Source organism: Mycobacterium sp. NGS49 (assembly GCF_059812565.1).
Genome location: NZ_JCALCX010000006.1, coordinates 1 through 56,149, shown reverse-complemented (window position 1 = coordinate 56,149; position 56,149 = coordinate 1). Strand labels below are relative to the sequence as shown.

Here is a 56,149-nt window from a genome sequence, read left to right as displayed (position 1 = left end):
CAAGCGCTGGCGAGCAGTCGAGAGCCGTTGGCGGCCATGATGTTCAGCCGGGCCAATGGGTCGGCGGCGCCGACCTCGACGATGGTGTCACCCAATGCGTCCAGCCCGCGCGCGAAGATGGCGGCCGCGAGAACCGCGCTGTCACAGACTGATTCGGCGTCCGCGTGCCGGGGCAACACGGCGCGATCGACGACGCCGTTGTGTGACAACAACCACTGCCCATCGGTGAAGGGCGCGGTGGCACTGGCTTCGATCGGCATGCCGATTGTCGCCGAACGCACCGCCGCCACCACGCAGTGGCTCCGCAACGCCGGCGCCACCGATTCGAACGAGCCGTCTCCCCACAACGGTGCCGGGCTGCGCCAGCGCCGCGGCGTGGCGCCTTCGGATAACGGATCGAAGAAACCCACACCCCACCCGTCGGCGTTCATCAGCCCGTGCTTTTGGCGTCGCGGCGCATAGGACTGCACCCGCAGACCCTGCGGCGGGTCGAGCACCAGCGACGCCACACTGACCGGAGCACCGAGCCATCCCAGGTGACGACACATCAGGCGTCCCAGGCCAGCCGGACACCCGAGAAGATCTGACGGCGGTAGGGGTGGTCCCAGTTGCGGAAGCTGGGTCGCAGGATGGACTGCTCGACCGCCCACGATCCGCCGCGCAGCACCCGATAGTCCCCGTCGAAAAAGGGCTGCGAGTAGCGCTCGTAGATCATCGGCACGAATCCGGGCCAGGGCCGCAGTGGCGAACTGGTCCACTCCCAGACGTCACCCAGCATCTGCTCGGCCCCATACGCCGAGGCGCCCGCCGGGTACGCACCCACCGGCGCGGGACGCAGCGCGGTGCCGCCCAGGTTGGACAGATCAGCCGACGGCTGCTCATCGCCCCATGGGTAGCGCCGGCGGGACGCCGTCACCGGATCCCAGGCGCAGGCCTTCTCCCACTCGATCTCGGTGGGCAGTCGGGCCCCTGCCCACGCCGCATACGCCTCGGCCTCGAAGTAGGAAACATGCTGCACCGGCTCATCGGCGGGAATGTTCTCGACATACCCGAATCGGGTGCGGGTGCCGGCACTCCAGAACTGAGGCGCGGTCAGGCCCGCCTGCTGCCGGTGCTGCCATCCGCGTTCGGACCACCACCGAGGTTGCGCATATCCGCCGTCGTCGATGAACTCGCGCCACTCCGCGTTGGTGACCGGTACCCGCCCGATCCGAAAGCCCGGTACCTCCACGACGTGGGCGGGGCGTTCGTTGTCCAGCGAATAGGGCTCGCTCGCGGCATCCACGCCGAGCACAAACGGGCCGCCGGGCACCGGCACCGACGTCCCGGCCACTCCCGCCCGGCCGGCCGGGACCCGGCACACCTCGCGAAGCAGCGGTGCACCGCTGCGCAGATTCAACGCCTGCAGCATGGTTTCGCCGTGCTGATTTTCGTGGCTGATCACCAGGCCGAACTGGAAGTCCGCCGCGTCGTCGGGGAGCGCATCCAGCGCGTCCAGCGCGGCGTCGCGCACCGTACGGCAGAACGAACGCGCCTGCGCCGGGGACAGCAGCGGCAGGTCCACCCGGCTGGCGCGGGAATGCACGAACGCGTCGTAAAGCCCCTCGATCTCGGTCGGCAGCATGCCCGGGCGATCCGGGTTGCCGTCACGCAGCAACCAGAGCTCTTCCTGCTGACCGATGTGGGCCAGGTCCCACACCAGGGGGCTCATCAGCGGGTCGTGCTGCCGGCGTAGTTCGTCGTCGTCGAAATCGACCAGCCGCAGCGTCCGCGCCCGTGCCCGCTCCAGATCGGCGGCCAGCTGTTCCCGTGCGGTCACTGCTCCCCTTGTGCCGCACGCACCGCCTGGGCGACCGTCGCGGCGATCCCATGCTCGACGACGCGGTCGGAGAAGTCGTCGGCCGGACATCGCCCCGTTTCGACGCTGAGCCTCAACTGCTGCATCGCACCGGCCAGTTCGGGCGTGAGTTCGGCAGGCGCCCGCTCGGCGGCGATGGACAGGCAGCGGTTGGCCGCTGCGTAGAGCCGCCGATCCCGCAGGCCGACCCGGGCGGCGACGTCCCACGCGGTCGCCACCGGCTCGACGGCGGCCGCGGCGAGGTCGGCCGCGGCCGGATCGTCGAGCAGGGTCGTCAGCGTGAGAACCAGCGCCGGCCAGATGGCGTCGGGGACGCTGTCGAGATAGCGGATCTCCAGCCACTGCCGGGGGCGCACCGGGGGGAACAACGTGGTCAGGTGGTAATCCAGGTCGGCGATGGTGGGCCGGCGATCGCCCAGCAGCACCCGGCCTTCCACCCAGTCGGTGAACGGCACGTGGTGCGTGACGGCGCAAGCGCCGTCGGTGTCCGGACTGCGCACCATCATGACCGGCGCCTTCAGCGCATACCGTGCCCAGTCAGTTCCCGGATCGTCACCGCTGACCCCCAATATCGGGCCGCACCGCGCGGAATCCATCTGACCCCACACCCGCTGCCGGGTGGACTGCCAGCCGGTGAACTCGCCGGCCAGCATCGGGGAGTTGGCGGCGATGGCGATCATCGTGGGCCCCAGTGCGTGGGCCAGGCGGACCCGTGCCGCCCACCCTGCCTGCGGACCGGCGTCCAGGTTCAGCTGGATCGACGCCGTCGAGGTCATCATCGCCGCGCCCGCTGCTCCGCTGTCACTGGCGGCGAAGAACTCTTCCATGGCGCGGTAGCGAGCGCCGGGGTTGATCCGATGCGGCGACCGCAGCGGGTCCGCCCCCAGGAACACCAATCCCAGCCCGGCCTGGGCCAGGGCGGCTCGCAACACCGCCTGATCACGGGCCATGGCATCGATCGCGGACAGCACGCCCTCGGCAGGCGGACCGGAAAGTTCGACGGCGCCCCCGGGTTCCACCGTGACGGCGCTGCCGCCCGGGAGCGGGGCCAGCCACTCGAGCACCGCGCTGATCTCGTCCCAGGTCGGCCGGCGCACGGGATCGGCCGGATCGAAGCAATGCGCCTCGATTTCCAGACCGACGCGTCCCACCGGTCCGTCGACCAGGCAGCCATCGGCAACGTACTGGGCGACGGCGGCCGAACTGGTCAGCTCGGCGTCGGCCAGGTTCACCTGGCGGCCCGCGGTGGCGGTGATGCGCGTCATATCACGATCCCTCCGGGGCAGCTGGGTGGGCAGCTATCGAAACGATAACCACCCTCACTTCATCTTCCAGAGAGCACCGACAAATTCCCGACCATGTTCAGTTGCACGAGGCCACCGAGTACCCATTTTTACCTTGGCTGCCGGCCCGGTGCGTCCGGTGGTGCCGCGAACCGGCGCGGCACCGTGGCCCGCTACGCCAGCCTGGCAGGCCCCGGTCACCGGCAACACGTTTTCGCGCAGCCGGGTTTGAAACCCCGCGGCCGCGACATCCTCAGCCGAGGTTCGCCCGGACCCCCTCTTCGACCTTCTTGCCGAGGTCGGGGTCGACATTGCGCCAGTACTCGAACACCCGGGACAGCACCGGCTCCTTGACGCCCTTGGAAACGTGCCCAATAATGTTGCCGGCCAAGCGCTCTCGCGCGTCGTCGTCGAGCACCTCGCGCACCAGCGTGCCGGCCTGACCCCAGTCGTCATCCTCGGGACGCAGCGTGTAGGCGGCGCGGATCATCTCGCCGTCGGCCTGCCAGCGCACTTCGGCGGCGCGTGCCGGGTCGGCGTGCGGGCCACCGAAGGAGTTGGGCGCGTAAACGGGATCGGAGACGTTCTTGACCCGCATGGCGCCGTCTTTGGAGTAGCTGTTGACCTCGACCTTCGGGGTGTTGACCGGAATCTGTCGGTAATTCGTCCCCAGCCGGGCGCGGTGCGCATCCGAGTAGGAGAAGCCACGGGCGAGCAGCATCTTGTCCGGGCTCAGACCGGTCCCCGGCACGATGTTGTTCGGCTCGAAGGCCGCCTGCTCGATCTCGGTGTGATAGTCGGTGACGTTGCGCGTCAGGGTCAGCTTGCCGACATCGATCAGCGGGTAGTCGCCGTGCGGCCAGACCTTGGTCAGGTCGAACGGGTTGTACCGGTAGGTCTTCGCCTCCTCGAACGGCATGATCTGCATCTTGAGCGTCCAGCTCGGGAAGTCGCCGCTCTCGATGGTTTCGTACAGATCGCGCTGGTGGTAGTCGCCGTCCTCGCCGGCCAGCCGATCTGCGTCCTCCTGGGTGAGGTAGTCGACGCCCTGGTCGCTCTTGAAGTGGTACTTGACCCAGAAGATCTCGCCGTCGGCGTTGATCCAGCTGTAGGTGTGGCTGCTGTACCCGTTCATGTGGCGCCACGTCTTGGGGATGCCGCGGTCACCCATCAACCAGGTCACCTGGTGTGCCGACTCCGGCACCAGGGTCCAGAAGTCCCATTGCATGGTGTGATCGCGCAGATTGGTCGCCTGCATGCGCTTCTGGGAGCGGATGAAGTGCTGGAACTTCATCGGGTCGCGGATGAAGAAGACCGGGGTGTTGTTGCCGACCATGTCGAAGTTGCCCTCCGACGTGTAGAACTTCAGCGCGAAACCACGCGGGTCGCGCCAGGTGTCTGGGCTGCCGCGCTCGCCGGCGACGGTGGAGAACCTGATCAGGGTGTCGGTCTTGGTCCCGGGCTGGAACACCGCCGCCCTCGTGTACCGGCTGACGTCGTGCGTCACCTCGAAGTGGCCGAAGGCACCCCCGCCCTTGGCATGCGGTTGGCGCTCCGGGATGCGTTCCCGGTTGAACTGCGCCATCTGCTCGATCAGGTAATGGTCTTGCAGCAGGATCGGACCGTCGGGACCGAGGGTCAACGACTGCTCGTCACTGGGTGCCGGGCTGCCGCCGTCCGTGGTGGTGTACCGTTCCGTCATTTCGCAATCTCCTCTACCTGAACTATCGAGAAATCAAGGGCAGCAAGCACTCTGTGATCTGGCCCCGAATCCGGGGCATGCACTTCGGTGTACCCGGGGTGTCCCTGTACCGAAACCGAACAGACCGCCGTGGTCCGAAGCCCCGGCATCGGACTACGGGCGAGTGGGCGCGGTGCTGGGTGCGGTGGGGCCCGAGGCCGGCGCCTGGCCGGGGCCGGCACCGGGCGGAGCGGCGGCCGGCCCGCCGGGACCACCAGGGCCACCGGGGAATCCGGGACCCATGCCCGGAGGCGGCGGACCGCCGGGGAAACGGAACTGCCAGCCGGGCCCGCCCGGACCACCGGGACCATCGGGCCGGAACATGCCGTGGTGGTGGTGGCGGTGGTGATGGCAGGGTCCGCCGCCGAAGATCATGGCACCGGTGAACAACAACGTGGAAGCGATGAACACGATGCCGGCGACGATCACCACCCACGCCGCAACCCGGTACAGCCGGGGCGGCTTCTCCCGGTAATCCGTCCTGGTCGGCGGCGCGGTGGCAACTGCAGCCGGTGGGGTCGTTGATTCCGGTGTCTCACTCATACCTTCGAATATGGTCCAGCCCCGCAGCAGCGTAAAGGGGCGCGCTCACAAAGTTGCCGTGAATTGATGAAGCCCGGCGCTGTGCAGCGCCGGGCTGGACGGAGGAGGGTGTTCAGCGGCCGGGTGTGGCCGAGGGAGTGACGGAGGGTGCGACCGAGGTCGGCAGCTGGCTGGGCCCGGCGGGACCGGTGCCGGGATTCACCGCCGGCGCGCCCCCGTTGGGGAAGCCCGAGCGGTGCATCATCGCCGGGTGGTGCTTGTGGTGCCGGTGGTGCCCGCCGCCGTGCCCGGCGGCCAAACCCAGCCTGAAGCCGGTGAAGAAGATGACCGCGACGATGAATACGATGCCGGCGACGATGGCAACCCATGCCGCCGCCTTGAACACCTTCGGCGTCCGGTCGACCACCGGCGCCGGCGGTACCACGGCCGTAGAAGTCCCTGAAGTGTCGGTAATTTCGCTCATGCCACGAATGATGCAGGGGCAAACAGTAGTGGCCGCTATGCGCTGGTTAGGTGCCAGCTGTGAGACGAGCCGAGTGGCGCGTGGGTCTGGTAGGCAGTGTTAGGAGTCACTCACCTGCCGGTGACGTTGTTTCTAAAACCTGTACCTGATCCCTGGCTCTACCCTCCACCCCGGTTGCGAGGGCGCCGTAGGAACATCAAACGGCCGGGGGGTCGGTCTGGGGTTCGGGGTTGGTCTGGGTGTGGGAGTCGGGTTAGGGGTCGGTCTCGGATTAGGGGTCGGTCTGGGTGTGGGAGTCGGGGTCGGTCGGGGGGTGGGTGTGGGAGTCGGCGTTGGTCTGGGTGTGGGGGTGGGGTTGGGCGATGGCGGCGGCGTCGTCGTTGGCGGTGTCGTAACGGGTGGCGGCGTTGCCGGTGGCGCAGTAGGCAATCTCGGCAAACCGCGTAGCAGTTCCGTGATGGGACACAGCCGCGACCAGGCCTGCGAAACGCCGACGTGGTACGCGAACATCGCGGCCACATCCTGAGCCCACATCTCTTCATAGGCGGCCTCCATGGCCGCGATTGCCGGAATATTGAAACCGAATAAGTTCAATCTGGCCAATGCAGCGGTGACAGCGCGGTTGATCGCGACCAGAGCTGGTTGCACCGTCGCGGCTTGAGCGGCCTCGAACGCCGCTGCGACTGCAACAGCTCCACTGGCCGCCCCCTCGGACTGAGTAGCCGCCGCAGTGAGGAAAGCCGCGTACGGCGCGGCCGCCTCGGTCATCTTGGACGCGGCAGCGCCCTGCCATGGCCCACTGGCCAGATCGGACGTAATCGAGGCGAATGAGGTTGCTGCCGAGCGCAACTCGTCGGCCAGTCCGCTCCATGCCGTCGCGGCTGCGAGCATTGGCGCGGATCCGGCGCCGTTGTGCAACAGCGCCGAGTTGATCTCCGGAGGCAACATGGGATACGTCATCGGCCATCCTTTCGCTGTGGCTCAACCCGACTACGTGGCTACCATCACCCGGTAGTTGCAGCCTTCGCGTCGACGCGTAAACGGACCGCGAACCATAGGGCGGGTTTCGACCTGACCATGTCGTTCATCCCTCCAAAAACGAAGAGGCTCGCCGATCATGCAGCGCATCAATGGCTGAGAGCCTATCTCTAACACGGCGCCACGTATACACGTGTTCAATAAGCAATCGCGATGGGCAAACAGACCCCACGATAGGGTCCCGATCACGCGGACGGGCGTACAGCAACGTGAACCCGCCCGGAATATGGCGCGGGCTCGGTCCTGTTCGGCGAGCGACGACCGTTACGCCCGTGCGATCCGCTTCGTCAGCAGTTCATCGAGCGTGGAACCTGGCGAGCCGGCTGGGGAATTCGACGAAGTCACACAGGTCGGTGGCGCCGATGCCGTGATCCGCGGTCGGCGTCCCGGTACCGGCTGCCGGCGCGGGCACCGGAGGCTCGCGCCGTCGAAATGCCTTGCAAAACAAGACAACACAAGACAGCTGAGCGCCGCGCGACCGGAGTGAAAATCAACTCGCTTCGACTACAGTTCGGCGGCCAGCAGCTCGGCGATCTGGATCGTGTTCAACGCCGCCCCCTTGCGCAGGTTGTCCCCGGACACGAACAGCGCCAGTCCGCGCCCGCCCGGCACCCCCGGGTCCTGCCGAATACGACCGACCAGGGACTCGTCGACTCCCGCAGCGGCCAGCGGCGTGGGCACGTCGACCAGTTTCACCCCCGGCGCGTCCGCCAACAGCTCGCGGGCCCGCTCCGGCGAGAGCGGACGGGCGAATTCGGCGTTTATGGACAGGGAGTGGCCGGTGAAAACCGGGACCCGCACACAGGTCCCGCTGACCAGCAGGTCGGGAATGCCGAGGATTTTGCGGCTCTCCGATCGCAGCTTCTGGTCCTCATCGGTCTCACCCGAACCGTCGTCGACCAGCGAACCCGCCAACGGCACCACGTTGAACGCGATCGGAGCGACGTACTTGTTCGGCGGCGGGAAGTCGATGGCGCCGCCGTCATGCACCAACTGCTCGACGTCGTCGATCACCGCCCGCGCCTGGGTCGCCAACTCCTCGACACCGGCCAGACCACTGCCGGACACGGCCTGGTAGGAGGACGCGATGAAGCGGACCAGCTGCGCCTCGTCGTGCAGCGCCTTGAGCACCGGCATCGCGGCCATGGTGGTGCAGTTCGGATTGGCGATGATGCCCTTCCTGAGAGGCCCAGCCCTGCGGACGTCCCGCTCGAAGTTCACTTCGGAGACCACCAGGGGCACATCCGGGTCCTTGCGCCACGCCGACGAGTTGTCGATCACCGTCACCCCGGCGGCCGCGAACCGCGGCGCCTGCACCCTGGACATGGCCCCACCGGCGGAGAACAACGCGATGTCCAGCCCGGTGGGATCGGCCGTCGCGGCGTCCTCGACCTCGATCTCCTGACCGCGGAACGGCAGCTTGCGGCCCTGCGAGCGGGCCGAGGCGAAGAACCGCACTGACGTGGCCGGGAAGTCGCGCTCGTCGAGCAGCGTGCGCATCACCTGGCCCACCTGACCGGTGGCACCTACAACTCCGACGGCAACCATCTATCTGCCCGTCCCCGCATACACCGTGGCCTCTTCCTCGCCGCCGAGGCCGAATGCCTCGTGCAACGCAACAACGGCCTTGTCTAGTTCGGTGTCGCGGCAGAGCACCGAGATGCGGATCTCGGAGGTGGAGATCAGCTCGATGTTGACCCCGACCGCCGCCAGCGCCTCACAGAACGTGGCGGTGACGCCGGGGTGGCTGCGCATGCCGGCGCCGATCAGCGACACCTTGCCGATGTGGTCGTCGTAAAGCAGTTGAGTAAATCCGATCTCGTCCTGCAACGAGTCGAGTTTGGCGACCGCCGTCGGTCCGCTGTCTCGCGAACAGGTGAAGGTGATGTCGGTCTTGCCGTCCTCGACCTTGCTGACATTCTGCAACACCATGTCGATGTTCACGTCGGCGTCGGCAACTGCCCGGAAGACCTTGGCCGCGTAGCCCGGGATGTCCGGGATCCCGACAATGGTCACCTTGGCTTCGCTCCGGTCGTGAGCGACTCCGGTGAGCAGAGGGCTTTCCATAGGTACGTCCTTGATCGATCCGACAACGACAGTGCCCAACTTGTCCGAATACGACGACCGGACGTGCACCGGAAGGTCGTAACGCCGTGCGTACTCCACGCAGCGCAGCATCAACACCTTGGCGCCGCAGGCCGCCAGCTCGAGCATCTCCTCGAAGGTGACCGTCTCGAGCTTGCGGGCCTTGGGCACGATCCGCGGGTCGGCGCTGAAGATGCCGTCCACGTCGGTGTAGATCTCGCAGACGTCGGCGCCCAGCGCGGCGGCCAGCGCGACCGCCGTGGTGTCCGAGCCACCGCGGCCCAGCGTCGTGACGTCCCGGGTGTCTTGGCTGACGCCCTGGAACCCGGCAACAAGCACGATCCGCCCCTCGTCCAGCGCTGCCTGCAGCCGTCCCGGCGTGACCTCGATGATCTTGGCGTTCCCGTGCGTCCCAGTGGTGATCACGCCGGCTTGCGATCCGGTGAACGAGCGGGCGTGGGCGCCCAGAGACTCGATCGCCATGGCCACCAGTGCGTTGGAGATCCGCTCCCCGGCCGTCAGCAGCATGTCAAGCTCGCGGGGCGGCGGAACCGGGCAGACCTGCTGAGCCAGATCCAACAGGTCGTCGGTGGTGTCGCCCATTGCGGAGACGACCACAACGACGTCATTGCCCTGCTTCTTGGTCTCGACGATGCGCTCGGCGACTCGGCGAATCCGGTCGGCGTCGGACACCGAGGATCCGCCGTACTTCTGCACGACGAGCGCCACTGTTTCCCTTCCCATACCGAAGCTGCTTAGCCACCACTGGTGGTATAAGTCCACAACAGGATACGGGTCGGCGCATCTCGATTAATTTCGATGCCGCGGGGCCACGGTTCGGCCGTCGAGGGCGGCGCGCGCTGGACATCACCCGAAGACGCAGGTACGCCGCCCGCTGGTGACCAGCAACCGGCGGGGCTCATAACGAGGCGAGGGCCGGGTGGCGCGCGCCCGGACGAGTTTTCAGATGTGCAGGTGATCCGGGCAGCGTGGGAGAATGCCTGCGGCGGCCACCAGCGCATTTGGGCTGGTGGTCGTCCGGGTTCGCCGGAAAGGGCTGTGGCGGGATGCGGACAAACTGGTGGGGACGGTTGTCGCGATACGTTCTCCGGTACCGGCGTGACCTGCTGCTGGGATTGTTCGCGTCGGTGGTCGGCACCGCGATCACGGTCATGGTTCCGCTGGTCACCAAACGCGTCATAGACAATGCGATCGCGCCGGATCACAGACCTCTGGCGCCGTGGGCTCTGGTGCTGGTTGCCGCTGCCGGTGCGATCTACCTCATGACCTTCGTGCGCCGGCATTACGGCGGTCGAATCGCCCATTTGGTGCAGCATGACCTCCGCGTGGACGCGTTTGCGACGCTGATGCGCTGGGACGGCCGGCAGCAGGACCGCTGGAGCAGCGGCCAGCTCATCGTCCGGACCACCAATGACCTGGAACTGGTGCAGACGCTGCTGTTCGACCTGCCCAATGTGATCCGGCATCTGCTTACGCTGCTGCTCTGCCTCGCGGTCATGGCCTGGCTATCTCTACCGCTGGCTTTGCTCGTGGTGCTAGTTGTACCGCTGATCGGCCTGGTCGCCCACCGCAGCCGCCGCCTGCTGGCGGTAGCCACCGAGGCTGCGCAAGAACGCAATGCCGCGGTCACCGGTGTGGTCGACGCCGCGGTCAGCGGGATTCATGTCGTCAAGGCCTTCGGGCAGCAGTCCCAGGAGACGGTGAAACTCACGACTGCCGGCCGCGCGCTCTATGCAGCACGCGTGCGGGTAGCCCGGCTCAACGCATACTTCGGCCCGCTGCTATTGGGCCTGCCCGCGTTCGGGCAGATGGCGGTCCTCGCGCTCGGCGGATGGATGGCGGCACAGGGCACGATCACGGTGGGCACCTTCGTTGCCTTCTGGTCTTGCCAGACCCTGGTGTCGCGGCCGGCGTGCGATCTGGCGGGGATGCTCACCATCGCGCAGCAGGCGCGGACAGGCGCCATGCGAGTGTTCGAACTCATCGACAGCCGGCCGACTCTGGTCGATGGAACCAAGCAGCTGCCCTCGTCGACTCCGGTATCCCTCACCTTCGAGCAGGCATCGTTCGGCTATACGGCCGAGCACCCCGTCCTGCGCGGCATAGACCTCTCAGTTCGGCCCGGGGAAACCCTTGCCGTGGTCGGCCCGCCGGGCGGCGGCAAATCCACCTTGGCGGTGCTGGCGATGCGCTGCTACGACGTCACCGCGGGAGCGGTCCGCGTCGGCGGCCATGATGTCCGCGACCTGACTCTCGATTCGTTGCGCTCGGCTATCGGCCTGGTACCCGAACAGGCCATCCTGTTTTCCGGAACTATCGGTGAGAACATCTCCTACGGCCGGTCGAACGTGACACTGGAGCAGATCACCGCCGCGGCCCGGGCGGCGCATATCGACGAGTTCGTGAACACTTTGCCGGACGGCTACGCGACGCCGGTCGGAGCGCAGGGATTGACGCTGTCCGGCGGGCAGCGGCAACGGATCGCGCTGGCCCGGGCGCTGGTTGGCAACCCCCGATTGTTGATCATGGACGAGCCGACCTCGGCCGTGGACGCGGTCATCGAAGCTTCGATCCAGGACGTGTTGCGGGAGGTCCTCGCAGACCGGACCGCGGTCATCTTCACCCGCCGCCGCTCCATGCTGTCCTTGGCCGACCGCGTCGCGGTGCTCGATTCCGGGCAACTGCTCGATATCGGCACCCCGGAGCAACTATGGGGACGCTGTTCGCGTTATCGCGAACTACTCTCGCCCGCAACAGATCCCCTGCGTAATCTCGCGTTCGAAGACGGTGCGCCCGGGCCAGAATCGGAACCGGAGGCCATCGACGTCGCCGCTGACGCGACCGACCCAAGCGACCACTCACCCAAGCCCGACCTGTTGCGCCGCCTGCTGCACGACTTCCGCGGGCCACTCGTCGTGAGCCTGCTGCTGGTCGCCCTCGAGACCGGTGCGGGATTGTTGCCGCCCCTGCTCATCAGGCACGGTATCGATGTCGGCATCCGTCAGCACGTGCTGACGGCGCTCTGGTGGGCGGCACTGGCCGGCACTGCCATCGTGGCCATCCGGCTGGTCGCACAGTGGGGCAGCGCCGTGGTCGCCGGAACCGCCGGGGAGAAGGCGCTGTTGCGATTGCGCTCTCTGGTATTCGCCCATGCGCAGCGCCTCGACCTGGACGCCTTCGAAGACGACGGTGATTCCCAGATCATCACCGCGGTCACCGCCGACGTAGACGCCATCGTGGCGTTCCTGCGCACGGGTCTGGTCATCGCCATCGTCAGCCTGGTGACGGCGGTGGGCATTCTGGCGGCACTGCTGACCATCAACGCCAAGTTGGCGTTGCTCATCTTCGCCACCTTGCCGATGCTGGGCCTGGCGACGTGGCAATTCCGCCGGGCGTCGAGCTGGACCTACCGGCAGGCGCGGCAGCGGCTTGGGACCGTGACCGCCACCCTGCGGGAGTACTCCGCAGGGCTGCGAATCGCACAGGCCTACCGTGCCGAAGACGTAGGATTTCAAACATATTTCGCGCACAGCGACGACTACCGACGCCTTCGCGTCCGTGGTCAACGGCTGCTGGCGCTGTATTTCCCGCTCGTACCGTTAACCTGCAGCCTGGCAACGACACTGGCGCTGTTCGTAGGGGGACGCGACGTACAGGCGGGCGTGCTCTCGGTCGGCGCGCTGGTGACCTACCTGCTCTATGTCGAAATGTTGTTCGCGCCGGTCGACAAGCTGTCCCAAATGTTTGACGAGTATCAGCGCGCGGCGGTTGCCGTCGGGCGGATCCGGTCGCTGCTGAACACACCGACGGCATTTTCGCCGTCGGCGGCACCGGTGGGAACGCTGCGCGGTGAGATCGAGTTCGACGCCGTTCACTTCCGGTACCCGACCCGGGATGCGCCCGCACTGGCCGGGATCAATCTGCGGATTCCGGCCGGTCAAACGGTGGTGTTCGTCGGCTCCACCGGGTCAGGGAAATCAACCCTGATGAAGTTGGTGTCCAGGTTCTACGACCCGACCGACGGGATCATCCGGGTCGATGGTTGCGACTTGCGGGAACTCGATATCGACGGCTACCGCAGCCGGCTGAGCATTGTGGCGCAGGAACCCTACCTATTCGCTGGGACGGTCCGTGATGCCATCGCATACGGGCGTCCCGATGCGACCGACGCGCAGGTCGAACGGGCCGCTCGCGAGGTGGGTGCGCACCCCGTGATCGCCGCGCTCGATGGCGGGTACCAGCATGGGGTGGCCGCAGGTGGCCGGAATCTGTCCGCCGGCCAGCTGCAGTTGTTGGCGTTGGCTCGGGCGCGGCTGGTCGATTCCGACATCTTGCTGCTCGACGAGGCCACCGGCGCCCTGGACCCCGCTACCGAGGCCTTGGTGCACTGGGCGACCCTTGGCCTGGCGGCCGACCGGACCACGTTGATCATTGCCCACGAGTTGGCAATTGCCGAATTCGTAGATCGGATCGTGGTTCTCGAGCAGGGAACCATTGTCGAGGACGGCACCCACGTCGAGCTACTGGCTGCCGGCGGACGCTATGCCGCGCTGTGGGCGGCCCACAGCCGGGTGGGCCGGCCGTCTAGCGGGGATCAGGCAACCGGAGCATCGGGCATCGCGGTCAGCGCCAGCATGACGTAGTGCCGCAGCAGCCGACGGGTGCAGTCCTGGACCGCCAGGTTGCGCCGACCGTCCAAACTGTAGGCGGAGTCCACGATCCAGAACGCGAACAGGCTGGTCGAGAGGTAGGCCGGCATGTCCTCGCACCGCAGCACGGCCTCGGCAATGTCCTCGAGGAGCTGTCGCACCGAGCGCGCGGCGGCGGCCGGGCTCATGCCCAGCATGTCGTTGTCCCAGTCGGCCGGAGGCGTCTGATTTCCTTCCAGCGGTAGCGTCTGCAGCACCTCGGAGACCAAGGCGTGCACCTGGAGCGGGCGCAGGCAGTCGGCCGGACGGTGGTGTCCCAGATCGGCACCCCAGCCTGACAACCGGTCGCGCAACCGGTCCGCCGACATCTCACGAATCAGGTTTCGCGCCCATTTGCGCGGTTCCTCGCGGTTGTCGTGGTACAGAATCAGATCCAGCGGACCATGCTTGTCAAAGCGCATCAGTCGCCACACCAGATCGAAGAATTCCTCCGATGACAACGCCTCACCATAGGGGATGGGCTGTTCGCGGTTGCGGATCTCTTGGACAGGCGGAGCCTCGGTGGATGCGGAAATCCACTCCTCGAACCGCCGGCCATCGATCTGCCTTTCCTGCAGCGGCAGCGGCACCGGACGGTCTGGAGTGCTCTTCCACTTGGCGAGCAATTCGGCGATTTGGCCGGCGGCATCGCACAGGGTGGCAATGAAGCGCTGCTGGTAGGACTCATCGGGTACACCGCTGGTCAACAGTTCGCTCAGCGAGGCACTTGGCGTGTCCTCGACATCGCTGACCAGACGGCCGGGGTTGTCGGCCACGCGGTGGAAGGCCATGATGATGCAGCTGCGCGCATTTCCGGAGGCGGTGCGGAAGCGGTGGTGCACCAGGGAACCGGCGGCGAACACGGTGCTCAGCGGCCGTTCGGAATCACTGACCTCGATGACGACCGGGCTGTCTTGATCCCGCAACTGCATCTGCGCGTCGAATACCCGCCTGATCCTCTCGGTGGTGGTGAAGATCGACGCATTTTCGCTGGACCACGGCTCCCCGGCCTCGTTGACAAAGCAGGTGCGAGCGAGTTGATGGGTGCCAGGCAGGAAGGTGAAATTCTGCCCGGCCGGCCCCTTGGCAGTTCCGCGGCGCCAGGTGACGATGATCTTGTATTCGTCATTGAAAGGCGTGTTGTCGATGTGCAGCATGTTGTCCTGCGCCAGGACGGACAACGGCTCCGCGTCCTTGGCACGTGCATCAACCATCCGGATCGGACCGCCGACCGCATAGGAGATGAGCGTGATCATCAACGGGTGCACCATCGGGCTGTTGACCTCAGGATCGGTCAGAAGTCCTACGGTTCGGCGCAAGTCCACGAAGCGGTGTATGAAGCTACCGCTGCCCTCCTGCGCCATGATTTCGTCGTAGCGCGCAACCAATTCCAGGAAAGCGTCCGACTCGACTATGTCGGCGAGGACTACCGCGCCCTGCTCTGCCAGTTGACCCAAGAGGTCCTGCAGCCCGGCGGTTGCGGTGGCGGCGTCCTGCGGGCTCAGGACCTCGAAGGCTTTGGTGAGCTCCGCCAAGAGCGTGCTGCGGTAGGACTCTTTCTCCTCCAGATCGCGGAAACGCTTGTACGCCCAGGCGGCGGGAAGCTCTTCAGGCGCTACCAGTTCCGGACCGATCGGAGCCGCGAAATTCATTGGCAGCACATCATCAGAGTTGAATTTGACTAACTGAATTCCATTGGCATTATCGGTCGAAGATAATGTCGCGCCAAGCTGCATGAGCGATACCCCTAGCCGAGAAGTGAACGTGTTGCGATAGCCGATGATCAAGTCCGAGAAGCCCAGTCCGCTCCGCTGGCGGCTGATCGCGCTAAGCGTACGTCAAATAACCCACCTAACCTGGTGTGATTCCACTCTCAAGCAGGGCATTGATGTGCGGCAACGCACTTTACTCTCGAATGCTTGAAGGTTGCTGAGTATCAATGCCAGGGAATTGACAGAAAAGCCTTTCTCATTTATACCGGCACGACCGCCGCGGAGCCTGTGTTTTCCCCCAGAGACCTCAGGCACCATTAGCATTCGGAATTCTCAGCGCGGAAACGCATTCAGTCGCCGGCCGGAGCCAAGGTCTGCGATCGACAGCGACGACATTGCCGTCCGGTTTGCCGTTCGGGCTGCCAAGAGCATGGGTAGCGGGAGAACCCCGACCAAGCTGGCCGACGAGACGCCGACCCAGGTGCACCAGCACATCGCCGCCGAGCACCGGACGCGGGCGGCCAAACGGTGGTTTGCCCTGAGCCTTTTTGCTCGGGGCACCGATCGCTGTAGAGTTCTTTGCGTGCAGCGGGTGCTCCTCCTCGGACGCCGCGACGGGGCCTGATCCAGACCGGCTTCCCGTCGCGGGGTGTTCGCGATGCGCCGGTCTGAAGTTCCTTCTCGCCACCCCGGAGCAACTACCGTGACAAATTCTTCGCAAGCCCCTGACCCCGACGCTTACGTCTCAGCGCGCATCATCAACAAACCCGCCGGGCCGCCGCGGCCCGGCCAGCCCGCATGGAATCCCCAACGCGGCACATCGATGCCGGTGAAGCGGTACCGCCCGTTCGCCGACGAGGTGGAGCCGATCAGAGTGGCCGACCGCACCTGGCCAGACCGCGTCATCGAGAACGCCCCGCTATGGTGCGCCGTCGACCTGCGCGACGGCAACCAGGCACTGATCGACCCGATGAGCCCGGCCCGCAAGCGCCGCATGTTCGATCTGCTGGTCCGGATGGGATACAAGGAGATCGAGGTCGGATTCCCCTCGGCCAGCCAGACCGACTTCGACTTCGTCCGCGACATCATCAACGACGGCGCCATCCCCGACGACGTCACCATCCAGGTGCTGACCCAGTGCCGGCCGGAGCTGATCGAGCGCACGTTCGTGGCGTGCGAAGGCGCCGCGAACGTCATCGTGCACTTCTACAACTCCACGTCGATCCTGCAACGCCGCGTTGTCTTTCGCGCCGACCGGGCCGCTGTGCAGGCCATCGCCACCGATGGCGCCCGCAAATGCATCGAAGAAGCGGCGAAATACCCCGGGACCCGCTGGCGGTTCGAATACTCCCCCGAGTCCTACACCGGAACCGAGCTCGAATACGCCAAGCAGGTGTGCGACGCCGTCGGCGAGATCATCGCGCCGACGCCGGAGAATCCGATCATCTTCAACCTGCCGGCGACCGTGGAGATGGCGACGCCCAACGTCTACGCCGACTCGATCGAGTGGATGAGCCGCAACCTGGCGCGCCGCGACTCCGTCATCCTCAGCCTGCACCCGCACAACGACCGCGGAACCGCCGTCGCCGCAGCCGAATTGGGCTATCAGGCCGGCGCCGACCGGATCGAGGGCTGCCTGTTCGGCAATGGCGAACGCACCGGCAACGTCTGTCTGGTCACGCTGGGGCTCAACCTGTTCTCGCGCGGCGTCGACCCGCAGATCGACTTCTCCAACATCGACGAGATCCGCCGCACGGTCGAGTACTGCAACCAATTGCCGGTACACGAGCGGCACCCCTACGGCGGGGACCTGGTCTACACCGCGTTCTCCGGCAGCCACCAGGACGCCATCAACAAGGGCCTGGATCAGATGAAGTTCGATGCGGACGCCGCCGACAGCGATGTCGAAGACATGCTGTGGCAGGTCCCGTATCTGCCGATCGACCCCAAGGACGTCGGGCGCACCTACGAGGCCGTGATCCGGGTCAACTCGCAGTCCGGCAAGGGCGGGGTGGCATACATCATGAAGGCCGACCACGGCCTGGCCCTGCCGCGGCGGTTGCAGATCGAGTTCTCGCAGGTGATTCAGAAGATGGCCGACGGCGAGGGCGGCGAGGTCTCACCCAAGGAGATGTGGGAGGCGTTCTCTCAGGAGTACCTGGCGCCGATCCTGCCGCTGGAACGCATCAAGCAGCGGGTCGACGCGTCCGAGGAAGACACCGGCATCACCAGCATCGCCGCCACCGTCAAGATCGACGGCGTGGAGACCGAGATCAAGGGGGCCGGGAACGGTCCCCTGGCCGCGTTCGTCCACGCGCTCGGCACGGTCGGCTTCGACGTCGCGGTGCTCGACTACTCCGAGCACGCGATGAGCGCCGGCGACGACGCGCAGGCCGCGGCGTATGTGGAGGCTTCGGTGTCCGGGCGCACGGTGTGGGGCGTGGGCATTGCCCCCTCGATCACCACCGCGTCGCTGCGGGCGGTGGTGTCGGCGGTCAACCGGGCTTCTCGCTAGATCGCGACAGGGGCGGACCCGGCCTCGCCGGGGTAAGGGAAGGCCGGGTCCGTGCTTATTCAGACGGCGAGCAGCCGCTCGAAGAACTCGCGATAGTGCATCAGCGCCAGGCGCAGATCTTCGGTGGACGCCTCCTCGCCGCGTGACCACTGTTCTTCCAGACGCGAACGTGCATGGGCGAACCCGCTGGTGAGCTGGTCGACCAAGTCGGAGACCAACACGTCGGCCTTCTGGACGCAGTCCCTGGGGTCATCGACGAAGGCCGCTTGCACGCCGGCCCACCGGGCCCGCAGATCTGCGAGGTCCGCGTCGCCGAAAAGCGTTTCCTCCGCTGATGACCGGCTAGCCTGGTGGCCTGTGTCGTGGCCCGCTTCGTGCGAATGTTGCACCGGGGCCGCAACCTCACCGCGGGGCTCCAGTCCGCCGTCCGCGGGCTCGGCCTCGGAGAAGGCGCGGTGCTGTTGCTGCGCCCCCATGTGCACCTCGGCCGGCCGCGTCGGCTGTACTGCCCGCTGGGATTCGTCGTAAGAGGTCCGCTGGGATTCGTCGTATGAACCGGTCACGTCGGTTCGTTGATCGTGCGTCGTCATTTCTTCGCCTCCTGTGATGTTGTCTCCAAAAGCTTTTCGAACAAAGCCCGGTAGTGGACGAACGCTTCTCGCTGCTGTTCGGTACTGACTTCCCCGCGCTGCTGCGACAGATGGATCGCGTGTGCGGCACGGTAGTTCTCGACGATCTGCGGATGATCGACAGAGATGTCGGCGGCTCGCTGTTCGAAGTCGTCGACGGGATAGCCCCGCTCGCGCATCACGTCGGTCACCAGCCGATCCGCGACGCCGACCGCGGCCGACGGGTTGTCGACGAACGCGGTCTGCACCTGATTCCAGCGGCTACTCAAGTCATTTCGTGCCGACTGCGACAACGGCGCGACGTGGAGTTTGTCTCGCTTGCGCTCCCGCGCGAGCAGCTCCCTCTCCGCCGTCTTCTGATCGCCGGTCTCGGAGACCAGACGTTCGTACTCCGGGCCGTAGTGATGCTTCAAACGATCGGTTTTGCGGCGACCGGTCACGTAACTCGCCGCGATGATCCCCACGGCGACCATGATGACGACGGAGGCCGCGATCAAAACCATTTGCCAAACGGGCATTTCGTGCTCCTCTCGTACACATGTCGAATAACCCGGTAGATGTCGAAGCAAACGTCGACGGCGGCCTAGAAGTAATGCCGGCGACCGCCGACGGCGCGTCCGGTGTTACCGAGGACCGCCAGAATGGCGCCGACGACGACCAGTACGAGGCCGATGGTCCACAAGATGGACATCTTCAGCAGGAGGCCTGCGATCAGCAGGATGATGCCGAGAACGATCATGATTTGCGCCTTCCCTCAGGAGTTTTGGTGATTCCAGTCGACCACCCCAAAGGGGGGTATCAATACACCCCTAGGGGGGTAATCTCCCAGCCATGGCAAGCACGCCGATCACGATTGCGCTTGTCGATGACTACGACGTTGTGGTCAAGGGTGTCGCCAACATGCTCGATCCGTACCGCGACCGGGTCGTGATCGCCGAACTCGACTCGACGATGCCCGTTGCCGACGACGTCGACATCGTTCTGTACGACTCGTTCGCCCAACCCGAATCCGATCACGAAGAGATCAGCTACCTCGTCGCCAACCCGCGGGCACGCCGAGTTGTTGTGTACACGTGGAACTTTCATCCCGCTCTGATCGAAAGTGCGCGTCAGCACGGAGCCCACGGCTATCTGTCGAAGACGCTGCCTGCACGTGAACTCGTCGCCGCTCTGGAGGCCGTGCACTCCGGCGACGAGGTCATCAGCGAGGTGGCCATGCGGGCCCGCAGTGCACCCGGGCTGGACTGGCCCGGACGCGGGGAAGGACTCAGCGACCGGGAGGCGGAGATCCTGGCGCTGATCACCCAGGGCAAGAGCAACGCCGACGTCGCACGGCTGACCTACCTGAGTCCCAACACCGTGAAGTCCTACATCCGCACGATCTACCGGAAAATCCGGGTCGACAGCCGCACCCAGGCCGTCTTGTGGGGTGTCGAGCACGGGTTCACCCCGGACCATAACCGCATCGAACACTGGCGCGGCGGGCCCTAGCGGTTGCGGTTCAGAACAGAGCGAACTGCTCGTCGACCATCGCGGTGTCGGTGAATTCCTCCATGCTGCGGCCACCCACCACCGCGGCTACGCCGTCCATGAACTGCGCGTCAGAAACCACCGGTACCCCCAGCTGCAGGGCATGAAAGCCCTTTCCCTGCTCGGGAGCGGCTTCGTTGCACACCACCAGCGAGGTTTCCCGGTCGACGTCGTCGGTGTAGGCGAGCCCGGCGTAGAGCATGCGCTCGACGAGTTCCTCGTGCGTGCGGCGCACCTCGGCCGCCAGTGCCACCCGCATGCCCTGGACCAGGGGCCTGCCCCGGACGTAACGCCCTGGATTGAGGTACGGGCACGGCATCCGGGCGGCCAGCGCCTTCAGCGGGCGCAGCTCGTCGTGCGTGACCCGCCCGTTGGGCCAGCGGCGCCGGGTCACCGGACGCACCGGCAGCCAGATGTCGCGGTCACGCGCCCTTTCCAGTGCGGGGCCCAGGATGCCGGTCAGCACCATCGCGTCATCGAACGCGTCGTGCGGACGTTCCTGGGGGATGCCCCAGTGCGCGGCGAGCGTTTCCAGCCGCAAGTTGTCGACGCCCAGTTCCAGCCTTCGGGCCAGCTCGACGGTGCACATGACGGAGTCGACGGGCAACTCGGCTTCCGCCATCTCGGCCTCGGCGGCCAGAAACGCGTAATCGAAGGCGACGTTGTGCGCCACCAGCGTGCGGCCACGTAACACCTCGACCACGTCACCGACGATGTCGGCGAACTGCGGCTGATCTTCCAGCATCGCGGCCGTGAGCCCGTGCACGTGGGTGGGACCGGGATCCACTCCCGGATTGAGCAGGCTGACCACTGACTGTTCGACCCGGCCTTCGGCGTCGAGGCCCAGCGCCGCGACGCTGATGATCCGGGCCTGCCCCGGGCGAAAGCCCGAGGTCTCGACGTCGATGACGGCCCATCCCGCGTCCGGCTCCCGCGCCGGCCGACCCCAGGACATGCGGTTCATGGCTTGAGAATGGCACGTCCGACCGACATCACTGAGTCGCTGACGCGTCGTGTCGGCAGATAACCTGCACGGGTGATCACCACACGCGCACGTCTGGCTCTGGCCGCCGGGGCAGGCGCGCGCTGGGCGTCACGCGTCACCGGCCGCGGCGCCGGCGCCATGATCGGCGGACTGGTGGCGATGACGCTGGACCGTTCGATATTGCGGCAGCTCGGGGTGGGCCGACGGACGGTCATCGTCACCGGCACCAACGGCAAATCGACCACCACCCGGATGACCGCGGCGGCGCTGGGCACTCTTGGAGCAGTGGCCACCAACGCCGAAGGTGCCAACATGGACGCCGGCCTGGTGGCCGCGCTGGCCGCGGACCGGCGGGCCGGGCTGGCGGCCCTCGAGGTCGACGAGATGCATGTTCCGCACGTGTCCGACGCCGTGGCACCGACCGCCGTCGTCCTGCTCAACCTGTCGCGCGACCAGTTGGACCGGGTCGGCGAGATCAACGTCATCGAACGCACTTTGCGGGCCGGCCTGGCCCGGCATCCGAGCGCGGTCGTGGTGGCCAATTGCGACGACGTGCTGATGACCTCGGCCGCCTACGACAGCCCCAATGTGGTGTGGGTGGCTGCGGGCGGCTCCTGGTCGAACGACTCGGTCAGCTGCCCGCGCAGCGGCGAGGTGATCGTCCGCGAGCGGGGCCACTGGTATTCCACCGGCGTCGATTTCAAGCGGCCCAGCCCGCAGTGGTGGTTCGACGACGAAGCCCTCTACGGACCCGAAGGCCTCGTGCTGCCCATGCGACTTGCCCTTCCCGGGGCGGTGAACCGCGGCAACGCCGCTCAGGCGGTGGCGGCCGCCGTCGCGCTGGGCGCCGACCCGGGCAAGGCGGTGGCGGCGGTGTGCATGGTCGACGAAGTGGCCGGGCGCTATCGGACGGTCCGGATCGGAACGCACGAAGCAAGAATCCTGCTGGCCAAGAATCCCGCCGGCTGGCAGGAGGCGCTGTCGATGGTGGACAAGCACGCCGACGGCGTGGTGATCGCGGTCAACGGGCAGGTTCCCGACGGCGAGGACCTGTCCTGGCTGTGGGATGTGCGCTTCGAACATTTCGAACAGACCCGCGTGGTGGCCGCGGGTGAACGCGGCACCGACCTTGCGGTGCGACTGGGCTACGCCGGCGTCGACCACACTTTGGTGCACGACACGGTGGCGGCTATCGAGTCCTGCCCACCCGGGCGGGTCGAGGTCGTCGCGAACTACACCGCTTTCCTGCAGTTGAACAGGAGGTTGTCCCGTCATGCCTGAGCCGGTGCGCATCGGCCTGGTGCTCCCGGACGTGATGGGCACCTACGGCGACGGCGGCAACGCGGTGGTGCTGCGGCAGCGGTTGCTGTTGCGGGGCATCCCGGCCGAGATCGTCGAGATAACCCTGGCCGATCCGGTGCCCGACTCGCTGGACCTTTACACCCTCGGCGGCGCCGAAGACTACGCGCAGCGATTGGCCACCAGGCATCTGCTGCGGTACCCGGGCCTGCAGCGGGCGGCAGACCGGGGCGCCCCGGTGTTGGCCATCTGTGCGGCGGTGCAGGTGCTCGGGCATTGGTATGAGACGTCCTCGGGAGAACGGGTGGACGGCGTCGGCATGCTGGACGCGACGACCTCACCGCAGGAAAAGCGGACCATCGGCGAGCTGGTGTCCGAGCCGCTGCCGGCCGGGCTGACGCAACGGCTGACCGGATTCGAGAACCACCGCGGCGGCACCGTGCTGGGAACGGCCGCGTCACCCTTGGCCGCGGTCACCAAGGGCGCGGGCAACCGGGCCGGTGACGGCTTCGACGGCGTGGTGCAGGGCAGTGTGGTGGCGACGTACATGCACGGGCCGTGTCTGGCGCGTAACCCCGAACTCGCCGACCATCTGCTGCGCCAGGTGGTGGGCGAGTTGGCGCCGCTGGAGCTGCCCGAGGTGGACCTGTTGCGCCGCGAGCGGCTCGGCGCGCGTTAGTGGCGATCGCAAGCGCGGCGAAGCCGGGCGCAACGGGTCGCCACCATCAGGCTTAGTGGCGATCGCAAGCGCGGCGAAGCCGGGCGGGACGGGTCGCCACCATCAGGCTTAGTGGCGATCGCAAGCGCGGCGAAGCCGGGCGCAACGGGTCGCCACCATCAGGCTTAGTGGCGATCGCAAGCGCGGCGAAGCCGGGCGCAACGGGTCGCCACCATCAGGCTTAGTGGCGATCGCAAGCGCGGCGAAGCCGGGCGGGACGGGTCGCCACCATCAAATTAGAGCCAGTCGCCCAAACCCTCGAACGCCGGGCTGTTGGCCAGCGCCGCATACAGCGGCGTGTCGGCTGCCAGGGAATGGCTGACGGCCGGCGTGATCTGAGTGTCCAGCCCCAGTGCGGAGCCAGCCGCGGGACCCACGCTCGCACCGCCGGTGCTGACGGCGGTCTCGGCCTGCAACGCCGCCTGGTTGGCGGCGTCCACCGTCGAATAGGACTGCGCGCCTGCCCGAAGGAGCTGCACGAACTGGTCATGGAAAGCACCGGCCTGGGCGCTCAGCTGTTGGTAAGCCCGGCCGTGCCAGCCGAGAATCGTCGATATCGCCGTCGAGACGCCGTCGGCACCCGGGGCCGGCACGGTCATCGTCGGCGCCGCCACGAAGGCGTTGGTCGCCGACAGGGTGGACCCGATTTCCGCCAGGTCCGCCGATGCCGCCTCGAGCAACTCCGGTCTTGCGCTGACAAACGACATCGCTATCCCTTCTCCAAGAGCCTTGGCCGGTCAATCAATCAATCGTTCGCCGGACGCGAAGCGTTATCAGAAGGGGTGAACAGTTTCAGGCCATGGCCCGGCGGCCGGTGAGCGCGCGACCGAGTGTCAGCTCGTCGGCGAACTCCAGGTCCCCACCCATCGGCAACCCGGAGGCGATGCGCGTCACGGTCAAACCGGGGATGTCGCGCAGCATCCGGACCAGATACGTCGCGGTCGCCTCACCCTCGGTGTTCGGGTCGGTCGCGATGATCACCTCGGTGATGTCGACGTCGTCGACGCGCGCGCCGATCCGGGTCAGCAGCTCGCGGATGCGCAGTTGCTCGGGACCGATGCCTGACAACGGGTCAAGCGCACCGCCGAGCACGTGATACCGGCCGCGAAATTCCCGGGTGCGCTCCACGGCCTGGATGTCCTTGGGCTCCTCGACGACACACACCAGCGAACCGTCGCGGCGTGGATCGGCACAGATCCGGCACCGCTCGTTATCGGACACGTTGCCGCAGACCGCACAGAACCGTACGCCGTCGCGGACTTTGCCGAGCACCGCCGTCAGCCGATCGATCTCCGGCGGTTCCACCGACAACAGGTGGAACGCAATGCGCTGCGCGCTCTTGGGCCCGATGCCCGGCAGCTTGCCGAGCTCGTCGATCAGATCCTGAACCGGTCCTTCGAACATTCCGCCGTTCAGACCCCCGGCACACCGGGCGGCGGTCCAGGCGGCGCGGGCGGGCGCATGCCACCGGCCAGCGCCCCGAGTCGCTCCTGAGCCATCCGCGTCACCTGCTTGGACGCGTCACCCATCGCGCCGACGATCAGGTCCTGCAAGGTCTCGATGTCGTCGGGATTGACCACCTTGGGGTCGATCGTCACACCGACGACCTCGCCGCTGCCTTTGACCACGACCTTGACCAGCCCGCCACCGGCTTGACCGTGTACCTCGGAGTTCGCCAACTGCTGCTGGGCTTCCAATAGTTTCTGCTGCATCTGCTGCGCCTGGGCCAGCAGCTGCGACATATCGCCTCCGGGTTGCATGACAGTCCCCTCGCATCTTGGTCTCGAGTTGGTTTCGCCTGCGTTTGTCGGGCGATTCGAAATATTCAGCGTAGTCCGCGCCGCGTTACCTTGGCGCAGTGGACGTACCTGTAAGCCCGCGTGTCGGGATCTCCCTGGTGATCGCGGTGCTGATCGCCGCGGCGACGCCGTTTGCGAAGCCGCTCCTGCCGACCGCGGCCGCGGCCCCGGGCAGCGTGGCCGGCATGGTCGTGTTCATCGATCCCGGCCACAACGGCGCCAATGACGGCTCCATCGGACGTCAGGTACCCACCGGTCGGGGCGGCACCAAGGACTGCCAAGCCAGTGGCACGTCCACCAACAGCGGGTACCCGGAGCACACCTTCACCTGGGACACCGCGTTGCGACTGCGCGCCGCGCTCAACGCACTGGGCGTGCGGACCGCCTTGTCACGCGGCAACGACAATGCGCTGGGCCCGTGCGTCGACGAGCGCGCCAACATGGCCAACGCACTGCACCCCAACGCCGTCGTCAGCCTGCACGCCGACGGCGGCCCGGCGTCCGGCCGCGGATTTCACGTCAACTACTCCGCCCCGCCGCTCAACGCGGCACAGGCCGGACCGTCGGTGCAGTTCGCCCGCGTCATGCGCGACCAGCTACAGGCTTCGGGGATCCCGCCGGCCAACTACATCGGCCAGGGCGGCCTTTACGGGCGTGCGGACCTCGCCGGCCTCAACCTGGCCCAGTATCCGTCCATCCTGGTAGAACTGGGCAACATGAAGAACCCGGCGGACTCGGCGCTGATGGAGTCCGCGGAGGGGAGGCAGAAGTACGCCGACGCGCTGGTGCGCGGTGTCGCCGGCTTCCTGGCCACGCAGGGCCAGGCGCGCTAGCTCTCGAGCTCCTTTTTCAGGTTGTCGAGCACCTCGCCCTGGATTTTCTTCAGACCCAGCGGTGCGAACGTCTTCTCGAAGAATCCCTTGACACCGCCGGCACCCGTCCAGGTGGTCGTTACGGTGACGCTGGATCCAGGTCCGGCGGGGGCCACCGTCCAGTTGATCACCATCGACGAATTCGCGTCCTTCTCGATGACGGTGTGACCGGCGACGTCGACGTCGACCTGCACATTGCGCACGCGCGACTCGGTGGCCTGCAGCCGCCACTTGGCGACGGTGCCTTTCCCCTGGCCTCCTTCGAGCACCTCGTACTCGCTGTACTGCGGGGAGAGGATCTTCGGGCGGACGGTCCGGTAATCGGCAACCGCGTCGAGCACCTTCGCGGGCTCAGCCTGGATCAAGACGGTGCTGCTTGCTTTCACCTGTCCCATCAGGTGCAACTCCTCTGCTGTGATGGCCGTGGTCGAGGACCACGATATAGGTGGGGCGGACGCCCGATTCACCCTCAGCCGTCGATACGGCGCGCGCCCAACTCGTTCTGTAACAGCTCGAGGGCGACCTCCTCGGGGTCGCGGCGGGGTTCCGACGGGTCGCTGCGGCCGGCCTCGGCCAGCATGCTTTCTTCGTCGTCCCGCTGAGTCGAATCCGGCTCGGGAGCAGGCTCTTCCGGCTTGACCGGTGCCGCGCTCAGCTCAGCCGCCCCGGGCGGGCCGGTGTCGCACCGCACGCGCCAGTTCACCCCCAGGGCGTCCTTGAGTGCCTCGACGATGACGTCGGCGTTGCGCTGCTCGGACAGCCGCTTGGCCAGCGGCGCCGCTTCGTGCGTCAACACCAGCGTGTTGTCCTCCACCGCCAGAACGGTGGCCCCCGACAACATCACCGCGGTGGTGCGGCTGCGCTCGCGGACCTTTTCCCGAACCGTCGGCCACATGCTGCGTACCGCCGCCGCATCGAGTTCGCCCGGGTCGGCCGGCGTCGGAACCGGAGCCTGGGCTTGCTGAGGGCTGTGCTCGGGCACCGGTGCGGGTTCGGGCGCAGGCTCAGGCTCCGGTACCCGAGCGGCCGGCCGCTGTACCGAACGGCGCACGGGTGCCGCGCGCGCGGGAGCCGCGGGCGCGCGGGATTCAGCGGCTTCGGCGGCGGGAATCGACATGGCCAGCCGGGTCTCGATGCGTTCCACGCGTTGGAGCAGCGCCGACTCGGCGTCGGAGGCCGAGGGCAACAGCAGGCGCGCGCACACCACTTCCAGCAGCAGACGCGGGGCCGTCGCACCGCGCATCTCCCCCAGACCGGCCTGAACCACCTCGGCGTACCGGGTCAAGGTGGCCGGGCCGATACGAGCCGCCTGCTCGCGCATCCGGTCCAGGATGTCCTCCGGTGCATCGACCACGCCGCGGGATACCGCGTCGGGAACCGCCTGCAGCACGATGAGGTCGCGGAAGCGCTCGAGCAGGTCGGTGGCGAAGCGTCGCGGGTCGTGGCCCGCATCGATCACCGACTCGACGGCTCCGAACAATGCCGCGGCGTCGCCGGCACCCAGGGCGTCGACGGCGTCGTCGATGAGTGCGACGTCGGTGGCGCCGAGCAGACCCAGCGCCCGCTGATAGTGCACCCGGCCGCCGTCGGACCCGGCCACGAGCTGATCCAGCACCGACAGCGTGTCCCGTGGGGAACCTCCACCGGCGCGGATGACCAGCGGATACACCGCCTCGTCGACAACCACGCCTTCCTGCTCGCAGATCCGGCCGATCAGTGCCCGCATGGTGCGCGGTGGCAGCAGCCGGAACGGATAGTGGTGGGTGCGGGACCGGATGGTCGGCAGCACCTTTTCCGGCTCGGTGGTCGCGAAGATGAAGATGAGGTGTTCCGGCGGTTCCTCGACGATTTTGAGTAGCGCGTTGAAACCGGCTGTGGTCACCATGTGCGCCTCGTCGACGATGAACACCCGGTACCGCGACTGGGCCGGCGCGTAGAAAGCGCGGTCGCGGAGTTCGCGGGTGTCGTCAACGCCGCCGTGGCTGGCCGCGTCGAGTTCGACCACATCGATGCTGCCCGGAGCGTTAGGCGCCAGCGCCTGGCAGGAATCGCATACACCGCAGGGCGTGGGGGTCGGGCCCCGTTCGCAGTTCAGCGATCTCGCCAGGATGCGGGCCGACGACGTCTTACCGCAGCCCCGCGGCCCGGAGAACAGGTAGGCGTGATTGATCCTGCCCGCTTGCAGCGCGACGGACAGCGGCTCGGTGACGTGCTCCTGCCCCACCACCTCGGCGAAGGTTGCCGGTCGGTACTTGCGGTAGAGAGCCACGGGAGCAGGCTACCGACGCGGGCCGACGATGCGCGCCCCGGAGGGCGCGCTCAAGCCTCAGGGGCGGCGCTCAGCGCGCAGTGGCGGTCAGACCCGAGTCGAGCAGCAACTCCGACGCGGCCAGCAAGGCACAGGTCGACAGCCCGTCGACCGCATCCCGCAGGTCCGGCAGGGACGGGAAGGACGGCGCGATCCTGATGTTCTTGTCGTCGGGATCCTTGCGGTACGGGAAGGACGCGCCCGCTTCGGTGACGGCGATGCCGGCGTCCTTGGCCAGGGCGACGGTCCGGCGCGCCGTGCCGGGCAGCACATCGAGGCTGACGAAGTAGCCGCCCTTGGGATCGGTCCACGACGCGATCTTGGAGTCGCCGAGCCGCTGCTGCAGGATCTCGGCCACCAGCGCGAACTTCGGCGCCAGTATCTGCTGGTGGCGTTGCATGTGCAGGCGCACCCCGTCGGCATCGCCGAAGAAGCGCAGATGCCGCAGCTGATTCACCTTGTCCGGCCCGATGGACTTCTTTCCGGCGTACTGCAGGTACCACGCGATGTTGCCCAGCGATCCGCCGAAGAAGGCCACGCCGGCACCGGCAAAGGTGATCTTCGAGGTGGAAGCGAAGATGTAGGGCCGGTTGGGGTTACCGGCCTTGGTGGCCAGCCCGAGCACATCCACTTGACGGATGAAGTCGTGCGTCAGCGTGTGCACCGCGTAGGCGTTGTCCCAGAACAGCCGGAAATCCGGGGCGGCGGTCTGCATCTGCACGAGCCGCCGCACGGTCTCCCAGGAGTAGGTGATGCCGGTGGGGTTGCCGAACACCGGAACCGTCCACATCCCCTTGATTGCCGGGTCCACCGCGACCAGCTCTTCGATCAGGTCGACGTCCGGCCCATCCTCGGTCATGGGGACCGGGATCATCTCGATGCCCATCGACTCGGTGATGGCGAAGTGGCGGTCGTAGCCGGGGACCGGGCACAGAAACTTGACGCCGTCCGGCTCCCTGGACCAGGGCCGCGGCGAATCCACGCCACCATGCAGCATGGAGAAGACGACGACGTCGTGCATGAATTCCAGGCTGGCGTTGTTGCCCGCAATCAGGTTCTGCACCGGCAGGCCGAGCAGTTCGGCGAAGATCTCGCGCAGGCCGGGCAGCCCGTGCAGGCCGCCGTAGTTGCGGGTGTCGGTTCCTTCCGGGTCGCGAAAATCCTCGCCCGGCAGTGTCAGCAGCTTGGTGGACAGGTCGAGCTGTTCTGGCGACGGCTTTCCGCGGGTGAGATCCAGCGACAGCTTCTTGGCCTGCAGTTCCGCGTACTCCTGCTGGTGGCGAGTGTGCAGAGCCGTGAGCTCTTCCGGGCTGAGGGAGTCGAATGACACCAGGGACCCTTCCCATCGAAAGCGCATATCGAGTGCGGGCATAAAGGGGACCCCGCGCACCCGACAGAGCCCATTGACCCTTGCTGCCTTCCGGCCCTGGGGGAGTTCACAGGATAGACGCCGCGCGGGGTCCAACGGCGAGTGTAGTACCCGGCCCCGAACCTGCTTGAGCCGACGCGGCGGCGGCAGTGTCAGGTACCGGGGACACTCACCCCGCTCCAGCAGCTACCATGACCACGGAGGATTCGCCTAGTGGCCTATGGCGCTCGCCTGGAACGCGGGTTGGGTTAACAGCCCTCGCGGGTTCAAATCCCGCATCCTCCGCTGTACGGTCTGCCGTGTGACCAGGACCGATACCGGATCCGGGGGCCGGGCCCCGGGAGAGGGTCGGCGGCTTGATTTCACCAGTTTGAGGGAGTGGTATGGGGCGCAAGGTCGCCATCCTGTGGCACGCATCGTTCACGATCGGGGCCGGCGTCCTGTACTTCTATTTCGTCCTGCCGCGGTGGCCCGAGCTGATGGGCGAGATCTCCAGCGGGGTGGGGATGACGCTGCGGATCGTCACCGGCGCCCTGATCGGACTGGCCGCCTTGCCGGTGGTCTTCACCCTGCTGCGGACCCGCAAGCCGGAACTCGCAGTACCGCAGCTTGCGCTGACCCTCAGGACCTGCTCCATCGTGGCGCATGTGCTGGCCGGGGTACTCATCATCGGCACGGCCATCAGCGAAAATTGGTTCAGTCTGGATTCCGCCGGTCAGTGGCTGTTCGCGATATACGGGGCCGCCGCCGCGATCGGCTTGCTGGGTTTCTTCGCGTTCTATCTGTCGTTCGTCGCTGAACTGCCGCCGCCACAGCCGAAACCGATCAAGCCCAAGAAGGTCAAGGAACGCCGCGTCCGCGGGAAGAAGCGCGCCAAGGCGGCCGAGGCTGTCGACGAGGACGACGAGGACGACGAGGACGACGACGAGGACGACGACGTCGAAGATTCCGACCAAGCCGAAGACGAAGCGGCAGCGGCCGAAGACGAGGAACCGGAGACCACCGAGGCCGCGCCCGAGGAAGTCCCCGCCACCGTCGCTCAGGAAAAGGACGCGAGCTCGGTTACCGAAGCCGACGAGGCGGCACCCGAAGCAGAGGCGGCAGCGGCTGCTGAGGCCGCGGATGACGACGCTGCCGAAACGGTCGCAGCGCCTACCTCGGAGAAAACCGTCGAGTCGTCGACACCGCCACGGCTGCGCAACCGCCGTCCCACCGGCAAGACCTCGCATCGGCGGCGGCGCACCAGGGGCGGCGTCGCGGTCGAGGAGTAGTCCGCAGCGGCTCGCGACCATATTTGGGATCGGTAGCGCAATCCACGGTCTGTACTTCTGCCATGACGACGCCAACAGGGGCGGCGCATGACGGAAGGAAGTCCAGTGAAGCGAGTTATCGCGGTGGCGATCGGAACCCTCGGCTGCGCGTCGGCGCTGGTCGGCTGCTCCAGCGGCGGCCACTCGGCCAGTCCGGCGTCGAACGGACCAGCGAGCGTGGCCACCAACGGCGGGGCGGGCACCGAGGTCAAGGTCGGTGGTGCTGACCTGCCCGGCCTGAACCCCTCGTCGGTGACCTGCGTCAAGCAGGGCGGCAAGATCAACATCGGAAGTGGCTCCACCGGCGGTCAGCAGGCCCTGGCGGTGGTGATGGCCGAAGGCAACCCGCCCACGGTCGAGTCGCTGGCCATGGTCGTCGACGGCAACGCCCTGTCGGTCGCGGACAACATGGGCTCCAAGGTCGGCTCGGCCAAGGTGTCGGTGGATGGGAAGACCTACACCATCACCGGACAGGCCCAGGGTGCTGACTTGAAGAACCCGATGGCCGGGATGATCACCAAGGACTTCAACATCAAGGTGTCGTGCGGCTGATGAACGGTGGTCCGCAACGGCGGGCGTGCACAGCATGCCCGCCGTCCGGCGGATCTATGATGCAGCCGTGTCGATCCCGGACGATCTCGAACGCGCGCAGCAGCTGGCGTTTGCGGCCGAGGACGGCGCGGCCCGGGATCTTCTGCTTTCCCTCATGCCGCGGATCGAGCAGGCGGATCGCGATGACCTGTTGCTGGAAGTGTTCGCTCAGCTCGGTGGCGTTTACCTTGCCCGCGGCGCGAATAACGGTGTCACCGAATGCATTAAGCGGATTCTCGAGCCGTTGACGATCTATCGGGGCATCCTCGCCGGCACCCGGCCCGAGGCGGCCGGGCTGGTGCAGCTCTCGCCCACCGAAATCGCCCGTATGGTCTGTCGCTACTCGCGGCGAGCTCAGTTCCTGCAGATCGGCTTGGCCTCGGCACAGGGCGGTCACGAGCAGGCACAGACAGCGCTGCACGTGCTGGCCGAATCCGGGCTCGAATCCGACTTCCCGGAGCTGGCGCCCGAGCATGCGGACCTGCTCACCCACGCCCGCGCACTGTGCGCGTCGGCCCTATGCGACGACGACCTGCATGTGCAGTCGGTTCCCCTGTGGGAGCCGGTCCTCGATGACTTGAACCGGCGCGACGCCGGCACTGCATATGGCGACTACGTCTGGGTACTGGCGGCCACCGAATACGGAAGGTTCTGCGTCGAGACCGGTCGCCTTTCCGAGGCCGAGCCCTGGCTGCGCCGTGCCGGAGCCAGGGCACAGGCCAAGGGCTGGGAGTTGGCCTCTGCCCAAACACAATTGGAGCGGGCCGCCGCATGCTGGACGACCGGCGACCACGCCGCGACGGAGCAGTTGGTATCGGAGGCCTACACGGTGATCGCGCGGTACGCGCGGGCGCACGACGTGTCCCGCTGCTGGCTGTACCTGGGCCTGACCCGGCTGGCCAGTGGAGCCCTGGAATCCGCAGACCAGTGCTGGGAACACGCCGAACGACACTGGCGGGAACTGGGCAAACCGTTGTACCTGCACCGTATTCTGTTGCAGCGCAGCTGGATATCGATCTTCCGGGGACGCTTCGCCGAAGCGGTCGAATTGATCGCTCAGGCGCGCGAGTTGCTCGACTCGTCGCCGCGCAGCAGTTGGCTGCAGTACGCCCTGCTCGACAATCACCTCGGCACGGTGTGGCGCGCTGATGCACTCGCGGACTTAGGCTTTGATGGTTCCGGCAGTCCGGACGAGTCGCTGCAGCAGACCGAAGCGCGGCACGCCTCGTCGCTGGGGGTCCTGCGCGGCGAGGTCGGCACCCCGGAGCATCGGCGCGCTATGACCAAACTGGAGCAGGCTGCCGAATTGAAGGTACCCGCTGCGCTGGCCGTTGATTCGGTACGTTATTCGATCGCCGCCGCGGACGCACGATCCCGCTGGGCGGAGCGCGTTTCGGCACCCGTCCTGGCCAGTGCGTTCGCGGTCGCGTGGGAATGGGAGAACCCCCAACTGGTCAGCGAGCTGATTGAATACCACAGCGCCCGCGGCACTTTCAACAACGTACAGCAGTACCGCCAGGTCGGCGAATGGGAGTCGACCGCCGCCGCCCCCGCGTTCGTGGATACCGGCGACGAACTCGTGGCGGCCGGTCCCCAGGCACCGGGGGCCCGTTCGCTGACCAGGCTGGGCCCGCTGCCTCCGCTGCAGATGCAACCCGGTGCCGAACCGATCATGAGTGGCTACCGTGCGCTGGCGCTGCAACGATACGGCCGCGCCGTCACCGCGGCCGAGACCGCCTGGGCGACCTGGCCGTGAACGGACCGCAACGGCAGACATTGGTGCTGCGGTATGCCGACGTCGGGATTGCCACCTACGCGAGCTTGTGGATCGTCGGCGAGCCGTCCCGAACGGTCAACTGGGTGGTTGAGGAGCCCATTCTGTTGGCAGCCTTGGCAGAACTGACCGGCGCCCTGCCCGAGCCGTACGGTGGCGAGAGCCGCCGGGATGCCATCGAGCGGGCGCTGTCTCGTGGAGCTTTCGCGACACCGGAGACCGAACTGACGGCAGCGTACATCCTCGGCGTGCTGTTGATCGGCGCCGCCGGGTGGCAGCTGCTGGCGGAGTGCGTCGCGTCCCCACGGCCGGTGCTGTTCGTCTCCCCCAGTGCCCGCCTGGCCCGGGTGCCGTGGGGACTGCTCGCGGTGCCGAAATCGGGTCCGACCAACGAAGAGTTGGTGCGTGCCCGCCGGGAAGCCGTCACCGCCGGTGGCCGGGTCGCCGCCCGCATCCCCTGGCAACTGGCCGATGTCAGGGAGCACACCGATGGTTACCGGCTGATGGAGTTGGTCGATGTGCTGCTGGCGGTGCCGCAGAACATTGTGCATGCGCCCCGCACGCCCGCCCGGTGGCAGGCCAGACAGGCCGGCCCGCCGGTACTGATCCTGGATCCGAAGGTGCCGGGCCAGCGACCCGACTCGGCACTGGGTTCGGTGCTTGGCCGGCCTTCGGAGCACACGCAATTGGCGCGACACTTCGCAGAGTCGATGCGCCGGCACGCGGCGCTGCCGGCGGTCGGTTCCGCTGTCGAACTGTTCCGTCGTCAGGACGCGGACCGCAGGTGGCTGGCGAACCTGCTGAACCGGCATCCGAGCCGGCTCCTCTATGTCGGACACGCCAGCTCCGCCGACGGCGAGGGAGGCCAAGCCGACCGGGCCGCACTGCATCTCGCGTGCACCTCGGCCGAACCGGGTGACGCGGCGGCGATCGGGACTCATCGCCCACTGACCGCGTCGGACTTGATGTCGCTGCGGTTGCCGATGCCACCACGAGTGGCGCTGCTGGCCTGCGCATCGGGTGGCGACTATCGATTCGACGAGGCAACCGGGTTGGTGGCGGCCATGATTCTCGGGGGAGCACAGCTGGTGACCGCAACGTTGTGGTCGCTGCCCACCACCGCCGCGTTTCGGCAATTCGCAACGGCTAGCGGTGATCCGGCCAATGCCTCGACGGATACTCCCCCCGATCCGATGGCCGACCTGGTCGCCGCCGTCGATACCGCGCACGAAGATCCCGATGCCGGATGTGCCGTGAATCGTTGGCAGCGTTCGCAACTACGGCAGTGGCGGCAGGGCGCCGGTACCGCCGGCCCGTTGTTCTGGGGTGCGTTGGTCACTTTCGCTGTGGACGGCGCCCGATGATCACGCCAGCACCAGACCCGATGCCCGCACCGCCAGCTCGTCATCGGGTAGCGAAAGGTGCTCTGGTGCAGCAGGGTCGAATGCAACCAGCACCACTAGTCCGGGCCGCAGTGCCGACAGGTCAGCATCGGCGTTGTCGTGCATCAGGCGGCCGATGAAGGTGTCGCCGTGCACACTTGACACCTCTATCCAGATTTGGCGTTCTCCATCAACCGATTCCGGCTGCTCGTCGACGACGGTGCGTACCGTGCCGACCCCGACGGCGAGGCGATCCGAGCTGCGCCGCAACGCACTCGCGATCCGGCTGACCAAAACGGCGGTGATCACGACAACGGCGAGGCCGGACACCACCATCCACAACTCGTTGTTCATGCGTCCAGCTTCCAGGTGCGCATCGGCTACCGAACCCAACTTTGCGGGTACCGGATTTTTCGCCGGTGCCCCTATCCTTTGGTCATGAGCGCCGAACCGCAGGCACAGCCTGCCGTGGATGGTCGCGCGGCGGGTCAGCCCCGGCGGGCGGTGATCGACCATGCCTGGCGCGCAATCGGTCCCGGGGTCGAGGTGTTCAGCAGCGACGACGGTGGACCGTTGACCCGAACCGTCAAACGGATCATCGATCCGCTGGTCCTGCGCTTGCGATCCAATCCGCAGTTCTCCGCACCGGCCGTCAGCAGCGGCACCGCGACCGCCATGCACGATCTGATCCTCGACAACGCCGACCAATTACGTGCTGCCGCAGCCTGGTTCGAGGTACTCAAACTCGAACGCCGCAGGCTGCGGATCCGCAGCGGAAACGCGCAGGAACTGTACTTTCCGGTGTGCTTCGAGCTTGCGGTGACCAAGGGCGCGCCTACCGCGCAGGATCGCGAAGCTGCCGCCGCGGTCCTGGCCGAGGTGCACCAGGGCCGGGACCGGACCGCGATCGAGGTGCTCAACGACTATGTCGCCGACCCGCGCGTCGTAGCCACCCTGGCCGATCAGCTCGAAGCGAGCTGGCGCGACGTGCGGGCCGATGCGGCTGTCCTGGATCCGTTCCTGGCGGCGCTGGCCACGGTGCTCGGTCCGGCCAGAAGCCACACCGCCGCCACCGCCCGCCAGCGCGTGTGGTCCTCGGTGGTTGCCGACTCCACGCCGTACTGCCTCGGCGCCCTGATCCGCGTCGACGGCGCCGAACTTCCGTGGTCGATCGTCGAGTTGGGGCTGAGTTCTGCTGCACCACAACGACGGCCGCAGGTCGCCGGCGGCTCGGACGGCGATCGACCGCTGGATCGCACCGTGGTGGACCGGGTTCGTTCCACACTGCGACGCGGGTTGGACCGAGACGCGCTGCCCGACGTTCCGTTGTTGTGCGAAGAAGAGGTCGACCGGGCCTGCGCGCCATGGGGCCTGCTGGCCGAGGACAAACAGGCGACGCTGGTGACCGGAATCGAAGTTGCGAGCGAGCTGGCGCCGCTGGACCGCACCATCGCCAGTCGCTATGCCTTGGCCGCGCAGATTCAGGCGCGGCTGCGCAAGGAGGCCTACGTCCTGCACGCCCGGCGGTATCTCGCGGACGGCGGGCCGATCCATCCGCGCCAGCAGCAGGTCGTCGACGACCTGGCCCGTTATCCGCAGCCCTATCTGAGCAGGCTGTGGGCCCGGCTGCACGGCCGGGATGTCTGGCAGGAGCCCTGCGAGGATGTCGACGAGGTGCGGTCGCTACTGGAGGGCGTGGCCAGATCGGTCAGCCTGGACCACCGGCAGCGGATCAAGTCGATGCTCGAATTGCAGGTGGCCGGATGAGATCGATCAACGCCCTCGACCAGCCCTTGCCGCTCGTCGCGGTGCTCGAGGTCAGCGGCGCGGTGTTGTGCTGGATCGTGGACGATCCGGCCGGTGCGGACGCCGCGCAGATCAGCTTCACCGACCCCGCCCGCGCGGACTGGTTGTGGCGCGTGATCGGACAGTCCGGGCACCTCGCCCTGTTGTCGGCGGCCGACGCAGCACCCGTCGATGAACTCGTAGATGTCCCGGGTTTCGACGGCACGGCCATCACGCCCGGGTCGCTGGCGCCGTTGCGCCGGCTGGCACTCGGCCACTGGCTGCGCCGCTGGTGGCCCGCCAGCCGGCGAGACGGCATCCCGACCCTAGACCGGGCCCTGCTCGATGTCGAAGTGGCCCTGCTGACGGTGGAGGCACAGAATTTCTTCACCGATGACACCCTGGATTCCGACGTGACCGAACTGCTCGCCCCGCACGCCGCGGCACTGATCGGGCATGCACTAGCCGACGATCGGCGGGTACGGGGACTGGTCCGGGCCGGTTCGGAGCTGGCCGAAGAGGTCGGCCTGGATGGTGGTGTCTGGACGGAACTAGCTGCGGCAGTTGACGATTCAGGTGCCGGCCAGACCACGGCAAGTGGCTACCGTGATGACTATGCGCTGGCCGCCGGTTCGACGGGGGGTCCCCGTTCGGCCGCGGCGATCGGGCAGGGTGTCGCATCGATCAACTGGGGAGCGGTGCCGCCGGGAATTTTCGACGCGGCCGAGGACACCGTCGACTGGAGCGTCGAAGCAGCCGGTCCGGAGGTGGTCGCCGTGGTACGCGCCGACGTCATCGGGCCCGTACCGGCCACCGACGTCGCGGTACGTGTGCAGTCCGGAGAGGTCGCGGGCGCCGCAGCGCTGGATGCCGGCGGCCGGGCCACCGTGCCCCTGCTCGACGCCCGGCGGCACGAGTTGACGGAATCGGCTGCCTGGAATCACGATTGGCCGGCTACCGAAGTGATCATCGGGGCCGCGATAGCGGAGGCGGCGGAACCACGTGCGGCCCGCGACCGCGTCCGCAGCTGGGTGCGCGCGCGACTGGACCAACCGCCACCCGACGCCTACCTGGCCGAGATCCTGGCGAGCGAATCGGCCTACTAGGCGCCACTAGGCCACCCACCCTCGGTTCCCTATGCTGAGCGAGTGCCCAACAAGTATCGCGTCGTGCAATGGACGACCGGAAACGTCGGAAAGAGCTCGTTGCGGTCGATCGTCGCCAACACCCAGTTCGAGCTGGTCGGGTGTTATGCGTGGTCGCCCGCGAAAGTCGGTCGCGACGCCGGGGAGCTGGTCGGCATCGACCCCGTCGGGGTGGCCGCCACCAACGATGTCGAGGCGCTACTGGCCCAGAAACCGGATTGCGTGATCTATAACCCGATGTGGATCGACGTCGACGAATTGGTCCGCATTCTGTCGGCGGGCGTGAACGTGGTGACGACGGCTTCGTTCATCACCGGACACAACCTGGGCGACGGCCGTGACCGGATCGTGGCCGCCTGCCGGCACGGCGGCTCGACGATGTTCGGGTCCGGGGTCAGCCCGGGCTTCGCCGAGCTGCTGGCCATCGTCTCGGCGATGGTCTGCAACCGCGTGGACAAGATCACCGTCAACGAGGCCGCCGACACCACCTTCTACGACTCGCCGGACACCGAACGGCCGGTGGGTTTCGGTCAGCCTATCGACAACCCGGGGCTGGCGCGGATGGCCGAGAAGGGCACCGCGATTTTCGGGGAGGCGGTTCGGCTGGTCGCCGACGCCCTCGGCGTGGAGCTCGACGAGATCCGGTGCGTGCCCGAATTCGCCCAAACCACAGCGGATCTCGAGATGGCGTCCTGGACCATTCCAGCGGGTTGCGTCGCGGGCGTGTACATCAGCTGGCAGGGCATCGTCGGTGACCGTGCCGTCGTCGACCTCAACGTGCGGTGGCGCAAAGGACAGACGCTGGAACCCGACTGGAAGATCGACCAGGACGGCTGGGTCATCCAGATCGACGGGCAGCCCACGGTGACCACAAAGGTCGGCTTCCTGCCGCCGCCGTACTTTCAGGCCACGACCTTGGCCGAATTCATGGCGCTCGGTCAGATCATGACGGCGATGCCCGCGATCAACGCCATCCCGGGCGTCGTCGCCGCCGCGCCCGGAATCGTCACGTATGCCGATCTGCCGCTGACGTTGCCGCGGGGCACGGTTCCTGCCGGTTAGTCTCCTGGGAGTGAAGCTGCCCGTCAGCGGGTATGCACCGGATATGGCTACCAACAATCGATTAAGCAACGCGGCCAGGTACTGGGGCGGCAGGGCCAAGGAAACTGTCGGCCGACTCTCCGGCAACCGGCGTACCCGCCGAGAAGGCAAAATGGATCAGGTGAAGGCGAACCTCAAGGACACCGGCCTGGATGTCCGAAACGCATTACGGCGCCGTCGGGCGCGGTACTGAAGTCACGGGTTTCGCAACCCGCGTCTGCCGGGTACCCGTAGCCGTCAGGCAATAAGCGAACAAGGAGCCGGATCCGTATGAGCGCCACAGACAAGGCAAAGAACAAGATCGAGGACATCGGCGGCAAGGCGAAAGAAGCCGTCGGCCGGGCCACCGGTGACCGGAGTACCGAGAACGAAGGCCGCGGCGACCAAGCCAAGTCCAGTCTGAAGGACGCCGGCGAGAAGGTGAAGGACGCCTTCAAGAAGTAAGTGCGCTGAGCTGCAATCTTTTCCGACTAGTGGGGTTGCAGCGACCACAAAGCTGTCCCGCGCGGTTCGGTCGAATCCGCTTGGGACAGCTTTGTTTTGATTGAGCGGTGAAGGATGTTCCCATGAAGCCACGAATCATGCGGTGGACTCGGCGGCCGGCTGCGGCCGCCGGAATCGCAGCGACGGTGAGTACCTCCGTGCTGCTGGGTGTTCCGGCTCCGTCGGCGGCTGCCGAACCATGTCCTGACGTCGAAGTGGTGTTCGCGCGCGGGAGCGGTGAGGCGCCGGGCGTCGGCGGTATCGGAGCAGCCTTCGTCGAGGCCCTGCGGTCGAGAATCGGAGCCCGGTCACTGGGGGTGTATGCGGTCAATTATCGAGCCGGCACCGATTTCTCCAACCCGGACTTCCCGGTGAGTGTCATCGACGGAATTCGTGACGAGGGGGCCCACCTGCAGTCGATGACGACGAACTGCCCGAGAACCAGGGCGGTCGTGGGCGGATACTCGCAGGGCGCCGCCGTTTCCGGTTTCGTCACCTCCGCTGCCGTACCGCCCGGCGTGCCCGCCGCAGCGGTGCCCGCTCCGTTGTCGCCGGAGGTGGCCAACCACGTCGCGGCGGTGGTCATGTTCGGCACTCCGTCGGATCAGTTGCTGAGCCGGTACGGGGCGCCACCGATCGTCATCGGCCCGTCATACCAACCCAAGACGCTCGAGCTGTGCGCACCGGGTGACGGCATCTGCGGTGCCGGCAGCAGCCCGGTGGCACACACTTCCTACCCGGTCAACGGCCAAGTCGATCAGGGGGCCGACTTCGCCGCCGGCCGGCTCTAGCCCCGGCGCGCGAGCGTTCGAGCCTGCATTGGAGAATCGCACCCATGCGCGTACTGGTAACCGGTGGCACCGGATTTGTCGGCGGATGGACCGCGAAGGCGATTGCCGATGCGGGTCACTCCGTCCGCTTCCTGGTGCGAACACCGGCGAAGCTGAAGACATCGGTGGGCGCACTCGGCGTGGATGTGTCGGACTACGTCGCGGGCGACATCAAAGACCGGGACTCGGTGCGCGAGGCCCTTACCGGGTGCGACGCCGTGGTGCACAGCGCCGCGCTGGTGGCCACGGATCCGCGTCAGGCTCCGGAAATGCTGAGCACCAACATGCAGGGCGCCGGAAATGTTCTGGGGCAAGCGGTGCAACTCGGCCTCGACCCGATCATCCATGTATCGAGTTTCACGGCTCTGTTTCATCCCGACCTGGACACGCTGTCGGCGGACCTGCCCGTCGTCGGGGGCACCGATGGCTACGGAACGTCCAAGGCGCAGGTGGAAATCTATGCCCGCGGCCTGCAGGACGCCGGGGCGCCGGTGACGATCACCTACCCGGGGATGGTGCTGGGCCCCCCGGTCGGCGACCAGTTCGGTGAGGCCGGTGAAGGTGTGCGGGCCACGCTGCAGATGCATGCGATCCCGGGCCGCGATGCCGCCTGGTTGATCGTCGACGCCCGAGACCTGGCCGCCCTGCACGTGGCGCTGCTGGAGTCCGGGCGCGGACCCCGCCGGTACATGGCCGGCGGACACCGGGTGCCGGTGACGGAACTGGCCAAGATGCTGCGCCAGGTCGCCGACACCCCCATGATCGCGGTCCCGATCCCCGACACCGTCCTTCGGGTGGCCGGCAGTGTGCTGGATCTCGCTGGGCCTTATCTGCCCTTCGACAACCCGGTCACCGGCGCCGGCATGCAGTACTACACGCAGATGCCGAAATCCGACGATTCGCCCAGCGAGCAGGAACTGGGCATCACCTATCGGGATGCTCGTGACACTGTGGCCGACACGGTCGCGGCCTTCCGGAAGGTCAGCGGATAAGTGCCGCCGGGCCCGGGTGGCGCGGCTCGCCGAGCGAAATTGCGCAGCGCCTAGAGGTCGGGAGGTTCCACGGTTTCCGGGCCCGGTGGGGCGTTGTTCAGCCATCTACGGAGCCGAAGCAGCCCGTTGATGACGATGCCCAGTCCCAGCAACACCAAGATCACCAGGACGATTGCAGTGGTCACCACTCCATGGTGACAGCTCTCGCTCAGGTGGCCGGGCGAACCTCCAGCCCGACATGCACCTTGTCGATACCGCCGCGCACGATCGAGTGGGGCAGAAACCACCAGGCGTGATACCAGTACCGCCGCAAGACCGCGTTGTAGACCTGTCGCGTTTCGGACTTCGGCAGGACGCGGGCGACGGCCTCGACTTCGTCACTCTTCGGTTTGCCCAGTGCCCCGCTCTTGGCGATCGTCACCCGCGGAGTGTTGCGGATTCGCTTGACTTTCCACGATTCGTCGTCGGTGATGACGAGCAACCGGTCGCCGTCCGGCACGCCCCAGATAGCGGTCGGCTTGGGCCGACCATCCTTGGTGAAGGTCGTCAGCAGCAGGTACTTGGACTTGATGACATCTTTGAATCCGACCGCCACGATTTCCTCCCGGTGCGATTTTGAGCGTAAAGATACCCGCCCCGGTCGGCACGGAAACGGAGGTGCCGGTTCACGGCATCGACTCGGCTCAGCCGATGTGCCCACGAAACGCACGGCCTTGCCCGGCGCCGCCGACAATAGTGACTTAGGAATGCGCAAGCAGGGCCCAAATGCCCTCGTGGCGATTGTCCGGTGCGCGCAGCATCTCAGCTAAACAGGAGATGCGTCATGACCAAACCGATTCCGCCGCTGGACCTTTCCTGGCTGCTGATCGAGTCGCCGGGCAGCACGACCCACGTCGGCGCGATGCTGCTGTTCAAGAAGCCGACCGGCCACAAGTACCTGGTGCGCGAGGTCGTGGACGCGTACCGGGGTTGTTCGCCGCAGCCGCCGTTCAACTACATCCCGGAACTACTGAGCCGGGGCGGTCCGCATTTCCGCGAGGTCGACGACTGGGATCCGCACTATCACGTCGAGCACCTCGCGCTGCCCGCCGGGGCGTCCTACGACGACCTGCTCCGACTGGTCGCCGACCTGCACGAGGCTCAACTCGACCGGAGCCGGCCGCTGTTTCGCTGTTGGGTGATCGATGGACTGCCGGACGGAATGTTCGCCGTCTACACCAAGACTCATCACTGCATCATCGACGGCGAGTCCGGACTGAAGCGGCTCTACGACGGCCTGAGCACTTCCGCTGAGCCCACCATTCCCACGCCCGCGTTCGCACTCGAAGTGCCGCCTCCGGCACCCCACCCGCCGACGCCCATCCTCGGCCGAATCACGGACTCGATCCGCGGCGCAATCACCACGGTCGAAACGCTCAACCAGGTTTCGGTGAGCGCGTTGCGCAAGGTGTTCGCCGGTCTCGTGGGAGCCCATCTCGAAGGCAGCATGCCGTTCGCGGCGCACCACGCACCCACCAACGAGCCACTCAAAATCGGGCGCAGCTTCGCGACCCTGTCGCTTCCGCTCGAGGAGATGCATGACGTCGGCCGGCACTTCGGGGCCACTCTCAACGACGTCGCGGTCAGCGTCGTCGACGCGGGACTGCATGCCTATCTGCGCGAGACTGGACGCGCCTTCGGCCACCCGCTGATCGCGATGTGCCCGGTTTCGCTGCGCGCCGGCGACGACACGGCGATCGGCACCCGGGTGTCGGCGCTGTTCGTGCGCCTCGGTGAACCCTGCGCCGAGATGTCGGACCGGATCCGCCAGGTGACGACCTCAGTGGCCGCCGCGAAGAAGGAACTGGCCGCCATGTCGAAGGAGGCGGCGATGACCTACGCCGTCGGACTGGTCGCGCTCGCCGGGGTGGGCGCGTCCACGCACCTGGACCGCGTGGCGCACCCGGCATGCAACCTGGTGATCTCCAACGTGGCAGGCGTCAAGGAGCCCCGCTATCTCAACGGTGCCCGGCTGATGGGCATCTACCCGGTCTCCGCGCTGGCGGCGTCAATCGGGCTCAACGCCACCTTGGCGTCTTATCACGACAGCATGAACTTCGGTTTCGTCGGCAACGCCGCGGTGTTCGACGACATCTCGCAACTCGCCCACCACACGCTGCAGGCCTACCAAGAGCTGAAGAAGGCCGCCGCTCACAACGTGCCGACAAACCCGCCATCGATGCGGTAGTCGGCTCCGTTGATGTTGCCGGCACGGTCGCTGGCGAGAAAGACGACGAGGTCGGCCACTTGCTGCGGAGTAGTGAAGCGCCCGGTCGGAGTGTCTTCCAGGATGGCGGTCAGGACGTCGTCGGCGGGTTCCCCGTTGGCCGCGGCCAATCCTTCCGCTAGGCCCCCCACTGTCCATTTCTCGGTCAGCACGAGCCCCGGGCTGATCGAGTTGACCCGGATATTGAAGGGGCCCAACTCTTTCGACAGCGCCTTGGCCAGATTGGTGACGGCGGCCTTGGTGGCGCAGTAGTCGTAGGTCACCGGGCCGGGGTAGTACGCGTTGATGGAACCGATGACGACGACGACTCCGCCGCCGCGCCGCTGCATCTCCGGCAGCGCCGCGCGGGTGGGCCGCACGATGCCCATCATGTTCAGATCCCAGGACGCCTGCCACTGCTCGTCGGTGATGCCCGCGAACCCCTCCGGGCGGGCGGTGGCCCCGCCGACGTTGTTGACCAGGATGTCGACCCCACCCCGGCGGGCGGCGGCGGCGATCAGCTCCTCGGCCTCATTGGGCCGGGACAAGTCCACCGATACGTACGTCACCTGCCCGGCCTCTTCCAAGGCCGGCAGTTCCTTGCCGGGCGTTCGGGACCCGGCCACCACATGAGCCCCGGCACCGACCAGAGCTTTGGTCACCGCCAGTCCGATGCCCTTGCTCGCTCCGGTGACGACGGCGGTCTTCGCCGCCAGATGTAGATCCATCTCACCCGCCTCGCAAGAGTCCGGCTCACAGGATAAGCGTGGACCGGCCGGCGCAACCGGTTATCTCACTTCTTGCGGTCGGTGTCCCGGGAAGGCTGCACCCGCTTGGGCTCGCCCGGCATCTTCGGGTAGTTCGGCGGATAGGGCATGTCGCCCAGTCCGCGCTCCGCGTCGGCCTCGACCATGTCCAGCAACACCGCGATCGACTGGGCGTCCCCGTCCATCCCGGCCCACGGGTCTTCGCGGCGCGCGACCAGGTCGGGAACCGTGGCCATGGTGTAGTCGTCGGGGTCGGCACCGGACAAGTCCGCCCAGCTCAGCGGTGTCGACACGGTCGCGATCGGGGTGCGTCGAACCGAGTACGGCGAGGCCATGGTGCGGTCGCGGGCGTTCTGATTGAAGTCGAGAAAGATTCGTTTGCCCCGCTCTTCCTTCCACCACGAGGTGGTGACCGCCTCGGGTGCCCGCCGTTCGACCTCACGCGCCAGCGCGATACCCGCCCGGCGCACCTGAATGAAGTCCCAATCGGTGGCGATCCGCAGGAACACATGCACGCCGCGTCCCCCCGAGGTCTTGGCATAACCCGTCAATCCGAGTTCGTCGAGCAGCGGCCGCAACACCTCCACAGCGACCGTGCGCGCTTCCTCGAAACCGGTGCCCGGCTGCGGGTCCAGGTCGATGCGCAACTCGTCGGGATGTTCGGTGTCGGGGCACCGCACCTGCCACGGGTGCAACGTGACGGTGCCCATTTGCGCCGCCCACACGATCGCCGCGGGATGGGTGACCTTCAGCGCATCCGCAGTGCGGCCGGACGGGAACGTCACCCGACAGGTCTGCAGGTAGTCGGGATGGTGCTGCGGCACCCGCTTCTGGTAGATCTCCTCGCCGTCGATGCCGTCGGGGAAGCGCTGCAAGTGGGTGGGACGGTCGCGCAGCGCGGCCAGCATCGGGCCCTTGGACACGGCGGCGTAATAGTCGATCAACTGCCCCTTGGTGCCGTTGGCGCCGAGTTTCGGGAAGTAGATCTTGTCGCGATTGGTCACCCGGACGGCGATGCCGTCGACGTCGAGTTCTTCTGCTGCAGCAGCCATATCCACAGTCCAGCATGCCGCACGCCAGAATGAAGCAATGGACTTACCCGTGATGCCGCCGGTCTCGCCGATGTTGGCCAAGTCAGTCAAGGCGATCCCGCCGGACGCGTCGTATGAGCCCAAGTGGGACGGCTTCCGCTCCATCTGCTTCCGCGACGGCGACGAGGTCGAGCTGGGAAGTCGCAACGAGCGGCCGATGACACGCTACTTCCCGGAGCTGGTCGCGGCCATCCGCGCAGAACTGCCGCTGCGCTGCGTGATCGACGGCGAGATCGTCATCGCGACGGACCGGGGCCTGGACTTCGAGGCGCTACAACAACGCATCCACCCCGCCGATTCGCGGGTGCGGATGCTGGCGCAGCAGACCCCGGCCTCCTTCATCGCGTTCGACCTGCTGGCATTGGCCGACGACGACTACACCAGGCGCCCGTTCAGCGAGCGCCGCGCCGCTCTGGTCGAAGCGCTCGACGAGTCGGGGCCCGCCGTCCACGTCACGCCCGCGACCACCGACCGGGCGGTCGCGCAGCGCTGGTTCGAAGAGTTCGAGGGCGCCGGGCTGGACGGCGTAATCGCCAAGCCGCTGACCGTCACCTACCAGCCGGACAAACGCGTGATGTTCAAGATCAAGCACGAGCGCACTGCCGACTGCGTGGTAGCGGGCTACCGGGTCCACAAATCCGGCCCGGACGCGATCGGGTCGTTGCTGCTCGGGCTGTACCAGGACGACGGACAACTCGCTTCGGTCGGAGTGATCGGTGCCTTTCCGATGGCCGAGCGCAGGCGACTGTTCACCGAGTTGCAGTCGTTGGTGAGCGGCTTCGACGACCATCCGTGGAACTGGGCGGCGCACGAGGCCGGCGAACGGACTCCGCGCAAGAACGAGTTCTCGCGGTGGAACGCGGGCAAAGACCTCTCGTTCGTACCGCTGCGACCCGAGCGGGTGGTCGAAGTCCGTTACGACCACATGGAGGGTGCGCGGTTCCGCCACACCGCTCAGTTCAGCCGGTGGCGCCCCGACCGCGACCCACGCTCATGCACCTACGACCAGCTCGACCAACCCCTCACCTGCAGCCTGGGCGACATCGTGCCCGGACTGGGTACCTAGCTTCCCGGCGGATGCCGTCGACGACGAACACTGCCCTTAAGATGTCGAAATGCTGAACGTGTCCGCACTGTTCGTCCCGGGTAGTGCCGCGTTCGACCAGCAGGGCGCCATCAACGCCACGTGCATCCCGATGGCGTGGTTTCAGGTCGATCAAATGCCTTTGTGGGCAACGGTTCCGGTAGTGCTGGTGGTGCATGCTCCGGCGGGTGGAGACTACGACCCCGAAATCCATGTCGTGTGCAAGGACCCGGCCGGAACTCCGCGCGGGTCGCTGCGGGCAGCGTGGCACTGGCCGGATGACGGAAACCGCGCTTCCAAATACCGGTGCTTCACGCAGGAACTCTCCTTCCCGGTGCAGACCGAGGGCGAGTACACCCTGGGCGTCTACTACGACGCCGAGGGCAAGTTCGAGCTGTCCACACCGGTGCCGATGTCGATCCTGTTGGCCGAGCCGGAGCAGCCCGGCGGGGAAACTTTCGCCGAGCCCACCGAATAGGCAGGCACAGCCGCCCGTCGCCCTTAAGATGTCGTGATGCATGTAGCCGCATTGCTCGTGGCGGGCTCCGCCAACATCGACGACTCCGCCATCGACGCGACACGCGTGCCGATCACCAGCTATGAGGTCAACCAGACCCCGGTATGGCTGACGGTCCCGCTTGTCCTGGTGGTCCACGCACCCGCCGGCGGTGATTTCGATCCCGAGTTGTTCGTCGTCTGCAAAGACCCCGGCGGCACGATCCGCGGCACCGTCCGTTCGGCCTGGCAGTGGCCGGACGAGGACAGGCCCTCCAAGTACCGGTGCTTCACACCGCAGCTTTCGTTCGCCATCGAGACCACGGGCGAGTACACCATCGGCGTCTACCAGGACGCCGAAGCCCTCCGGCCGATCGCCACTCCGATACCGCTGATGATCAACATGGCCGGCAGCAGTCCGGGACGCAACGGCACCTAGACCGCGACGGTCAGCGCCGACAACCCGCGCAGGGTGACGTTCGGCTTGTAGGACGGTTCGCCGGCCAGTCGGGCCTGCGGGAAGCGGGCGGTCAGTGCCGACAATGCTGCGGTGGCTTCCAGCCTGGCCAGCGGCGCACCCAGGCAATAATGAACGCCGCGTCCGAACCCCAAGTGCCGCAACGTCCCTCGCCCCGGGTCGAAGGTGTCGGGCCGATCATATTCGGCGGGATCCCGGTGGGCGGCGGCCAACAGCAACATCATGATGTCACCGTCGGACACCTGAGTGTCACCAATCATGATGTCGCCGAGGGCAATTCGCGTGAGTTGTTGCACCGGCGGGTCATAGCGCAGGGTTTCCTCGACAATCGCCGCCGCGCAGCCGGCGTCCGCGCCCAGTGCCGCCCACTGCCGGCCGTCGCGCAGCATCGCCAGGATGGCGTTGCCGATCAGGTTCACCGTGGTCTCATGACCGGCGACCAGCAGCAACACACAAGTCGAAACGATCTCCTCCTCTGTCAGCTGATCGCCGGACTCGTTCACCGCAACCAGCGCCGACAACAGGTCCGTCCCGGGCTTCGACCGGCGCCGCGCGATCAGTCCGTGTAGGTACTCCCGCAGTCGCGCGCCGGCATCCAGCTGCTCGTTCAGCTCGTCGGCCTGATCGCCGGTGAAAAAGGGGTCCAGCGACTTGGCGAGCACCGCCGAGGCGCGGCTGAACTGCGGCTCGTCCTCGAGCGGTACCCCGAGCAACCGGCAGATGACGGCGACCGGGAGCGGGTAGGCGAAGTCGGCGACCACGTCGAAGCTGCCCTGCTCGGCGATGCGATTGAGCAGGGCGCCTACCAGCGCGTCGATCTCCGGTTGCAGCCCGGCCACCACCTTGGGTGCGAACGCCTTGCTGACCAGCCTGCGTAGCCGGGTGTGATCGGGCGGATCGAGGAACAGGAAGCCGGGCGGTGTCTCCCTGCGCATCGACCGATCGGCCTCGGCCATCCGCCGGGCCGCCGTCGATTGCAGGTGGTCGCTGCTCGACGATGGATGGCGCAGCACGTCGTCACAGTCCCGGTAGGTCGAGAAGAGCACGAAGTTCCCGCCCGGCAGTATCAGCGGACCCCGCTCACGCAACTCGGCGCACACCGGGTACGGGTCGGCCCGGCTGGCCGGGTCCAGTAGCTGCAGCAGCAACGTCTGGGATTCGGCGGGTTCGGTGCGCGTCATGGACGCCATTGTGCCTGCGGGTTGACACCGAACGCGGTTGTCCGGGGTTGCGCACCGCGTAGCATCGGCGAGATGGCGGTGCGTCGGGTGTGCCGGTTCGGGATGTTCTTGGGAATCGTCGCCATGGTTCTCGCGGCCATGTTGCCGCTGTCGGCGCCCGGCCAAGCATGCGCCTGCGGCGCGGCAATCGCCCCGTCCGGCGGCAGCGCAACCATGAATCACGAAGTGGCGCTGGTGCATTGGAATGGCGCGACCGAGACGGTGGTGATGCAGCTGGTGCTGGACGCCACCACCGACAATGTCGCGCTGGTGGTGCCCACTCCGACGCCCGCCACCGTGGCCGCCGCCGACAAGGCCACGTTCACGGAGTTGGACCGACTCACCGCGCCGCAGATCCGCCACCAGCGGCACTGGACACTCGGCACCGGGCCCGCCTCGGCGCAAGAGGGCGCACTGGCGGGAGCCCGTGCCCCCGGTGTGGTGAGCCGGGTGCGACTGGGACCGCTGGAGGCCACCACGCTGGCCGGCGGTGACCTGGATGGCCTGCAGAAGTGGTTGGCGGACAACGGTTATGCCGTCCGGCCGGCGGTGCTGCAGGCGATGCATCCGTACGTACGCGACGGCTGGTCGTTCGTGGCGATCCGGCTGACGGGCACCGCCCCCATCGTGGGTGGACTGGATCCGGTCCGCCTGACCTTCGGATCGCCGAATCTGGTGTATCCGATGCGCCTGTCGGTCGCGGCCCCGCAGCCGCAACACGTCACCGTCTTCACGCTTTCCGATCACCGGCAGCAGCGCACCGACGCCGACAAGTCCACGCAGACAACGACGGTCGGATTCGCCGGCAGGATCCCCGGTGAGACGCCCGACCCGCTGCTGCGTGAACTGACCGCGGACCATGGCTCGTATGTGACCAAGACGCAGGTGGATATCGCCCGCCCATCGTCGATTACAACGGATTTCACGTTCGGCGACGCCGCCAACGACGATCCGTACCGGCAGGTGATCGTCCTCAACGACGACGTCGCGGTCCCGCCGGCGCTGGGGTGGCTCGCCGGATTCGCGGTGACGGTTACCGTGGCTGCGGTGGTGCTGCTGGTGGTGGTGCGGCGCAATAGGCGCCGCCGCTCAATGCCCCTCGGATAATCCCGCCAGGTCGGGATGCGCCATCAAGCGATCCAGGAAAACCCGCTGGCCCTTCAGCAGCTTGGCCCGGGCTTGCGCCACCGGAAACCAGCTCACGCGATCGACCTCGGGGAACTCCCGGACCTTGCCCGAGCCGCGCGGCCACTCCATCTCGAAGGTATTGCTGCGTGCATCGGTGGTGTCGAGGTCGGCCCGAACCGCGAAGGCCGTCACCACCTTGCCACTGGGTTGCCTGATTGGCCCGAAATCTGTTCGGGGGCCGTCGGGGACCGGCAAGCCGAGCTCTTCGGCGAATTCCCGCTGCGCCGCGGTCCAGGGGTCCTCGCCGTCGTCGTACTCCCCTTTCGGGATCGACCAGGCCCCGTCGTCCTTGCGTGCCCAGAACGGTCCGCCCGGGTGAGCGATCAGTACCTCGACCACCCCGTCGCCGGCGCGGTACAGCAGCAGACCCGCGCTCAACTTCGGCATGAACTCTCAGACCCCGAGGGCCTGCTCCAGATCCTTCAGCGACGTCTCCAGGTGCGCCAGCAACCGCTGCAGGTGCGGCACGCTGCGGCGGCACCCGACCAGCCCGAAGTCCAGGTTGCCGGCGTTGTTGACCAGGGTGATGTTGAGCGCCTGACCGTCCGGAATGTTGGAGAGCGGGTAACTCCCGTCGAGGCGGGCACCGCCGTAGTACAGCGGGTCCCCCACGCCGGGCACGTTGGAGATGACGATGTTGAACGGCGGCGGCACCGCGGACAGGAACCCGGGCACCCCCGCCAGCGCCAGCGGCGCCATGTTGAGTGCCGACAGCGCGAGCACCTGGTACGACGGCAGTTCCGCGAGCACCTTCTTGTTGCGGCGCATCGACTCGGCGATGATCTCCAGCCGCTTCGCCGGATCCTCGACGTCGGTGGCCAGGTTGCACAGGATGCTGCCCACCTTGTTGCCGCCACTGTCGGCGTCGGCTTCCGAACGCAGGCTCACCGGCACCATGGCAACCAGCGGCGCGTCCGGCAGCGCATCCCGTTCGATCAGGTAGTAGCGCAACGCGCCGGCGCACATCGCCAACACCGCGTCGTTGACCGTGACGCCCGCGGCCGCTTTGACGCCCTTGACGCGGTCCAGCGGCCACGACTGGCCGGCGCAGCGGCGGGCGCCGCCCACCTTGACGTTCAGCATGGTGTGCGGCGCGGCGAGCGGCAGCGTCAACTGCTGCTCGAACAGCGCCGCCCGAGCCAGCTTCAGGGTGGACGGGGCCACGCCGACAAGCCCTTTCACCGATCCCGCCACCTTGAACAAGGCGTTCAGCGGGTTCGACCCGCCGGATTTCGGTTTCGGCGTTCGCGGCGGTCGCGGCAGGTTCCATATCGCCTTCACCTGGGTGTCGTCGGGATCGGTCGACATCGTGCGCTGCATCAGCTTCACCGCCGACACCCCGTCGATCAGGGCGTGGTGCATCTTGGTGTACATGGCGAATCGCCCGTCGTTGAGTCCCTCGACGATGTGCAACTCCCACAACGGTCGGTGCCGGTCCAGCAGGCTGGTGTGCAGTCGCGAGGTCAGCTCGAGCAGATCGCGCACGCGTCCCGGCGACGGCAGGGCCGAGCGCCGGACGTGGTAATCGACGTCGACCTCGTCGTCGTAGGCCCAGGCGACGCGCGCGATGCCACCGCCGATCGTCGCGGGGTGCTTGCGGAACGTGGGCTGGAACTCGTCGTTGGCCACCAACTTGTCGTAGAACTCCCGGACGAATTCGGGGCCGGCGCCGTCCGGGGGCTGGAACAGCGACAGACCGCCCACGTGCAAGGGATGCTCCCGCGATTCGGTGAACAGAAACATCGAGTCGGTGGGCATCATCAGTTCCATGCCAGCTATTACACCCCGAGAATCCCACACAATGGAAAGGTGTTCTGAAATTCGGGGACGTTAGTCCCTCGGCCCGTCCCGCCGCCCGCCACGGGTAGATCGCCGCCGGCCCGGCGCTGCTTCGTTGTTCGACCGGCCGTGACCGAACAGCCGGCTGCGCTTCTGAATTTCATTGTGCGGCTGCTGCTTTGACTGTGCACCTCGTGCGGGAAGGAACGCCGATCTCGACACTGCGCGCGCACCCGATCGCGAAGGGCGACCGGAACCGCGGCAGTTTTCCTGCGACTCTTGACACCAGGGGACAACGTTTTGACAATGCGAGACATGTCCGTGGTGCGTGGGACCGCACTGTCCAACTACCCGAAGCTGGTCGCGCAATTGGGTGGCGACCCGGCCGCCCTGCTGCGATCCATCGGAATCCGGGAGCAGGATGTCGGCAACTATGACGCGTTCATTCCCATCCGGGCCACCATCAGGGCGCTTGAAACGGCCGCCGAAGTCACCGGCACACCGGATTTCGGGCGGCGACTGGCGCAGCGCCAAGGCATCGAGATGCTGGGGCCGGTGGGCGTGGCCGCACGCACCGCGGCCACGGTGGCCGATGCGCTGGCCATCTTCAGTACTTTCATGGCGGCATACAGCCCCGCGATCGTCCTCTCCATAGCGCCACTGGCCGACCCGAAACGGTCCTTCATGAGTCTCGAGTTCCTGCTCGACGAGGCCATCGCGTGTCCGCAGACGATGGAACTGGCACTCGGTGTCTCCCTGGGGGTGTTCCGCCTGCTGATGGGCGCGAACTTCACCGGCCTGTCGGTGCACCTGCCCCATGAGCCGCTCACTCCGAAAGCCCTTTACGCCAACTACTTTGGCTGTAAGACCTACTTCGCCGAACGCACCGCGGGTTTCACCGTCCGCACCGCCGACCTGGCCCGCCCACTGAACCGTGACGACCTGGCCCACCGCGCGGTCGTGGACTATCTGAGCACCATCACTCCGGTGGGTGCCGGGATCGTGGAGTCGGTGCGCACCATCGTCCGGCAGCTGTTGCCCACCGGCGCCGCGACCCTTGACGTGGTCGCTCACCAGTTCCACCTGCATCCGAAAACGTTGCAGCGCAGGCTGGCTGATCGGGGCGCCACGTTCGCGGGCCTGGTCGACGAGGTGCGCAGGGACACCGCAGACCGCTATCTGCGGACCACCGCCATCAGTCTGTCCCACCTCGCCCGCGAATTGGGTTACGCGGAACAGAGTGTGCTGACCCGCTCGTGTAAACGGTGGTTCGGCGCGGGCCCGGCGTCCTACCGCAACGAGACAGGCGGGTCACACCTCATAGCCCGACGGCTCGTTGCAGCTCCTTCAGGGACGTCTCCAGATGGCTGAGCAGCCGCTGCAAGTGCGGAACGCTGCGCCGGCATCCCACCAACCCGAAATCGAGGCGGTCCGCGGTGCTGGTCAGCGTGATGTTGAGCGCCTGCCCATTGAGCGTCAGCGACATCGGGTAGTTGCCGACCAGCCGGGCGCCGTTGAGGTACTGCGGTTCTCGGATCCCCGGCACATTCGAAATGCACACGTTGAACGGCGGCGGAGTGGCCTTGGCCAGGCCCGGCAGCGTGTTCAGCGCGGCGGGGCTCAACAGCAGCAGTGACAGTGCCAGCGCCTGCGCTCGCGGAAGTTGCGACAGCACCTTCTTGTTGTCACACATCGAGGTGTGGATGGCTTGCAGGCGTTGCGCGGGATCATCGAGGTGCGTGGCAAGATTGCACAGCACTGCCCCAACCATGTTGCCGCCGAGCGCATCTCGCTCGTTACGCAGACTCATCGGGACCATGGCCACCAGCGGCGTATCCGGCAACGCGTCGTACTCGTCGAGAAAGCCCCGCAGCGCACCGGCGCACATGGCCAGCACGACGTCGTTGAGGCTCACTCCCGCAACGTTTTTGATCTCTTTGACCCGATCCAACCCCCAGGACTGCGCGGCGCAGCGGCGCGCACCCCCGACGGCGACGTTGAGCATGGTGCGGGGCGCACCGAAGGGCAGCGTGAGTTGCTGTTCCAGCAGCGCCGCCCGCGCCACCCGCAGCGTCGACGGGGCCAGTCCGGCAACCGATCCCGCCAGGCCCCCGATCTGTCGCACCAGTCCGCGGGTCTCGGTCGCCCGCGGTGTGCGCTTGGGCACCGGGGTCCAGGTGGCGCGAAAACCCGCGTCGTCGGGGTCGGTGGACAGCGATCGCCGCATCAGCGCCAGCCCCGATACCCCGTCAACCAGAGCATGGTGCATCTTCGAGTAGACCGCCAAGCGGCCGTCCCGAAGCCCTTCGATCACGTGCGTTTCCCACAACGGACGATGCCGGTCCAGCAGATTGGCATGCAGTCGCGAGGTCAGGTCGAGCAGGTCCCGCACCCGGCCCGGGGCGGGCAGGGCGGAGCGCCGAACGTGGTAGCCGAGATCCACGTCGTCATCTGTCGACCAGCCCACATTGGTCAGCGCACCGTGAAAAGAACTGGGGCGCTTGCGGAACAGCGGGGCGACCGCGCGGCATTCCAGCATCGCCCGGTGCGTTTCCCGAGCGAACCCGCGGCCCGCCCCAGGGGGCGGCTCGAACAGTTGCAGCGCCCCGAGGTGCAGCGGATGTTCGCGTGACTCCGCCGACAAGAACAGCGCGTCGACGGGTGACATCAATTCCATGTGTGCTCCTCCCGGGTCAGCCGGTCTGGACACACTCTGCGGCACCCCCGCCTCAACTGTCTTGACGGTAGAAGACAAGTTTTTGATAGTTCAAGACAAGACGGTCGCGGCTACGGGACGTTGCTCTGGAACAAGCCTGCGATCTCTCTCCCGAAGTTTCCGATACCCGAGATTGCGGCCTCGGTCATCAGACCGAGGATGCTCGCACTGTAGAGCCCGGAGATGGTGTTGCCCACGTTGGCCCAACCCGACTGCAGGTTGCCCCAGTTCTGGAAACCGGAGTTGCCCGCGCCACCTGCGTTCAGCAGACCAGAGGTCTCGGGGAAGAGGTTTCCGAAGCCGGAGACGGCGCCGTTGGCGGCGTTGAAGAACCCGGACGCACCGCCGGCGGAGTTGAAGAAGCCCGAGGACGGGGTGGTGCCCGAGTTGAAGAATCCCGGGGGCTGCTGGTAGCCGAAACCGAACGTGAAGGGCCCCAGGGTGCCGGCACCCGCCATGTCGATGGGGTTGGTGATGTTTTCGGTGATCACCTGTGCGCCGTCGATGATGAAGATGGGTTCGATCTTGAATGCGCCCGCCGATTCGTCGAAGCTGACCGGGAACGAGATGGGTATCACGCAACCGACACCGGGGATGTAGAGGAAGCACAGCACGATCTGCAGCGTGGTGTCTATCGGGAACTCGGAGATCGTCAACCAGTCGGTGACCACCGAGTTGATCTGGGCTTCGATCGGGACGTCGATGTCGGCGTGCAGGGTGTAGTCCCAAGGGAACTCGGGGATGGTGGTCTGATAGTTGAACCCGAACAGACCTTGGTAGTCGCCTCGCCACAGTAGGCCGTTGCTGTAGTTGCCGGCGATGAAGGCGCCGGTGTTGACGTCACCGGAGTTCAGGACGCCGGTGTTGGCGTCGCCGGTGTTGAAGTAGCCCGTGTTGTAGTCGCCCTGGTTGAAGCCGCCGGTGTTGTAGTTGCCCGAGTTGAAGCTGCCGGTGTTGGTGTTGCCCGTGTTGTAGAAGCCGGTGTTGTAGTCCCCGGCGTTGCCGATGCCGGTGTTCACCGCGCCGGAGTTGAACACGCCGGAGTTGACGGCGCCCGCGTTGAACAGGCCGGTGTTGTAACGACCGGAGTTGCCGATGCCCCAGTTGCCTTCGCCGGAGTTGAACAGTCCGAAGTTGTTGGTGCCCGAGTTGAACAGACCGACATTGCCGGTGCCGGAGTTGAAACCGCCGAAGCCGGTCTGGGCGTTTCCGGTCAGGCCGATGCCGATGTTGCCCTCACCGGTGTTGCCGAAACCGATGTTGTTGACGCCGGTGTTGCCGAAGCCGACGTTGCCGTTGCCGGTGTTGCCGAAGCCGAAGTTCTGCAGCGCGGCGGACAGGCCGGGGCCCGAGTTCGCGAAGCCGATGTTGCCGCCGCCGATGTTGGCCCAACCGAAGTTACCGCTGCCGATGTTGGCACCGCCGAGGTTGTAGCTGCCGATATTGGCGTTGCCGAGGTTGAAGTCGCCCAGGTTGGCGCTGCCCAGGTTGTAGGCACCGAGGTTCGCGCCGCCCAGGTTGAGATATCCGAGGTTGGCCAGGCCCAGGTTGAAGTTGGTCGACGCCGATCCGTCGCGGAACCATCCGGACAGATCGGTGCCCACCTGGTTGAAGCCGGACAGATTGGCCGGCACGGCCGTGCCGGTGTTGAAGAAACCTGAGATGGTGTCGCCGAGGTTGGCGAACCCGGACAACGTCGACCCGTAGTTGAGCAGGCCCGAGTTGCCCACCAGTCCGGTGGCGACGTTCAAGATGCCCGAACCGCTTCCGAAGTTCATCAGACCCGAAGCACCGCCGGCACCCCAGTTCAGGAAGCCCGAGGAGAAACCGGTGCTGGCATTGAAGAAGCCCGGCATGGGTTTGACGTCGATGAGCGGGATGTAGACCGGACCGCCACCCGCCTGCAGGTTGGCGCGAATCACCGTCTGGGGGTTGAAGACCGGGTGGTAGATCGGCCCGGGGTTGCCGATCTGGATGGTCATGTTGTCGGTGCCCAGGAAGAAGATCTTCCATGGGTAATCGGGCCCCTCGGCGGTGTTGCCGCCGTGGATGATGATCGGGCCGAGGTCGATGAAAACCGCCCCGACGCTGGCACCCGTGCCCGGGATGGGCAACGGAACGAACGGCAGGTCGAGGAAACCGTCGATGAGGATCGTCGGTATCTCGACCGCAGTGATTTCGATGTTGGTGAAGTTCGCGGTGATCGGGATGTTGATCGGCGCCTCCACCGACGCCCA

54 protein-coding genes, 1 tRNA gene, 1 other RNA gene and 2 pseudogenes (1 of these 58 cut by a window edge) are annotated in these 56,149 nt (G+C 66.8%); 25 read left to right on the top strand and 33 right to left on the bottom strand.

What is annotated here, in order from left to right; all coding sequences use genetic code 11:
* The 11 genes and pseudogenes from egtC to AC5Y7D_RS07710 form a co-directional block, all read right to left on the bottom strand.
* Window positions 1-548, bottom strand: the 5' portion of a protein-coding gene (gene egtC, locus AC5Y7D_RS07760) for an ergothioneine biosynthesis protein EgtC (protein WP_499922817.1). Its footprint begins 166 nt before the window's first position; 548 of the gene's 714 nt are visible here — the first part of the coding sequence; the start codon lies at window positions 546-548; its stop codon lies off the left edge, out of view.
* Window positions 548-1,819: an ergothioneine biosynthesis protein EgtB gene (gene egtB, locus AC5Y7D_RS07755; RefSeq protein WP_499922815.1), complete on the bottom strand. Its 1,272-nt coding sequence runs from the start codon at window positions 1,817-1,819 to the stop codon at window positions 548-550. Before egtB ends, egtC begins: the two co-directional genes overlap by 1 nt.
* Window positions 1,816-3,123, bottom strand: a complete 1,308-nt coding sequence (gene egtA / locus AC5Y7D_RS07750; RefSeq protein ID WP_499922813.1) for an ergothioneine biosynthesis glutamate--cysteine ligase EgtA — start codon at window positions 3,121-3,123, stop codon at window positions 1,816-1,818. The genes egtB and egtA overlap by 4 nt, the downstream gene beginning before the upstream one ends.
* A 271-nt stretch (window positions 3,124-3,394) precedes the next feature.
* Complete coding sequence (locus AC5Y7D_RS07745; protein ID WP_499922811.1) at window positions 3,395-4,843, bottom strand: catalase; 1,449 nt, start codon at window positions 4,841-4,843, stop codon at window positions 3,395-3,397.
* Between the two features lie 153 nt (window positions 4,844-4,996).
* Window positions 4,997-5,425, bottom strand: coding sequence for a hypothetical protein (locus tag AC5Y7D_RS07740; RefSeq protein WP_499922810.1), 429 nt, complete (start codon window positions 5,423-5,425; stop codon window positions 4,997-4,999).
* Window positions 5,426-5,537: 112 nt separating this feature from the next.
* Window positions 5,538-5,897 carry a hypothetical protein gene (locus tag AC5Y7D_RS07735; RefSeq protein WP_499923155.1) on the bottom strand — a complete coding sequence of 120 codons (360 nt, stop codon included), beginning with the start codon at window positions 5,895-5,897 and terminating at the stop codon, window positions 5,538-5,540.
* A gap of 262 nt (window positions 5,898-6,159) precedes the next feature.
* Complete coding sequence (locus tag AC5Y7D_RS07730; protein ID WP_499923231.1) at window positions 6,160-6,354, bottom strand: hypothetical protein; 195 nt, start codon at window positions 6,352-6,354, stop codon at window positions 6,160-6,162.
* Window positions 6,355-6,413: 59 nt separating this feature from the next.
* A pseudogene (locus AC5Y7D_RS07725) lies at window positions 6,414-6,836 on the bottom strand (PPE family protein); the annotation flags it as partial.
* 406 nt (window positions 6,837-7,242) lie between these two features.
* Window positions 7,243-7,389 (bottom strand): annotated as a pseudogene (locus AC5Y7D_RS07720) (DUF4185 domain-containing protein); the annotation flags it as partial.
* 41 nt (window positions 7,390-7,430) lie between these two features.
* The gene (locus AC5Y7D_RS07715; protein ID WP_499922809.1) at window positions 7,431-8,474 is read right to left on the bottom strand and encodes an aspartate-semialdehyde dehydrogenase; all 1,044 of its coding nucleotides are present in this window, start codon (window positions 8,472-8,474) and stop codon (window positions 7,431-7,433) included.
* Entirely contained in the window at window positions 8,475-9,740 is a 1,266-nt protein-coding gene (locus AC5Y7D_RS07710; protein ID WP_499923152.1) for an aspartate kinase, read from the bottom strand.
* A 338-nt stretch (window positions 9,741-10,078) separates the two neighbouring features.
* On the opposite strand from AC5Y7D_RS07710, the gene AC5Y7D_RS07705 reads away from it, so the two are divergent.
* Window positions 10,079-13,675: an ABC transporter ATP-binding protein gene (locus tag AC5Y7D_RS07705; RefSeq protein ID WP_499922807.1), complete on the top strand. Its 3,597-nt coding sequence runs from the start codon at window positions 10,079-10,081 to the stop codon at window positions 13,673-13,675.
* On the opposite strand, the gene AC5Y7D_RS07700 is transcribed toward AC5Y7D_RS07705, so the two are convergent.
* A complete protein-coding gene (locus AC5Y7D_RS07700) occupies window positions 13,627-15,456 on the bottom strand; it encodes a hypothetical protein (RefSeq protein ID WP_499922805.1) in 1,830 nt (609 codons plus the stop codon). The genes AC5Y7D_RS07705 and AC5Y7D_RS07700 overlap by 49 nt on opposite strands.
* A 406-nt stretch (window positions 15,457-15,862) precedes the next feature.
* Between AC5Y7D_RS07700 and AC5Y7D_RS07695 the strand changes: the two genes are divergently transcribed.
* Together AC5Y7D_RS07695 and leuA are read left to right on the top strand one after the other, a co-directional pair.
* Window positions 15,863-16,057, top strand: a complete 195-nt coding sequence (locus AC5Y7D_RS07695; protein WP_499922803.1) for a hypothetical protein — start codon at window positions 15,863-15,865, stop codon at window positions 16,055-16,057.
* 33 nt (window positions 16,058-16,090) lie between these two features.
* Entirely contained in the window at window positions 16,091-17,947 is a 1,857-nt protein-coding gene (gene leuA, locus AC5Y7D_RS07690; RefSeq protein WP_499922801.1) for a 2-isopropylmalate synthase, read from the top strand.
* A gap of 59 nt (window positions 17,948-18,006) precedes the next feature.
* Here leuA and AC5Y7D_RS07685 read toward each other — a convergent pair whose 3' ends face one another.
* The 3 genes from AC5Y7D_RS07685 to AC5Y7D_RS07675 form a co-directional block, all read right to left on the bottom strand.
* Window positions 18,007-18,537 (bottom strand): hypothetical protein, encoded by a 531-nt coding sequence (locus tag AC5Y7D_RS07685; RefSeq protein WP_499922799.1) that lies wholly within the window; start codon window positions 18,535-18,537, stop codon window positions 18,007-18,009.
* A complete protein-coding gene (locus AC5Y7D_RS07680; RefSeq protein WP_499922797.1) occupies window positions 18,534-19,094 on the bottom strand; it encodes a hypothetical protein in 561 nt (186 codons plus the stop codon). The genes AC5Y7D_RS07685 and AC5Y7D_RS07680 overlap by 4 nt, the downstream gene beginning before the upstream one ends.
* 65 nt (window positions 19,095-19,159) lie before the next feature.
* Window positions 19,160-19,315, bottom strand: coding sequence for a DUF6131 family protein (locus tag AC5Y7D_RS07675; protein ID WP_499922794.1), 156 nt, complete (start codon window positions 19,313-19,315; stop codon window positions 19,160-19,162).
* A gap of 92 nt (window positions 19,316-19,407) precedes the next feature.
* On the opposite strand from AC5Y7D_RS07675, the gene AC5Y7D_RS07670 reads away from it, so the two are divergent.
* Window positions 19,408-20,067 (top strand): LuxR C-terminal-related transcriptional regulator, encoded by a 660-nt coding sequence (locus AC5Y7D_RS07670; protein ID WP_499922791.1) that lies wholly within the window; start codon window positions 19,408-19,410, stop codon window positions 20,065-20,067.
* 10 nt (window positions 20,068-20,077) lie between these two features.
* Here the strand turns inward: AC5Y7D_RS07670 and AC5Y7D_RS07665 are convergent, their stop codons facing one another.
* Window positions 20,078-21,070, bottom strand: a complete 993-nt coding sequence (locus tag AC5Y7D_RS07665) for a DEDDh family exonuclease (RefSeq protein ID WP_499922789.1) — start codon at window positions 21,068-21,070, stop codon at window positions 20,078-20,080.
* A 72-nt stretch (window positions 21,071-21,142) separates the two neighbouring features.
* Here AC5Y7D_RS07665 and AC5Y7D_RS07660 point away from each other — a divergent pair, with 72 nt between their 5' ends.
* Entirely contained in the window at window positions 21,143-22,372 is a 1,230-nt protein-coding gene (locus AC5Y7D_RS07660) for a Mur ligase family protein (RefSeq protein ID WP_499922787.1), read from the top strand.
* Window positions 22,365-23,069, top strand: coding sequence for a type 1 glutamine amidotransferase (locus AC5Y7D_RS07655; protein ID WP_499922785.1), 705 nt, complete (start codon window positions 22,365-22,367; stop codon window positions 23,067-23,069). The genes AC5Y7D_RS07660 and AC5Y7D_RS07655 overlap by 8 nt, the downstream gene beginning before the upstream one ends.
* 275 nt (window positions 23,070-23,344) lie before the next feature.
* Here the strand turns inward: AC5Y7D_RS07655 and AC5Y7D_RS07650 are convergent, their stop codons facing one another.
* From AC5Y7D_RS07650 to AC5Y7D_RS07640, 3 genes are all read right to left on the bottom strand, one after another.
* Entirely contained in the window at window positions 23,345-23,815 is a 471-nt protein-coding gene (locus AC5Y7D_RS07650; RefSeq protein WP_499922783.1) for a PE family protein, read from the bottom strand.
* An 85-nt stretch (window positions 23,816-23,900) separates the two neighbouring features.
* Entirely contained in the window at window positions 23,901-24,512 is a 612-nt protein-coding gene (gene recR / locus AC5Y7D_RS07645; protein WP_499922779.1) for a recombination mediator RecR, read from the bottom strand.
* 8 nt (window positions 24,513-24,520) lie between these two features.
* Window positions 24,521-24,868 carry a YbaB/EbfC family nucleoid-associated protein gene (locus tag AC5Y7D_RS07640; RefSeq protein ID WP_499922778.1) on the bottom strand — a complete coding sequence of 116 codons (348 nt, stop codon included), beginning with the start codon at window positions 24,866-24,868 and terminating at the stop codon, window positions 24,521-24,523.
* Window positions 24,869-24,966: 98 nt separating this feature from the next.
* Between AC5Y7D_RS07640 and AC5Y7D_RS07635 the strand changes: the two genes are divergently transcribed.
* Window positions 24,967-25,740, top strand: coding sequence for an Rv3717 family N-acetylmuramoyl-L-alanine amidase (locus AC5Y7D_RS07635; protein ID WP_499922777.1), 774 nt, complete (start codon window positions 24,967-24,969; stop codon window positions 25,738-25,740).
* On the opposite strand, the gene AC5Y7D_RS07630 is transcribed toward AC5Y7D_RS07635, so the two are convergent.
* From AC5Y7D_RS07630 to ffs, 4 genes are all read right to left on the bottom strand, one after another.
* Window positions 25,737-26,174 carry an SRPBCC family protein gene (locus tag AC5Y7D_RS07630; protein WP_499922776.1) on the bottom strand — a complete coding sequence of 146 codons (438 nt, stop codon included), beginning with the start codon at window positions 26,172-26,174 and terminating at the stop codon, window positions 25,737-25,739. The two genes, AC5Y7D_RS07635 and AC5Y7D_RS07630, sit on opposite strands and share 4 nt — an antisense overlap.
* Window positions 26,175-26,248: 74 nt before the next feature.
* Window positions 26,249-28,048 carry a DNA polymerase III subunits gamma/tau gene (locus AC5Y7D_RS07625; protein ID WP_499922775.1) on the bottom strand — a complete coding sequence of 600 codons (1,800 nt, stop codon included), beginning with the start codon at window positions 28,046-28,048 and terminating at the stop codon, window positions 26,249-26,251.
* A 70-nt stretch (window positions 28,049-28,118) separates the two neighbouring features.
* Window positions 28,119-29,417 (bottom strand): aspartate aminotransferase type Ic, encoded by a 1,299-nt coding sequence (locus AC5Y7D_RS07620; RefSeq protein WP_499922774.1) that lies wholly within the window; start codon window positions 29,415-29,417, stop codon window positions 28,119-28,121.
* Between the two features lie 40 nt (window positions 29,418-29,457).
* An RNA gene (gene ffs, locus AC5Y7D_RS07615) (signal recognition particle sRNA small type) lies at window positions 29,458-29,554 on the bottom strand.
* A 101-nt stretch (window positions 29,555-29,655) separates the two neighbouring features.
* On the opposite strand from ffs, the gene AC5Y7D_RS07610 reads away from it, so the two are divergent.
* The 5 genes from AC5Y7D_RS07610 (at window position 29,656) to AC5Y7D_RS07590 (ending at window position 34,495) form a co-directional block, all read left to right on the top strand.
* Window positions 29,656-29,741 (top strand) — tRNA-Ser (locus tag AC5Y7D_RS07610).
* 98 nt (window positions 29,742-29,839) lie between these two features.
* Window positions 29,840-30,727 carry a lipid uptake coordinator LucA gene (gene lucA / locus AC5Y7D_RS07605; protein ID WP_499922772.1) on the top strand — a complete coding sequence of 296 codons (888 nt, stop codon included), beginning with the start codon at window positions 29,840-29,842 and terminating at the stop codon, window positions 30,725-30,727.
* Window positions 30,728-30,814: 87 nt separating this feature from the next.
* Entirely contained in the window at window positions 30,815-31,318 is a 504-nt protein-coding gene (locus tag AC5Y7D_RS07600) for a lipoprotein LpqH (protein WP_499922771.1), read from the top strand.
* A gap of 67 nt (window positions 31,319-31,385) precedes the next feature.
* Window positions 31,386-33,113 (top strand): hypothetical protein, encoded by a 1,728-nt coding sequence (locus AC5Y7D_RS07595; RefSeq protein ID WP_499922769.1) that lies wholly within the window; start codon window positions 31,386-31,388, stop codon window positions 33,111-33,113.
* Window positions 33,095-34,495 (top strand): CHAT domain-containing protein, encoded by a 1,401-nt coding sequence (locus AC5Y7D_RS07590; RefSeq protein ID WP_499923150.1) that lies wholly within the window; start codon window positions 33,095-33,097, stop codon window positions 34,493-34,495. Before AC5Y7D_RS07595 ends, AC5Y7D_RS07590 begins: the two co-directional genes overlap by 19 nt.
* On the opposite strand, the gene AC5Y7D_RS07585 is transcribed toward AC5Y7D_RS07590, so the two are convergent.
* Complete coding sequence (locus tag AC5Y7D_RS07585) at window positions 34,496-34,906, bottom strand: hypothetical protein (RefSeq protein WP_499922767.1); 411 nt, start codon at window positions 34,904-34,906, stop codon at window positions 34,496-34,498.
* Between the two features lie 45 nt (window positions 34,907-34,951).
* On the opposite strand from AC5Y7D_RS07585, the gene AC5Y7D_RS07580 reads away from it, so the two are divergent.
* The 7 genes from AC5Y7D_RS07580 (at window position 34,952) to AC5Y7D_RS07550 (ending at window position 40,849) form a co-directional block, all read left to right on the top strand.
* On the top strand, window positions 34,952-36,280 hold the full coding sequence (locus AC5Y7D_RS07580) for a hypothetical protein (RefSeq protein ID WP_499922766.1): 1,329 nt from the start codon (window positions 34,952-34,954) through the stop codon (window positions 36,278-36,280).
* Window positions 36,277-37,404, top strand: coding sequence for a hypothetical protein (locus AC5Y7D_RS07575; protein WP_499922765.1), 1,128 nt, complete (start codon window positions 36,277-36,279; stop codon window positions 37,402-37,404). The genes AC5Y7D_RS07580 and AC5Y7D_RS07575 overlap by 4 nt, the downstream gene beginning before the upstream one ends.
* 42 nt (window positions 37,405-37,446) lie before the next feature.
* The gene (locus AC5Y7D_RS07570; RefSeq protein WP_499922764.1) at window positions 37,447-38,505 is read left to right on the top strand and encodes an NAD(P)H-dependent amine dehydrogenase family protein; all 1,059 of its coding nucleotides are present in this window, start codon (window positions 37,447-37,449) and stop codon (window positions 38,503-38,505) included.
* Between the two features lie 10 nt (window positions 38,506-38,515).
* Window positions 38,516-38,737: a CsbD family protein gene (locus AC5Y7D_RS07565; protein ID WP_499922763.1), complete on the top strand. Its 222-nt coding sequence runs from the start codon at window positions 38,516-38,518 to the stop codon at window positions 38,735-38,737.
* A 77-nt stretch (window positions 38,738-38,814) separates the two neighbouring features.
* On the top strand, window positions 38,815-38,988 hold the full coding sequence (locus tag AC5Y7D_RS07560; protein WP_499922761.1) for a CsbD family protein: 174 nt from the start codon (window positions 38,815-38,817) through the stop codon (window positions 38,986-38,988).
* A 137-nt stretch (window positions 38,989-39,125) separates the two neighbouring features.
* Window positions 39,126-39,818 (top strand): cutinase family protein, encoded by a 693-nt coding sequence (locus AC5Y7D_RS07555; RefSeq protein WP_499923147.1) that lies wholly within the window; start codon window positions 39,126-39,128, stop codon window positions 39,816-39,818.
* A gap of 44 nt (window positions 39,819-39,862) precedes the next feature.
* On the top strand, window positions 39,863-40,849 hold the full coding sequence (locus AC5Y7D_RS07550) for an NAD-dependent epimerase/dehydratase family protein (protein WP_499922760.1): 987 nt from the start codon (window positions 39,863-39,865) through the stop codon (window positions 40,847-40,849).
* A gap of 50 nt (window positions 40,850-40,899) precedes the next feature.
* Here the strand turns inward: AC5Y7D_RS07550 and AC5Y7D_RS07545 are convergent, their stop codons facing one another.
* Window positions 40,900-41,034: a hypothetical protein gene (locus tag AC5Y7D_RS07545; protein WP_499922758.1), complete on the bottom strand. Its 135-nt coding sequence runs from the start codon at window positions 41,032-41,034 to the stop codon at window positions 40,900-40,902.
* Window positions 41,035-41,057: 23 nt separating this feature from the next.
* Complete coding sequence (locus tag AC5Y7D_RS07540) at window positions 41,058-41,444, bottom strand: PPOX class F420-dependent oxidoreductase (RefSeq protein ID WP_499922757.1); 387 nt, start codon at window positions 41,442-41,444, stop codon at window positions 41,058-41,060.
* A gap of 228 nt (window positions 41,445-41,672) precedes the next feature.
* On the opposite strand from AC5Y7D_RS07540, the gene AC5Y7D_RS07535 reads away from it, so the two are divergent.
* Window positions 41,673-43,076 carry a wax ester/triacylglycerol synthase family O-acyltransferase gene (locus AC5Y7D_RS07535; protein ID WP_499922755.1) on the top strand — a complete coding sequence of 468 codons (1,404 nt, stop codon included), beginning with the start codon at window positions 41,673-41,675 and terminating at the stop codon, window positions 43,074-43,076.
* Here AC5Y7D_RS07535 and AC5Y7D_RS07530 read toward each other — a convergent pair.
* Together AC5Y7D_RS07530 and ligD are read right to left on the bottom strand one after the other, a co-directional pair.
* Entirely contained in the window at window positions 43,040-43,822 is a 783-nt protein-coding gene (locus tag AC5Y7D_RS07530; protein WP_499922753.1) for an SDR family NAD(P)-dependent oxidoreductase, read from the bottom strand. The two genes, AC5Y7D_RS07535 and AC5Y7D_RS07530, sit on opposite strands and share 37 nt — an antisense overlap.
* Window positions 43,823-43,887: 65 nt before the next feature.
* Window positions 43,888-44,913, bottom strand: a complete 1,026-nt coding sequence (ligD, locus tag AC5Y7D_RS07525; RefSeq protein WP_499922750.1) for a non-homologous end-joining DNA ligase — start codon at window positions 44,911-44,913, stop codon at window positions 43,888-43,890.
* Window positions 44,914-44,950: 37 nt separating this feature from the next.
* On the opposite strand from ligD, the gene AC5Y7D_RS07520 reads away from it, so the two are divergent.
* Genes AC5Y7D_RS07520 through AC5Y7D_RS07510 form a run of 3 tightly spaced genes read left to right on the top strand, consistent with a single transcriptional unit; the run spans window position 44,951 to window position 46,970 of the window.
* Window positions 44,951-46,018, top strand: a complete 1,068-nt coding sequence (locus AC5Y7D_RS07520) for an ATP-dependent DNA ligase (RefSeq protein ID WP_499922748.1) — start codon at window positions 44,951-44,953, stop codon at window positions 46,016-46,018.
* A 49-nt stretch (window positions 46,019-46,067) separates the two neighbouring features.
* Window positions 46,068-46,514, top strand: a complete 447-nt coding sequence (locus AC5Y7D_RS07515) for a hypothetical protein (protein WP_499922746.1) — start codon at window positions 46,068-46,070, stop codon at window positions 46,512-46,514.
* Window positions 46,515-46,550: 36 nt separating this feature from the next.
* Window positions 46,551-46,970, top strand: coding sequence for a hypothetical protein (locus tag AC5Y7D_RS07510; protein WP_499922745.1), 420 nt, complete (start codon window positions 46,551-46,553; stop codon window positions 46,968-46,970).
* Here the strand turns inward: AC5Y7D_RS07510 and AC5Y7D_RS07505 are convergent.
* The gene (locus tag AC5Y7D_RS07505) at window positions 46,967-48,190 is read right to left on the bottom strand and encodes a cytochrome P450 (protein ID WP_499922743.1); all 1,224 of its coding nucleotides are present in this window, start codon (window positions 48,188-48,190) and stop codon (window positions 46,967-46,969) included. The two genes, AC5Y7D_RS07510 and AC5Y7D_RS07505, sit on opposite strands and share 4 nt — an antisense overlap.
* Window positions 48,191-48,262: 72 nt before the next feature.
* On the opposite strand from AC5Y7D_RS07505, the gene AC5Y7D_RS07500 reads away from it, so the two are divergent.
* The gene (locus AC5Y7D_RS07500; RefSeq protein WP_499922742.1) at window positions 48,263-49,336 is read left to right on the top strand and encodes a DUF2330 domain-containing protein; all 1,074 of its coding nucleotides are present in this window, start codon (window positions 48,263-48,265) and stop codon (window positions 49,334-49,336) included.
* On the opposite strand, the gene AC5Y7D_RS07495 is transcribed toward AC5Y7D_RS07500, so the two are convergent.
* Together AC5Y7D_RS07495 and AC5Y7D_RS07490 are read right to left on the bottom strand one after the other, a co-directional pair.
* Window positions 49,319-49,804, bottom strand: coding sequence for an NUDIX hydrolase (locus AC5Y7D_RS07495; RefSeq protein ID WP_499922740.1), 486 nt, complete (start codon window positions 49,802-49,804; stop codon window positions 49,319-49,321). The two genes, AC5Y7D_RS07500 and AC5Y7D_RS07495, sit on opposite strands and share 18 nt — an antisense overlap.
* A 6-nt stretch (window positions 49,805-49,810) precedes the next feature.
* On the bottom strand, window positions 49,811-51,187 hold the full coding sequence (locus tag AC5Y7D_RS07490) for a WS/DGAT/MGAT family O-acyltransferase (protein WP_499922738.1): 1,377 nt from the start codon (window positions 51,185-51,187) through the stop codon (window positions 49,811-49,813).
* Window positions 51,188-51,511: 324 nt separating this feature from the next.
* Here AC5Y7D_RS07490 and AC5Y7D_RS07485 point away from each other — a divergent pair, with 324 nt between their 5' ends.
* Window positions 51,512-52,567, top strand: a complete 1,056-nt coding sequence (locus AC5Y7D_RS07485) for an AraC family transcriptional regulator (RefSeq protein WP_499922736.1) — start codon at window positions 51,512-51,514, stop codon at window positions 52,565-52,567.
* Here AC5Y7D_RS07485 and AC5Y7D_RS07480 read toward each other — a convergent pair.
* Window positions 52,515-53,864, bottom strand: coding sequence for a WS/DGAT/MGAT family O-acyltransferase (locus AC5Y7D_RS07480; protein WP_499923144.1), 1,350 nt, complete (start codon window positions 53,862-53,864; stop codon window positions 52,515-52,517). The two genes, AC5Y7D_RS07485 and AC5Y7D_RS07480, sit on opposite strands and share 53 nt — an antisense overlap.
* Before the next feature lie 119 nt (window positions 53,865-53,983).
* The coding region (locus tag AC5Y7D_RS07475) for a beta strand repeat-containing protein (protein WP_499922734.1) at window positions 53,984-56,149 on the bottom strand (2,166 nt) is incomplete at its 5' end.

Coding starts and splice junctions, on each gene's coding strand:
- AC5Y7D_RS07485 (WP_499922736.1), top strand. CDS start 51,512: ATGTCCGTGGTGCGTGGGACCGCACTGTCCAACTACCCGAAGCTGGTC.
- leuA (WP_499922801.1), top strand. CDS start 16,091: ATGCGCCGGTCTGAAGTTCCTTCTCGCCACCCCGGAGCAACTACCGTG.
- AC5Y7D_RS07550 (WP_499922760.1), top strand. CDS start 39,863: ATGCGCGTACTGGTAACCGGTGGCACCGGATTTGTCGGCGGATGGACC.
- AC5Y7D_RS07520 (WP_499922748.1), top strand. CDS start 44,951: ATGGACTTACCCGTGATGCCGCCGGTCTCGCCGATGTTGGCCAAGTCA.
- AC5Y7D_RS07555 (WP_499923147.1), top strand. CDS start 39,126: ATGCGGTGGACTCGGCGGCCGGCTGCGGCCGCCGGAATCGCAGCGACG.
- AC5Y7D_RS07745 (WP_499922811.1), bottom strand. CDS start 4,843: ATGACGGAACGGTACACCACCACGGACGGCGGCAGCCCGGCACCCAGT.
- AC5Y7D_RS07680 (WP_499922797.1), bottom strand. CDS start 19,094: ATGCCCGTTTGGCAAATGGTTTTGATCGCGGCCTCCGTCGTCATCATG.
- AC5Y7D_RS07685 (WP_499922799.1), bottom strand. CDS start 18,537: ATGACGACGCACGATCAACGAACCGACGTGACCGGTTCATACGACGAA.
- AC5Y7D_RS07575 (WP_499922765.1), top strand. CDS start 36,277: ATGAGATCGATCAACGCCCTCGACCAGCCCTTGCCGCTCGTCGCGGTG.
- AC5Y7D_RS07500 (WP_499922742.1), top strand. CDS start 48,263: ATGGCGGTGCGTCGGGTGTGCCGGTTCGGGATGTTCTTGGGAATCGTC.
- AC5Y7D_RS07715 (WP_499922809.1), bottom strand. CDS start 8,474: ATGGTTGCCGTCGGAGTTGTAGGTGCCACCGGTCAGGTGGGCCAGGTG.
- AC5Y7D_RS07580 (WP_499922766.1), top strand. CDS start 34,952: ATGAGCGCCGAACCGCAGGCACAGCCTGCCGTGGATGGTCGCGCGGCG.
- ligD (WP_499922750.1), bottom strand. CDS start 44,913: ATGGCTGCTGCAGCAGAAGAACTCGACGTCGACGGCATCGCCGTCCGG.
- AC5Y7D_RS07480 (WP_499923144.1), bottom strand. CDS start 53,864: ATGTCACCCGTCGACGCGCTGTTCTTGTCGGCGGAGTCACGCGAACAT.
- lucA (WP_499922772.1), top strand. CDS start 29,840: ATGGGGCGCAAGGTCGCCATCCTGTGGCACGCATCGTTCACGATCGGG.
- AC5Y7D_RS07560 (WP_499922761.1), top strand. CDS start 38,815: ATGAGCGCCACAGACAAGGCAAAGAACAAGATCGAGGACATCGGCGGC.
- AC5Y7D_RS07510 (WP_499922745.1), top strand. CDS start 46,551: ATGCATGTAGCCGCATTGCTCGTGGCGGGCTCCGCCAACATCGACGAC.
- AC5Y7D_RS07640 (WP_499922778.1), bottom strand. CDS start 24,868: ATGCAACCCGGAGGCGATATGTCGCAGCTGCTGGCCCAGGCGCAGCAG.
- AC5Y7D_RS07665 (WP_499922789.1), bottom strand. CDS start 21,070: ATGAACCGCATGTCCTGGGGTCGGCCGGCGCGGGAGCCGGACGCGGGA.
- AC5Y7D_RS07515 (WP_499922746.1), top strand. CDS start 46,068: ATGCTGAACGTGTCCGCACTGTTCGTCCCGGGTAGTGCCGCGTTCGAC.
- AC5Y7D_RS07655 (WP_499922785.1), top strand. CDS start 22,365: ATGCCTGAGCCGGTGCGCATCGGCCTGGTGCTCCCGGACGTGATGGGC.
- AC5Y7D_RS07530 (WP_499922753.1), bottom strand. CDS start 43,822: ATGGATCTACATCTGGCGGCGAAGACCGCCGTCGTCACCGGAGCGAGC.
- AC5Y7D_RS07495 (WP_499922740.1), bottom strand. CDS start 49,804: ATGCCGAAGTTGAGCGCGGGTCTGCTGCTGTACCGCGCCGGCGACGGG.
- AC5Y7D_RS07675 (WP_499922794.1), bottom strand. CDS start 19,315: ATGATCGTTCTCGGCATCATCCTGCTGATCGCAGGCCTCCTGCTGAAG.
- AC5Y7D_RS07630 (WP_499922776.1), bottom strand. CDS start 26,174: ATGGGACAGGTGAAAGCAAGCAGCACCGTCTTGATCCAGGCTGAGCCC.
- AC5Y7D_RS07650 (WP_499922783.1), bottom strand. CDS start 23,815: ATGTCGTTTGTCAGCGCAAGACCGGAGTTGCTCGAGGCGGCATCGGCG.
- AC5Y7D_RS07670 (WP_499922791.1), top strand. CDS start 19,408: ATGGCAAGCACGCCGATCACGATTGCGCTTGTCGATGACTACGACGTT.
- AC5Y7D_RS07490 (WP_499922738.1), bottom strand. CDS start 51,187: ATGGAACTGATGATGCCCACCGACTCGATGTTTCTGTTCACCGAATCG.
- recR (WP_499922779.1), bottom strand. CDS start 24,512: ATGTTCGAAGGACCGGTTCAGGATCTGATCGACGAGCTCGGCAAGCTG.
- AC5Y7D_RS07740 (WP_499922810.1), bottom strand. CDS start 5,425: ATGAGTGAGACACCGGAATCAACGACCCCACCGGCTGCAGTTGCCACC.
- AC5Y7D_RS07600 (WP_499922771.1), top strand. CDS start 30,815: ATGACGGAAGGAAGTCCAGTGAAGCGAGTTATCGCGGTGGCGATCGGA.
- AC5Y7D_RS07705 (WP_499922807.1), top strand. CDS start 10,079: ATGCGGACAAACTGGTGGGGACGGTTGTCGCGATACGTTCTCCGGTAC.
- AC5Y7D_RS07535 (WP_499922755.1), top strand. CDS start 41,673: ATGACCAAACCGATTCCGCCGCTGGACCTTTCCTGGCTGCTGATCGAG.
- egtA (WP_499922813.1), bottom strand. CDS start 3,123: ATGACGCGCATCACCGCCACCGCGGGCCGCCAGGTGAACCTGGCCGAC.
- AC5Y7D_RS07700 (WP_499922805.1), bottom strand. CDS start 15,456: ATGCAGCTTGGCGCGACATTATCTTCGACCGATAATGCCAATGGAATT.
- AC5Y7D_RS07695 (WP_499922803.1), top strand. CDS start 15,863: ATGGGTAGCGGGAGAACCCCGACCAAGCTGGCCGACGAGACGCCGACC.
- AC5Y7D_RS07505 (WP_499922743.1), bottom strand. CDS start 48,190: ATGACGCGCACCGAACCCGCCGAATCCCAGACGTTGCTGCTGCAGCTA.